The sequence below is a fragment of the Flavonifractor sp. An82 genome (assembly GCF_002159265.1).
Lineage (GTDB): Bacteria > Bacillota > Clostridia > Oscillospirales > Oscillospiraceae > Flavonifractor.
This window is the reverse complement of the sequence record NZ_NFHG01000014.1, coordinates 1-57,671: the sequence shown is the minus strand read 5'-3', so window position 1 is coordinate 57,671 and position 57,671 is coordinate 1. Positions and strand designations below refer to the sequence as shown.

General features: G+C 58.4%; 49 protein-coding genes, 2 tRNA genes and 1 pseudogene (1 of these 52 running past the window's edge). 21 read left to right on the top strand and 31 right to left on the bottom strand.

Going from position 1 to position 57,671, the window contains the following annotated elements; genetic code table 11:
* A protein-coding gene (gene udp / locus B5G34_RS13175; protein ID WP_087338320.1) for a uridine phosphorylase crosses the window boundary here: on the bottom strand, positions 1-43 show its beginning. 728 nt of this gene lie to the left of the window's left edge; the window shows 43 of its 771 coding nt (coding positions 1-43); it begins with the start codon at positions 41-43; its stop codon lies beyond the left edge, outside the window.
* 224 nt (positions 44-267) lie between these two features.
* Here udp and B5G34_RS13170 point away from each other — a divergent pair, with 224 nt between their 5' ends.
* The 4 genes from B5G34_RS13170 to B5G34_RS13155 all read left to right on the top strand — a co-directional run bounded on the left by B5G34_RS13170 (position 268) and on the right by B5G34_RS13155 (position 6,330).
* A complete protein-coding gene (locus tag B5G34_RS13170; RefSeq protein ID WP_087338317.1) occupies positions 268-975 on the top strand; it encodes a hypothetical protein in 708 nt (235 codons plus the stop codon).
* Positions 976-1,230: 255 nt separating this feature from the next.
* A complete protein-coding gene (gene trkA / locus B5G34_RS13165) occupies positions 1,231-2,622 on the top strand; it encodes a Trk system potassium transporter TrkA (protein WP_087338315.1) in 1,392 nt (463 codons plus the stop codon).
* Positions 2,619-4,055 carry a TrkH family potassium uptake protein gene (locus B5G34_RS13160; RefSeq protein ID WP_087338312.1) on the top strand — a complete coding sequence of 479 codons (1,437 nt, stop codon included), beginning with the start codon at positions 2,619-2,621 and terminating at the stop codon, positions 4,053-4,055. Before trkA ends, B5G34_RS13160 begins: the two co-directional genes overlap by 4 nt.
* A gap of 163 nt (positions 4,056-4,218) precedes the next feature.
* Positions 4,219-6,330, top strand: coding sequence for a sodium-translocating pyrophosphatase (locus B5G34_RS13155; RefSeq protein ID WP_087338309.1), 2,112 nt, complete (start codon positions 4,219-4,221; stop codon positions 6,328-6,330).
* Positions 6,331-6,379: 49 nt separating this feature from the next.
* On the opposite strand, the gene B5G34_RS13150 is transcribed toward B5G34_RS13155, so the two are convergent.
* The 3 genes and pseudogenes from B5G34_RS13150 to B5G34_RS13140 all read right to left on the bottom strand — a co-directional run bounded on the left by B5G34_RS13150 (position 6,380) and on the right by B5G34_RS13140 (position 10,341).
* Entirely contained in the window at positions 6,380-8,182 is a 1,803-nt protein-coding gene (locus B5G34_RS13150; protein WP_087338306.1) for an ABC transporter ATP-binding protein, read from the bottom strand.
* Positions 8,175-9,910, bottom strand: a pseudogene (locus B5G34_RS13145) (ABC transporter ATP-binding protein). The gene B5G34_RS13150 and the pseudogene B5G34_RS13145 overlap by 8 nt, the downstream one beginning before the upstream one ends.
* Positions 9,907-10,341: a MarR family winged helix-turn-helix transcriptional regulator gene (locus B5G34_RS13140; protein ID WP_087338302.1), complete on the bottom strand. Its 435-nt coding sequence runs from the start codon at positions 10,339-10,341 to the stop codon at positions 9,907-9,909. Before B5G34_RS13140 ends, B5G34_RS13145 begins: the two are co-directional and overlap by 4 nt.
* Positions 10,342-10,497: 156 nt before the next feature.
* Here B5G34_RS13140 and B5G34_RS13135 point away from each other — a divergent pair, with 156 nt between their 5' ends.
* Together B5G34_RS13135 and B5G34_RS13130 are read left to right on the top strand one after the other, a co-directional pair.
* On the top strand, positions 10,498-12,489 hold the full coding sequence (locus B5G34_RS13135) for a fructose-1,6-bisphosphatase (protein ID WP_087338299.1): 1,992 nt from the start codon (positions 10,498-10,500) through the stop codon (positions 12,487-12,489).
* Positions 12,490-12,618: 129 nt separating this feature from the next.
* Positions 12,619-13,107, top strand: a complete 489-nt coding sequence (locus B5G34_RS13130) for a DUF6530 family protein (protein ID WP_087338295.1) — start codon at positions 12,619-12,621, stop codon at positions 13,105-13,107.
* 38 nt (positions 13,108-13,145) lie between these two features.
* On the opposite strand, the gene B5G34_RS13125 is transcribed toward B5G34_RS13130, so the two are convergent.
* Positions 13,146-14,660 carry an N-acetylmuramoyl-L-alanine amidase family protein gene (locus B5G34_RS13125; protein ID WP_087338292.1) on the bottom strand — a complete coding sequence of 505 codons (1,515 nt, stop codon included), beginning with the start codon at positions 14,658-14,660 and terminating at the stop codon, positions 13,146-13,148.
* 202 nt (positions 14,661-14,862) lie between these two features.
* Here B5G34_RS13125 and B5G34_RS13120 point away from each other — a divergent pair, with 202 nt between their 5' ends.
* The 11 genes from B5G34_RS13120 (at position 14,863) to purD (ending at position 28,799) form a co-directional block, all read left to right on the top strand.
* Complete coding sequence (locus B5G34_RS13120; RefSeq protein ID WP_087338289.1) at positions 14,863-17,109, top strand: hydratase; 2,247 nt, start codon at positions 14,863-14,865, stop codon at positions 17,107-17,109.
* 55 nt (positions 17,110-17,164) lie between these two features.
* Positions 17,165-19,264, top strand: coding sequence for an alpha-amylase family glycosyl hydrolase (locus B5G34_RS13115; protein WP_087338286.1), 2,100 nt, complete (start codon positions 17,165-17,167; stop codon positions 19,262-19,264).
* Positions 19,265-19,558: 294 nt separating this feature from the next.
* The gene (purE, locus tag B5G34_RS13110) at positions 19,559-20,050 is read left to right on the top strand and encodes a 5-(carboxyamino)imidazole ribonucleotide mutase (protein WP_087338285.1); all 492 of its coding nucleotides are present in this window, start codon (positions 19,559-19,561) and stop codon (positions 20,048-20,050) included.
* A gap of 34 nt (positions 20,051-20,084) precedes the next feature.
* Positions 20,085-20,804 carry a phosphoribosylaminoimidazolesuccinocarboxamide synthase gene (purC, locus tag B5G34_RS13105; protein WP_087338283.1) on the top strand — a complete coding sequence of 240 codons (720 nt, stop codon included), beginning with the start codon at positions 20,085-20,087 and terminating at the stop codon, positions 20,802-20,804.
* Positions 20,805-20,807: 3 nt separating this feature from the next.
* On the top strand, positions 20,808-22,229 hold the full coding sequence (locus tag B5G34_RS13100) for an amidophosphoribosyltransferase (protein WP_087338279.1): 1,422 nt from the start codon (positions 20,808-20,810) through the stop codon (positions 22,227-22,229).
* A gap of 51 nt (positions 22,230-22,280) precedes the next feature.
* On the top strand, positions 22,281-23,705 hold the full coding sequence (gene purF / locus B5G34_RS13095) for an amidophosphoribosyltransferase (protein WP_087338276.1): 1,425 nt from the start codon (positions 22,281-22,283) through the stop codon (positions 23,703-23,705).
* 18 nt (positions 23,706-23,723) lie between these two features.
* Entirely contained in the window at positions 23,724-24,767 is a 1,044-nt protein-coding gene (gene purM, locus B5G34_RS13090) for a phosphoribosylformylglycinamidine cyclo-ligase (RefSeq protein ID WP_087338273.1), read from the top strand.
* Positions 24,764-25,396 carry a phosphoribosylglycinamide formyltransferase gene (gene purN, locus B5G34_RS13085; RefSeq protein ID WP_087338270.1) on the top strand — a complete coding sequence of 211 codons (633 nt, stop codon included), beginning with the start codon at positions 24,764-24,766 and terminating at the stop codon, positions 25,394-25,396. Before purM ends, purN begins: the two co-directional genes overlap by 4 nt.
* A 4-nt stretch (positions 25,397-25,400) precedes the next feature.
* The gene (locus B5G34_RS13080) at positions 25,401-26,108 is read left to right on the top strand and encodes an IMP cyclohydrolase (RefSeq protein WP_087338267.1); all 708 of its coding nucleotides are present in this window, start codon (positions 25,401-25,403) and stop codon (positions 26,106-26,108) included.
* Positions 26,101-27,300 carry a phosphoribosylaminoimidazolecarboxamide formyltransferase gene (locus B5G34_RS13075; protein ID WP_275532299.1) on the top strand — a complete coding sequence of 400 codons (1,200 nt, stop codon included), beginning with the start codon at positions 26,101-26,103 and terminating at the stop codon, positions 27,298-27,300. The genes B5G34_RS13080 and B5G34_RS13075 overlap by 8 nt, the downstream gene beginning before the upstream one ends.
* A gap of 242 nt (positions 27,301-27,542) precedes the next feature.
* Entirely contained in the window at positions 27,543-28,799 is a 1,257-nt protein-coding gene (gene purD, locus B5G34_RS13070; RefSeq protein WP_087338262.1) for a phosphoribosylamine--glycine ligase, read from the top strand.
* 60 nt (positions 28,800-28,859) lie between these two features.
* Here purD and B5G34_RS13065 read toward each other — a convergent pair whose 3' ends face one another.
* From B5G34_RS13065 to B5G34_RS13055, 3 genes are read right to left on the bottom strand one after another with little or no spacing between them, the layout of a single operon-like run.
* Positions 28,860-30,083: an aspartate kinase gene (locus B5G34_RS13065; protein ID WP_087338259.1), complete on the bottom strand. Its 1,224-nt coding sequence runs from the start codon at positions 30,081-30,083 to the stop codon at positions 28,860-28,862.
* Between the two features lie 52 nt (positions 30,084-30,135).
* On the bottom strand, positions 30,136-31,347 hold the full coding sequence (locus B5G34_RS13060) for a homoserine dehydrogenase (RefSeq protein ID WP_087338256.1): 1,212 nt from the start codon (positions 31,345-31,347) through the stop codon (positions 30,136-30,138).
* A gap of 30 nt (positions 31,348-31,377) precedes the next feature.
* Positions 31,378-31,818, bottom strand: a complete 441-nt coding sequence (locus tag B5G34_RS13055; protein ID WP_087338253.1) for an ACT domain-containing protein — start codon at positions 31,816-31,818, stop codon at positions 31,378-31,380.
* A 175-nt stretch (positions 31,819-31,993) separates the two neighbouring features.
* On the opposite strand from B5G34_RS13055, the gene ytvI reads away from it, so the two are divergent.
* Positions 31,994-33,106: a sporulation integral membrane protein YtvI gene (ytvI, locus tag B5G34_RS13050; protein WP_087338250.1), complete on the top strand. Its 1,113-nt coding sequence runs from the start codon at positions 31,994-31,996 to the stop codon at positions 33,104-33,106.
* Here ytvI and B5G34_RS13045 read toward each other — a convergent pair.
* Both B5G34_RS13045 and B5G34_RS13040 read right to left on the bottom strand, forming a co-directional pair.
* A complete protein-coding gene (locus tag B5G34_RS13045; RefSeq protein WP_087338247.1) occupies positions 33,101-33,490 on the bottom strand; it encodes a PaaI family thioesterase in 390 nt (129 codons plus the stop codon). The two genes, ytvI and B5G34_RS13045, sit on opposite strands and share 6 nt — an antisense overlap.
* 13 nt (positions 33,491-33,503) lie before the next feature.
* Positions 33,504-34,076: a xanthine phosphoribosyltransferase gene (locus tag B5G34_RS13040; RefSeq protein ID WP_087338244.1), complete on the bottom strand. Its 573-nt coding sequence runs from the start codon at positions 34,074-34,076 to the stop codon at positions 33,504-33,506.
* Positions 34,077-34,421: 345 nt separating this feature from the next.
* Here B5G34_RS13040 and B5G34_RS13035 point away from each other — a divergent pair.
* Positions 34,422-34,514: transfer RNA gene (locus tag B5G34_RS13035), tRNA-Ser, on the top strand.
* A 41-nt stretch (positions 34,515-34,555) separates the two neighbouring features.
* Here B5G34_RS13035 and B5G34_RS13030 read toward each other — a convergent pair.
* The 6 genes from B5G34_RS13030 to B5G34_RS13005 all read right to left on the bottom strand — a co-directional run bounded on the left by B5G34_RS13030 (position 34,556) and on the right by B5G34_RS13005 (position 39,802).
* On the bottom strand, positions 34,556-35,752 hold the full coding sequence (locus B5G34_RS13030) for a site-specific integrase (protein ID WP_087338243.1): 1,197 nt from the start codon (positions 35,750-35,752) through the stop codon (positions 34,556-34,558).
* 119 nt (positions 35,753-35,871) lie between these two features.
* Positions 35,872-36,798, bottom strand: a complete 927-nt coding sequence (locus tag B5G34_RS13025; RefSeq protein ID WP_087338239.1) for a ParB/RepB/Spo0J family partition protein — start codon at positions 36,796-36,798, stop codon at positions 35,872-35,874.
* Positions 36,788-38,164, bottom strand: a complete 1,377-nt coding sequence (locus B5G34_RS13020) for a relaxase/mobilization nuclease domain-containing protein (RefSeq protein ID WP_087338236.1) — start codon at positions 38,162-38,164, stop codon at positions 36,788-36,790. Before B5G34_RS13020 ends, B5G34_RS13025 begins: the two co-directional genes overlap by 11 nt.
* The gene (locus tag B5G34_RS13015; RefSeq protein ID WP_087326658.1) at positions 38,145-38,348 is read right to left on the bottom strand and encodes a ribbon-helix-helix protein, CopG family; all 204 of its coding nucleotides are present in this window, start codon (positions 38,346-38,348) and stop codon (positions 38,145-38,147) included. Before B5G34_RS13015 ends, B5G34_RS13020 begins: the two co-directional genes overlap by 20 nt.
* 190 nt (positions 38,349-38,538) lie before the next feature.
* A complete protein-coding gene (locus tag B5G34_RS13010; protein ID WP_087326655.1) occupies positions 38,539-39,582 on the bottom strand; it encodes an AAA family ATPase in 1,044 nt (347 codons plus the stop codon).
* Positions 39,572-39,802 carry a helix-turn-helix domain-containing protein gene (locus B5G34_RS13005; RefSeq protein ID WP_196057913.1) on the bottom strand — a complete coding sequence of 77 codons (231 nt, stop codon included), beginning with the start codon at positions 39,800-39,802 and terminating at the stop codon, positions 39,572-39,574. Before B5G34_RS13005 ends, B5G34_RS13010 begins: the two co-directional genes overlap by 11 nt.
* 157 nt (positions 39,803-39,959) lie before the next feature.
* Between B5G34_RS13005 and B5G34_RS13000 the strand changes: the two genes are divergently transcribed.
* The gene (locus tag B5G34_RS13000) at positions 39,960-41,105 is read left to right on the top strand and encodes a DUF6076 domain-containing protein (protein ID WP_087338234.1); all 1,146 of its coding nucleotides are present in this window, start codon (positions 39,960-39,962) and stop codon (positions 41,103-41,105) included.
* Between the two features lie 6 nt (positions 41,106-41,111).
* Here the strand turns inward: B5G34_RS13000 and B5G34_RS12995 are convergent, their stop codons facing one another.
* From B5G34_RS12995 to B5G34_RS12955, 10 genes are all read right to left on the bottom strand, one after another.
* Positions 41,112-44,396 (bottom strand): DEAD/DEAH box helicase family protein, encoded by a 3,285-nt coding sequence (locus B5G34_RS12995; RefSeq protein ID WP_087338231.1) that lies wholly within the window; start codon positions 44,394-44,396, stop codon positions 41,112-41,114.
* Positions 44,397-44,418: 22 nt separating this feature from the next.
* The gene (locus B5G34_RS18520; protein ID WP_140397256.1) at positions 44,419-45,288 is read right to left on the bottom strand and encodes a hypothetical protein; all 870 of its coding nucleotides are present in this window, start codon (positions 45,286-45,288) and stop codon (positions 44,419-44,421) included.
* A 25-nt stretch (positions 45,289-45,313) separates the two neighbouring features.
* Entirely contained in the window at positions 45,314-46,423 is a 1,110-nt protein-coding gene (locus B5G34_RS12990) for a restriction endonuclease subunit S (RefSeq protein WP_087338227.1), read from the bottom strand.
* Positions 46,401-46,913, bottom strand: a complete 513-nt coding sequence (locus B5G34_RS12985) for a hypothetical protein (RefSeq protein WP_087338224.1) — start codon at positions 46,911-46,913, stop codon at positions 46,401-46,403. Before B5G34_RS12985 ends, B5G34_RS12990 begins: the two co-directional genes overlap by 23 nt.
* On the bottom strand, positions 46,910-48,406 hold the full coding sequence (locus tag B5G34_RS12980) for a class I SAM-dependent DNA methyltransferase (protein WP_087338220.1): 1,497 nt from the start codon (positions 48,404-48,406) through the stop codon (positions 46,910-46,912). The genes B5G34_RS12985 and B5G34_RS12980 overlap by 4 nt, the downstream gene beginning before the upstream one ends.
* A 6-nt stretch (positions 48,407-48,412) precedes the next feature.
* Positions 48,413-49,471 (bottom strand): Fic family protein, encoded by a 1,059-nt coding sequence (locus tag B5G34_RS12975; RefSeq protein ID WP_087338217.1) that lies wholly within the window; start codon positions 49,469-49,471, stop codon positions 48,413-48,415.
* 227 nt (positions 49,472-49,698) lie between these two features.
* Complete coding sequence (locus B5G34_RS12970) at positions 49,699-50,928, bottom strand: ATP-binding protein (protein WP_242957042.1); 1,230 nt, start codon at positions 50,926-50,928, stop codon at positions 49,699-49,701.
* Between the two features lie 86 nt (positions 50,929-51,014).
* On the bottom strand, positions 51,015-51,377 hold the full coding sequence (locus B5G34_RS12965) for a TnpV protein (protein ID WP_087326628.1): 363 nt from the start codon (positions 51,375-51,377) through the stop codon (positions 51,015-51,017).
* A 4-nt stretch (positions 51,378-51,381) separates the two neighbouring features.
* Positions 51,382-51,654 (bottom strand): DUF6809 family protein, encoded by a 273-nt coding sequence (locus B5G34_RS12960; RefSeq protein WP_087326624.1) that lies wholly within the window; start codon positions 51,652-51,654, stop codon positions 51,382-51,384.
* Entirely contained in the window at positions 51,654-52,244 is a 591-nt protein-coding gene (locus tag B5G34_RS12955; protein WP_087326621.1) for a helix-turn-helix domain-containing protein, read from the bottom strand. The genes B5G34_RS12960 and B5G34_RS12955 overlap by 1 nt, the downstream gene beginning before the upstream one ends.
* A gap of 703 nt (positions 52,245-52,947) precedes the next feature.
* Here B5G34_RS12955 and B5G34_RS12950 point away from each other — a divergent pair.
* Positions 52,948-53,041 (top strand) — tRNA-Ser (locus tag B5G34_RS12950).
* Between the two features lie 40 nt (positions 53,042-53,081).
* Here B5G34_RS12950 and B5G34_RS12945 read toward each other — a convergent pair.
* The 5 genes from B5G34_RS12945 to istA all read right to left on the bottom strand — a co-directional run.
* Entirely contained in the window at positions 53,082-54,368 is a 1,287-nt protein-coding gene (locus tag B5G34_RS12945; RefSeq protein WP_025543821.1) for a site-specific integrase, read from the bottom strand.
* A 147-nt stretch (positions 54,369-54,515) separates the two neighbouring features.
* Positions 54,516-54,758 (bottom strand): helix-turn-helix domain-containing protein, encoded by a 243-nt coding sequence (locus tag B5G34_RS12940; protein ID WP_087338215.1) that lies wholly within the window; start codon positions 54,756-54,758, stop codon positions 54,516-54,518.
* Entirely contained in the window at positions 54,751-55,128 is a 378-nt protein-coding gene (locus B5G34_RS12935; RefSeq protein ID WP_006354176.1) for a type II toxin-antitoxin system PemK/MazF family toxin, read from the bottom strand. The genes B5G34_RS12940 and B5G34_RS12935 overlap by 8 nt, the downstream gene beginning before the upstream one ends.
* Positions 55,129-55,686: 558 nt before the next feature.
* Complete coding sequence (gene istB / locus B5G34_RS12930) at positions 55,687-56,427, bottom strand: IS21-like element helper ATPase IstB (protein ID WP_087338414.1); 741 nt, start codon at positions 56,425-56,427, stop codon at positions 55,687-55,689.
* Positions 56,428-56,429: 2 nt separating this feature from the next.
* A partial coding sequence (istA, locus tag B5G34_RS12925; RefSeq protein WP_087338211.1) for an IS21 family transposase occupies positions 56,430-57,671 on the bottom strand: 1,242 nt, incomplete at its 5' end.

Genomic DNA, 57,671 nt, shown 5'->3' with positions numbered 1-57,671 from the left:
CGGCCTTACATTTAATATGGAATTGCAGCTCATGCTCATGCATTGCGATGTACCTCCTTGGGAATCAGACACAGCCCGGCATGCCGGACAACGGTATGCTGTATTATATCAGTTTTTTGCCCGGTTTACAAGGTGCACAAATCCTCCCCATTTTTGTAACGATTTGTTGTTGCTTTTTTTGTCCATCCGTTTTAAAATATTTCTGGCCCGGCAGATACCCTGTTTCTGCCTGTGCCATACCGCCGGTGGGAAAGGAGGACATTTCATATGAAAAGAGCCGTTGTGATGTCCTCTCTGGCCCTGGTGTGCGGACTGCTGCTGGGCTGGCTGGTGGGCAGCAGTTTCCTTCCGCCTATCCATGTACACACCAACGCCTCCGCCATCTCCCCCGCCGTCTCTCCCGGCATCCTCAGCAACAACCGGTACGGCGTTTCCGCCGCTCCAGAGGAGGAGGAACCGCTGGACACTGAGGACAACACCCCCCTGCTGGATCGGGCCGGGCAGGCACTGGAGGCTCTGAAAGAGAAGAACTATGCCGCCCTGTCCAGACTGGTCCACCCGGAGCATGGCGTCACTCTGACCCCCTATTCCACTGTGGACCCCAGCTGCGACAATGTACTCACCCAGGCCGAAGTGGCCCGCCTGTCCACCGACGAGGAGGTTTACACCTGGGGCCTGTACGACGGCTCCGGCGAACCCATCCGCTGTACCGGCCAGGAGTATTTTGACCGCTACGTCTTCAACGCCGACTATACCGAGGCCCCCCAGGTAGGCATCGACACCGTGCTCATCAGCGGCAACGCCCTGGAAAACGTGGACGCCGTCTATGAGGACGGCCGCTTCGTGGAGTACCACTTCCCCGGCATCGACCCCGCCCGGGAGGGCTTTGACTGGTGTTCCCTCAAGCTGGTGTTTGAGGTGTGGAACAACGACTGGTATCTGGTGGGCATGATCCACGGCGAGTGGACCGTCTGATTGATCCTGTTTTTTCCGTCCTGCCGGCCTATGCCGGCAGGATTTTTTTGGTGTTGCTTCTTGTTTTTTCGCCTTCTTGCGTCAAAGTGCGGGGATTTATGAAAGAGTGCTTGCATCCGCGGACAGATTGCGTTAAGATGGGCTTTACAATCGAAGTGTTTCCCCGGGACGGGGCGCCTTGTGTGTGTGCGCTGCCGCCCCCGGCGGGCATGATCGTACGCGGATACCACGGTATCCCGAAAGGATGAGTGTAGTTTGAAAATCATCATCGTGGGAGACGGAAAGGTAGGCTTCACCCTGGCGGAGCACCTCTCTCAGGAGGAGCACAACGTCACCGTCATTGACACCAATGACGACGCCCTGCGCCGGGCCTCCGAGTCCCTGGACGTCATGTGCGTCAAAGGCAACGGTGCCTCCATCTCCGCCCTGAAGGAATCGGGCGCGGGTTCGGCGGACGTGCTGATCGCGGCCACCAGCCTGGACGAGGTGAACATGGTGTGCTGCCTGACCGCCAAGCGGCTGGGCGCCAAGTTCACCATCGCCCGTGTGCGCAACGTGGAGTACGCCATGGAGCTGTCCAGTATGAAGCAGGAGCTGGGCATCGACATGGCCATCAACCCGGAGAATGCCACCGCTGTGGAGATCTCCCGGCTGCTGCGCTTCCCCAACGCCGCCAACATCGAGACCTTCTGCCGGGGCCGGGTGGAGCTCATCAGCTTCCGGGTGCGGGAGGGGGACTTTCTGGCGGGACAGCCTCTTTCCGCCCAGACCGGCAAGATCCGGGAACTGGCCATGCTGGTATGCGCGGTGGAGCGGGAGGACGGCAAGGTCATCATCCCAGACGGTTCCTTCGTGCCCCATGCGGGCGACCGGCTCTATCTGGTGGGCCAGCCCTCCGGTCTGACCGCCTTCTTCCATCTGCTGGGCCGGCATACTCCCAAGCTCCACTCTGCCTTTATCATCGGCGGCGGACGGGTCGCCCACTATCTCACCGCCATTCTGCTCAAGCTGGGCATGCGGGTCAAGATCGTGGAGCGCAAGCCGGAGCGCTGCCGTCTCCTCAGCGACATGCTGCCCCACGCCCTCATTATTCAGGGCGACGGCACCGACCAGGAACTGCTGGAGGAGGAGAATGCCAGTGCCTCCGACGCCTTCATCGCCCTCACCGACCGCGACGAGGACAACATCATCATCTCCCTCTACGCCATGCAGCAGGGGGTGAAAAAGGTGGTGGCCAAGTCCAACCGGCAGAATTACACCGGCATCGCCCACGCCGCCGGTCTGGACAGCGTCATCTCCCCCAAGCTCATCACCGCCAGCCAGATCCTTCAGGTGGTCCGTGGCATGCAGAACTCCAAAGGCAGCGTCATGAACGCCCTGTACAAGATCTGCGACGGCCACGCTGAGGCTCTGGAGTTCATCGCCAATGAGACCACCCACAATCAGGGCATCCCCCTGAAGGACCTGCGGCTGAAAAAGGGTATCCTCATCGCCGTACTGGTCCACAAGGGCCAGATCATCATTCCCGACGGCTCATCCTCCATCACCGCCGGCGACACCGTCATTCTGATCTCCCGCAACCACGGCATTCTGGATCTGAACGACATCTACGAGGACTCTCTGCTGGATCTGGGGGCGGCGCAATGAATTTCAGACTGGTATTCAAGGTCACAGGCAAGGCCCTGATGGTGGAGGCCGTGTCCATGCTGATCCCCCTGCTGGTGAGCCTGATCTACCAGGAGGACCCCACCCCATTTCTGTTTACCATCCCGTTGGTAATGATCATCGGCTTTCTGCTCTCCCTCCTGCCCAGCAACGACCACTTCTTCCCCCGGGAGGGCTTCTTCTCCGTGGCCCTGATCTGGCTGCTGATGGGCGCCTTCGGCGCACTTCCTTTCTATTTCAGCGGCTTCTTCCCCACCTACATCGACTGCTTTTTTGAAGCGGTCTCCGGCTTTACCACCACCGGCGCCTCCATTCTGACGGCGGTGGAGCCTCTGCCCCGGGGCATCCTGTTCTGGCGCTCCTTTATTCACTGGCTGGGCGGTATGGGAGTGCTCATCCTCACCATCGCCCTGCTGCCCAGTCTGGGCGCCCGCACCCTCCACCTGATGAAGGCGGAGAGCCCCGGCCCGGTGGTCAGCAAGCTGGTGCCCAAGTCCAGCCAGTCCTCCAAGATCCTCTATGGAATCTATTGCGGGCTGACCGCCATCGAGGTAATTGCTCTGCGCATCGCCGGTATGCCCTGGTACGACAGCATCGTCCACTCTTTTGCCACTGCCGGCACCGGCGGCTTCTCCACCCGCAACATCTCGGTGGCTGCCTACGGCAGCCCCGCCATCGAGATCATCATCACCATTTTTATGCTGCTGTTCTCGGTGAACTTCTCTCTGTACTTCCTGCTGCTGTGCGGCAAGGTGAAGCAGGTGCTCCAGAGCGACGAGCTGCGCTTCTTCCTCATTGTGGTCTTTGCCAGCATCGTTCTCATCTCCATCAACATCTGGGACTTCTACCCCACCGGCGGCGAGTCCATCCGCCACGCCGCCTTCCAGGTAGGCTCCATCATCTCCACCACCGGCTTTGCCAGCACCGACTTCAACCTGTGGCCGGAGTTCTCCCGGGTACTGCTGGTGCTGCTCATGTTCATCGGCGCCTGCGCCGGCTCCACCGGCGGCGCCATCAAGTGCTCCCGTGTGCTGCTGCTGGGCCGGTGCATCAAGCGGGAAATCCGCCAGGTCATCCACCCCAGAGCGGTCAACGTGGTGAAGCTGGACGGCCGGGTAGTGGAGGAAAGCGCCCTGCGCTCGGTCCACATCTTCTTCTCCGCTTACATTCTCATCACGCTGGGGGCCACCCTGCTGGTGTCCATCGACAACTACTCCTTCGGCACCACCTTTACCGCCGTGGTCTCCTGCATCGGCAATATCGGCCCCGGCCTGGAATTGGTGGGTCCCATGGGCAATTACGCCCTCTTCTCCGGCTTCTCCAAGCTGGTGCTCTCCCTGTGCATGATCGTGGGCCGGCTGGAGGTTCTGCCCATTCTGGTGCTCTTTAGCGGAAATGCATGGAAACGTTCTTGAACTGACCGGTCGTTTTTGTCCAAAGCGTCAAATCCTCGGATTTGACGCTTTCTTTTTTGAATACTCTTGCCAAGAGGATGCATTTTGAGGTATTATAAGGATGTCTGTAAAACCGGGAAGCCTTACGCTGCAAGGGCTTTCCGAAACAAAGGAGTTGGGTAAGATGATCGAAAATCTCTTTTGGCTCGGTCTAGTGGGTGCTTTAATCGCGCTTATCTTTGCCGTAGCCCAAGCAAGAAAGGTGCTAAGATTCTCCGAAGGCACCGAATTGATGCAGAAGCTGGCTGCTTCCATCCGTAAAGGCGCTAACGCTTACCTTAAGCGTCAGTATACCACTGTCGCAAAGATCTTTATTATTGTCTTCGTTGTCCTGCTGGTGCTGGCCTGGCAGAATATGCTGGATAACTGGTTTATCCCCTTCGCCTTCCTCACCGGCGGTATCTATTCCGGTCTGGCCGGCTTTGTGGGCATGAAGATCGCCACCTCCGCCAACGCACGTACCGCCAACGCTGCTCATGAGAGCCTGAACCGCGGTCTGAACGTTGCCTTCTCCTCCGGCGCCGTCATGGGCTTCACCGTGGTTGGCCTGGGCCTGCTGGACGTGTCCATCTGGTTCCACATCCTGAAGTACATCGCCGGCTTTGACGGCCCCCAGATTGCCCAGACCATGGTTATGTTCGGCATGGGCGCCTCCTTCATGGCTCTGTTCGGCCGCGTGGGCGGCGGTATCTTCACCAAGGCCGCCGACGTGGGCGCCGACCTGGTGGGTAAGGTTGAGGCCGGTATCCCCGAGGATGACCCCCGCAACCCCGCCACCATCGCCGACAACGTAGGCGACAATGTGGGCGACGTGGCCGGCATGGGCGCCGACTTGTACGAGTCCTACGTTGGCTCCATCCTGGCTACCTTCGCTCTGGGCGCCGCCGCCTATGCCGCTGACGGCCTGACCTGGAACGCCATGCTGCTTCCCCTGGTCATCGCCGTGGTGGGCGTCATCTGCTCCGTGCTGGGCAGCTTCCTGATCCGCACCAAGGAGGACGCCACTCAGAAGTCCCTGCTGGCCACCCTGCGTAAGGGCACCTACACCGCCGCCGTGCTGGCCGCCATCATTGCTGCCCCTGTCACCTACTATATTATGGGCTCCTGGGGCCCCTACATCGCCATCCTGGCCGGCCTGGTGGCCGGCTGCGCCATCGGCTACTTCACCGAGTACTACACCTCCGACACCTATAAGCCCACCCAGAATCTGGCCGACTCCACCGAGACCGGCGCCGCTACCACCATCATCGGCGGTATCTCTCTGGGCATGCTGTCCACCGCCGCTCCCATCATCATCATCGGCATCGCCATCATCGTCTCCTTCCTGGCTGCCGGCGGCTCTCTGACCACCGGCGGCGCCGACTATGAGATCCTCTTCTCCAAGGGCCTGTACGGCATCGGCATCGCCGCCGTGGGCATGCTGTCCACCCTGGGCATCACCCTGGCCACCGACGCTTACGGCCCCGTGGCCGACAACGCCGGCGGCATCGCCGAGATGAGCGGCCTGGGCGAGGAGGTCCGCAACCGCACCGACGCTCTGGACTCCCTGGGCAACACCACCGCCGCCACCGGTAAGGGCTTCGCCATCGGCTCCGCCGCCCTCACCGCTCTGGCCCTGCTGGTCTCCTACGTGGACGTGGTCAAGGGCAAGCTGGACCACGCCATGGATCTGTCCCTCACCAACCCCGCCGTGCTGGTGGGTCTGTTCGTGGGCGCTATGCTCACCTTCATCTTCGCCGCCCTCACCATGAGCGGCGTGCAGCGTGCCGCCCAGTCCATCGTGGTGGAGGTCCGCCGTCAGTTCCGCGAGATCTCCGGCATCATGGAGGGCAAGGCCGATCCCGACTACGCCTCCTGCGTGGACCTGTGCACCAAGGGCGCTCTGCATGAGATGGTCATCCCCTCCCTGCTGGCCATCATCGTTCCCGTTATCGTGGGTCTGATCCTGGGCGCTGAGGCCGTTGTGGGCCTGCTGGGCGGCGTCACCGTCACCGGCTTCGTGGTGGCCGTGTTCATGTCCAACGCCGGCGGCGCCTGGGACAACGCCAAGAAGTACATTGAGGCCGGCCATCACGGCGGCAAGGGCTCCGACTGCCACAAGGCCGCCGTCATCGGCGACACCGTGGGCGACCCCTTCAAGGACACCTCCGGCCCCTCTCTGAACATCCTGATCAAGCTGTGCTCCACCGTCTCCATCGTGTTCTCCGGCCTGATCACCACCATTCACCTGTTCTAATCGCACATAAAAAAAGGACGCCTGCGGGCGTCCTTTTTTTATGCCTGTTTTAGCTCAACTCAAACATGCCGTGGTACAGCTGGTAGTACTCCCCCTGCTGGGCCAGCAGGTCCTCATGACTGCCCCGCTCCACGATCTGGCCCTGTTCCAGCACCATAATGGCGTCGGCGTTGCGGACGGTGGACAGCCGGTGGGCGATGACGAAGACGGTCCGCCCCTCCATCAGCTGATCCATGCCCTTCTCGATCAGGGCCTCGGTACGGGTGTCGATGGAGGAGGTGGCCTCGTCCAGAATGAGCACCGGTGGGTCGGCCACCGCCGCCCGGGCAATGGCCAGCAGCTGCCGCTGGCCCTGGGACAGGTTGGCCCCGTCCGCCGTCACCATGGTGTCGTAGCCCTGGGGCAGGCGGCGGATGAAGGAGTCGGCGTTGGCGATTTTGGCTGCCTGCTCCACCTCCTCCATGGTGGCGTCCAGCTTGCCGAACCGGATGTTGTCGGCGATGGTGCCGGTAAAGAGGTGGGTATCCTGGAGCACCATGCCCAGAGAGCGGCGCAGATCGTCCTTTCTGATATCCCTGACGTCGATGCCGTCGTAGGTCACCCTCCCCTTCTGCACGTCGTAGAACCGGTTGATCAGGTTGGTGATGGTGGTTTTGCCCGCGCCGGTGGAGCCCACAAAGGCGATCTTCTGGCCGGGCTTTGCAAAGAGGCTGATGTTTTTCAGGATGGGGTGGCCGTCATCGTAGCCGAAGGTGACCTCCTCAAAGCGAACGTCCCCCCGCAGGGGCGCGGCGGATCCATCAGGCTTGCGCCACACCCAGCTTTCCCCCGCCTTCTCCAGCCTGACCTCACCCTCATCCACCTCAGGCGGCTGGTCCATGGCCTCAAAGACCCGCTCAGCGCCCGCCAGGGCGGCCAACAGGAAGTTGGTCTGCTGGGTAAACTGATTGATGGGCATGGCCGCCTGTCGTACGAAAACCAGATAGCTGGCCAGACTGCCCACGTCGGTCATGCCCGCCATGGCCATATAGCCCCCCAGGGCGGCCACGATGGCGTAATTGATATAGGAGATGCTCACCACCGCCGGGATCATGGTGGCGGCGTACCCCTGGGCGCCGGTGCCTGCCTTGCGGAGGGCCTCGTTCTTCTCCCGAAAAGTCCGCAGGTTGGCCCTCTCATGGTTGAAGACCTTGACCACCTTCTGACCCGCCACCATCTCCTCGATATAGCCGTCCAGATCGCCCAGCGCGGCCTGCTGCTTGCGGTAGTAGGCCTTGCTTCGCGTTCCGCTGAACCGGATATAGAGGAACATGACCGCATAGCACACCGCCACCACCAGGGTGAGCCGCCAGTTGAGGATAAAGAGCATGGTCAGAGTACCGACCACCTGGATGAAGCTCTGGATCACCATGGCGAAGCTGTTGTTGAGAGCGTCGGAGATGGTGTCCACGTCGTTGGTGAAGTAGCTCATCACATCGCCGTGACGGCGGGTGTCAAAGAAGCGCAGGGGCAGCTTCTGGAGGTGGGCGAACAGGTCACGCCGGATATCATAGAGCACCTTCTGAGCCGCCTTCACCATGGTCTGGGTATATCCCCAGGCAGCCAGAGCGCCGGCCAGATAGATGGCGGCGGTGAGGGCCACCCCCTGCAGCAGGGCCGCCATCCCTCCGGTAGCCAGGTTGTTGACCACCGGCCGGATCATGTAGGTGCCCAGCAGGTTGGCCAATGCGCTGATGGTGACCAGCACCGCCACCGCCAGCAGCAGGAACTTGTGCCGCCCCATGTAGGACAGGAGAGTGCGCAGGGTATAGCCCAGGTGCTTGGGCTTTTTGGCACTGAGCTGTCTAGCCATGCTCCTCCCCTCCTTTCATCTGGGATGCGTAGATCTCCTGATAGATGGGGTCCCGGTCCAGCAGCTCCCGGTGGGTACCGGCGGCATGGATTTTGCCATCCTCCAGGATCACAATGAGATCGGTATGCATCACCGAGGTAATGCGCTGGGCAATGATGATCTTGGTGACGCCGGTGAGCCCGGCAAGGGCGGTGCGGATTTTCCCCTCGGTGGCGGTGTCCACCGCCGAGGTGGAGTCATCAAAGATGAGGATCTTGGGCCGTTTCAGCAGGGCCCGGGCGATGCACAGCCGCTGCTTCTGGCCGCCGGAGACATTGACGCCTCCCTGCCCCAGATCGGTGTCCAGGCCGTCAGGCATCCGCTCCAGAAACTCATCGGCGCAGGCCGCCCGGCAGGCCGCCCACAGCTGCTCATCGTCGGCATCCGGATCTCCCCACCGGAGATTCTCCCGGACGGTGCCGGAGAAGAGCACATTTTTCTGGAGCACGATGCCCACCGCGTCCCGCAATGTCGTAAGGTCATACTCCTTTACATCATGCCCCCCACCTTCACAACACCCTCGGTGGCGTCGTACAAACGAGGGATGAGCTGGACCAGGGTGGTTTTGGCGGAGCCGGTGCCTCCCAGGATACCTACAGTCTGCCCCGCCCTGATGTGCAGGTCCACCCCGGACAGGGCGTACTCCCTGGCGTCGGCGTGGTATTTGAAGGACACATGCTCAAAGTCCACACTGCCGTCGGCCACCTCCCCCACCGGCTCTGCCGGGTCGGTCAGCGCCGGGTCCTCGTCCAGCACCTCCGCGATGCGGTGGGCGCTGGCCAGAGACCGGGTGAGCAGCAGGAACACATTAGAGATCATCATAAAGGAGTTCATCACCTGGAGCACGTAGCTGAGAAAGCCGGTGAGCTCTCCCACCTGGAGACCGCCCTTCAGGATCATGCCGCCGCCAAACCACAGGATAAGCACGATGGCGGTGTACATGGTGAACTGGAAGGCGGGCAGGTTGAGCACCGCGAAGTGGAAGGTCCGCTGGCTGGTGTTCATGAGCTCCTGGTTGACCGCCTGGAACTTCTCCTCCTCGTATTCCCCCCGGACAAAGGCCTTTACGGCCCGGATGGCGGTGAGCCCCTCCTGCACCACATTATTGACCTTATCCATGGCCTTCTGGAGCCGTCCGTACATGGGAGCCACCTTGCGCACCACCAGGAAGAGGATCAGGGCAAGAATGGGAGCGGTCACCACAAAGATGAGGGCCAGACGGGCATTCATCCAGAAGGACAGGCCCACCCCCATCACCAGCATCACCGGACTGCGCGCCAGGGGCCGCAGTCCGCCGTTGATGGCGTTCTGGAGCACCGTCACGTCGCTGGTCAGCCGGGTGACCAGGGAAGAGCTCTCAAACCGGTCCAGGTTGGAAAAGGCATAGTCCTGCACCCGCTCATATTGGGCCTGACGGATGTTGGCGCCCCAGCCATAGGCCGCCCGGGCGGCAAATCGAGCATACAGCAGGCCGGTAACCAGGGCCAGCAGAGCGCACACACCCATCTGGACTCCTTTGATCACAATGTAATGGAGGTCCCGGGCCTCCACACCCACATCGATGAGGTCGGCCATCAGCACCGGGATCACCAGCTCAAAGGCCGTCTCCACCAATACCAGCAGCCCGCCGATGAGCAGGTCCCGCAGGTAGGGACCCAGATAAGACAGCAGCCGCTTCAATTCCCTCATGGCTGTCCCTCCTTCTCCGAACGCAGATTGCGGTAGGCCCGGCCCAGATAGTCGGCAAACTGCTGCCGCTCCTCCGGTGTGAAGCCCTCCAGCATCCGCTCCTCCATGTCCCGGCAGCAGGCCTGCCAGGTGTCATAGGCCGCCTGGCCCGCCGGGGTGATCTCCACCCGGTCCCGGCGCTTGTCCTGCCCGTCCCCGCAGCGGGTCACAAAGCCCCCCTTCTGCAGGCTGTCCAGCATCCGGCACACCGCCGCCGGGTCGATCTCATAGTAGTCGGCCAGCTGACGCTGACGGCAGGGTCCGTTGCGGCTGAGATAGCCCAGCAGCTTGGGCTGCCCTGTCCCCAGCCCCACCTGAGCCAGACAGGGACGCAGGGCCCCCCGCTGGGCGTGGAAGGCCCGGTAGAGCAGCATATGGAAGGAATGTTCCATCCATCCCACCTCCATGTTGATATATCAATCATTGATATGTCAATTATATGTCATTTCAGAGCGCTGTCAAGTCTCTTCCTCACCGGGATTTTACTTGCAACCGGCCCTATAAAGTGGGATAATGTTGCCAACGAAACCCAAAAGGAGGCCCTCCCTATGGAAGCCAAGAAAGCATATCGCCCGGAAAACCTGCACTACCTGAAAATGCTGGCCCGGCAGTATCCCAATGTGCAGGCCGCCAGCACTGAGATCATCAACCTTCACGCCATCCAGAACCTGCCCAAGGGCACCGAGCACTTCATCTCCGACGTCCATGGGGAGTATGAGGCCTTCCTCCACATCCTGAACTCCGCCTCCGGCGTGGTGCGGGAGAAGCTGGACTCCCTCTTTGCCACCACCGTTTCCAAGGCCGACCTGGACCAGCTGGCCACCCTCATCTACTACCCCCAGGAGAAGCTGGAGGAGATCGAGCGGGAGACGGCTGACATGCGGGAGTGGTACCGCATCACCTTCCACCGGCTCATTGAGATGTGCCGGCTGGTCAGCTCCAAGTATACCCGCTCCAAGGTCCGTAAAGCCATGCCTCCGGAATACGCCTACATCATCGATGAAATGATCCATACCCACTATGAGGACATGGACAAGCGGGATTACTATGAGAACATCATCTCCACCATCATCGACATCGACCGGGCCTCCAACTTCCTGGTGCAGCTGTGCGAGCTCATCAAGCGACTGGCGGTGGACCACCTCCATCTGGTGGGCGATATCTTTGACCGGGGTCCCCGTGCGGACATCATTCTGGACTCCCTGATGGACTACCACAGCGTGGACATCCAGTGGGGCAACCACGACGTGCTGTGGATGGGCGCCGCCTCCGGCTCCCGCACCCTGGTGGCCACCGTGCTGGCCAACTCCCTGCGCTACAACAACCTGGAGGTCATTGAGACGGGCTACGGCATCTCTCTGCGGCCTCTGTCGGTGTTTGCCAACGAGGTGTACAAGGACTGCGATATCCACCGCTTTGAGGTGAAGCTCACCAATGAGGACGCCGCCCACTACACTGAGAAGGACAAGCTGCTGGCCGCCCGGATGCACAAGGCCATCACCATCATCCTCTTCAAGCTGGAGGGGCAGAAGCTGCTGCGCAACCCCTGCTTTGGCATGGCGGACCGGCTGCTGCTGGACAAGATCGACTATGAAAACAAGTGCATCACCATTAACGGCGTCACCTATCCCCTGGAGGACACCGACTTCCCCACCGTGGACCCCAAGGACCCCTACACCCTTACCGAGGAGGAGAGCATCCTCATCGATCAGCTGACCAGCTCCTTCCTCCACAGCGAGAAGCTCCAGCGCCACGTCCGTTTCCTCTACTCCAAGGGCAGCCTGTACAAGGTATACAACGGCAATCTGCTCTTCCACGGCTGTATCCCCATGACGGAGGACGGTCAGCTCCAGTCCTTCACCATCGGGGGCAAGACCCTGTCGGGCAAGGCCTTCCTGGACTACGCCGACCAGAATGCCCGCCAGGCCTACTACAGCAAGCCGGGCACCGCGGAGCGGGAGTTCGGCATGGACTTTTTGTGGTTCCTGTGGGCGGGCCGCAACAGTCCCATATTCGGCCGGGACCGGATGACCACCTTCGAGCGGCGGCTCATTTTGGACGAGTCCACCTGGACCGAGCCCAAAAACGCCTACTATCAGCTGTACAACGACCCGGCGGTGTGCGAGCGGCTGCTGAAGGAATTCGGCCTGGAGGGCCCCCACTGCCACATCGTCAACGGCCATGTACCCGTCAAGTCCAAGAAGGGCGAGAGCCCCATGAAGGCGGGGGGCAAGCTGCTGGTCATTGACGGCGGCTTCTGCAAAGCCTACCAGAAGACCACCGGCATCGCCGGCTACACCCTGATCTACAACTCCGCCTGCTTCCGCCTGGTGTCCCATGAGCCCTTTGTGGGCCGGGCCAACGCCATCCGGGAAAACCAGGACATCGCCTCCTCCTCGGTGGTGTTTGAGCGGCTGGAATCCAGGCTGAAGATTGCCGGTACCGATGTGGGCCGCCAGCTCCAGGAGCAGATTGACGATCTGATGGCCCTGGTCCAGGCCTTCCGCAGCGGTGAGATCGTGGAGGACCATAAGGATTAAAAAAGAGGGATACCGCCTGCGGCGGTATCCCTCTTTTACTTCCCCGGTCTTGACGACGGGCATTTCTTATGGTATTCTTCTTTTACTCATTTAGTAATTTAGTAAATAACTAAAATTTGGGAGGTCACCATGCAGATCCCTACCAATTTAAAACACAAGCCGGTCTTTGTGGCCGAGGACTACAGCAACATTGACGGCCGCAGCGCCTATCAGACCGACGCCCAGGGCCTGAGCCTGGGCCTGGCCCAGTGGAATGACCGGGGCCGGGTGGACATTTCCGCCAAGGTCTGGCGGCATACCGGAGAGAAGTGGTCCCGCCAGTCGGAGGAGCTGCCCCTCCACCGGGTACTGGATCTGGCCATTCTCACCTGCCGGGCAGTCCACTATATCCGGGAGGAGAGCTACCGCTACCCCGCCCTGTACGACCCGGAAAAGCCCCAGATTGACCGGGTGGGCCTCCAGGGTGACGCCATGACAGTGGAAGTTTGCACCGGCAACGACCACATCGACGAGGATATCGCCCTGTTTCGGGACGCATTGGCCCGGGACGGCGACCTGCTGGGCGAGCGCATGCAGGTACTGGCCCGTCTGCTGGCCGACCTGGGGTACCACGCCTGAAAAAGGAGCCCGCGGCAAGTGCCGCGGGCTCCTTTTGTTCAGGTCCGGTTATTCAGATAGGCGTCGATGCCGTTGGCGATACCCAGGGCGATCTTCTGCTGGTAGGTGGGGTCGCACAGCCGGGCCAGCTCCCCCGGATGGGTCATAAAGCCGGTCTCCACCAGCACGGCGGGCATGGTGGTTTCCCGCAGCACCTGGAAGTTGGCCGAGGGGGTACCCCGGCCAATGCCTCCGGTAGCCGCTACCACCCCGTCCTGCACCTGCTGGGCCAGGGCCGCACCCTTGGTGCTGTTGGGATAGTAGTAAGTAAAAATACCCTCATAGTCGTTCCGGTCCAGGGCGTTGCAGTGGATACTGACAAAGAGCTCCGCATCGGCAGCGTTGGCCATCTTGGCCCGGTCCGCCAGACTCACCGAGTCGTCCCCCGTCCGGGTAGGCACCACGTTATAGCCCCGGTCCTCCAAAATCTCCGCCAGCATCAGGGACATGGGAAGTGTCAGGTCCTTCTCCTTCACATCATTTCCATTGGCGTCGGGATAGACCGCGCCGGGCTGATTGCCTCCGTGGCCTGGGTCGATGGCAATGGTAATCTTACCGGGCTCCAGAGGCGGCAGCTCCGGCTGCTCCGGCGCTTCGGAAACGCTGACCCGCACCTGATTGCCACCGGCAGACACAGACAGGTTCTGGGCGTAGCTGACGCCGGAGGCCAGATCCAGCACCAGGCGCAGGGTATGGGGATAGCCATACCCCAGGTCGTCCCCGTGCTGGGAGCAGCGGATTTGCTCAATGGCATCGCTCTCCACCGAAAGAATCAGGTCCTTCCCCACCGCCGGGGCGTATACCGCACCCAGCAGGTCGATGGCCAGCCGGTCCCCCAGATCTAGAATACGGTATTGGGGGGTGTGGTCGGCGGTCACGGTAAAGGTTTGGGTCGTTTTATCAAAGTCCAGCCCAGTGATCCAACCCAGGTCGCCCTCCTCCGGTCCGGTAGGATCAGTGGGAGGCTGGGGCTTCTCCTCCTTGGGGGAGGTGATGGCCGCGGTGGCAGTATCCCCCTGCCACTCCACCTGGGCCCCCAGCTGCTCAGAGACAAAGCGCAGGGGCACCATGGTGCTCTCCTTCCCCTCCCATTTCACCACGCCGGCGGGGATCCCATCGGGCAGCTGGACCTGCTTGCCGTCCACCAGGGCGGAGGCGGAGCCCAGAGTCAGCACGATGGTGCTCCCCTCCCGCAGGATGACCACCTGCCGGGTCTCAGGCACCCAGGTCACCGTGGCCTCCAGGGCCTCGGAGATCAGCCGAACGGGCACCAGGGTACGGCCGTTCTGGCTGCCCGCCGGATACTGGACCAGGGCGGGCACGTCCACCGGCGTCAGGGGGGCGCCGTCCAGTGTCAGGTTGATCCGGTCGGTGACGGTGGGCTGTCCGTAGCTCTGACTTACTTCATCATAAAAGGTAACGGTCATTTTCTCCATTCCCGCCGCCGCGGCCCCGGGCAGTACGCCCACCAGCAGGGTCAGCAGCAGCAGGATCCAGGTCAGGTGTCTCTTCATGCCATGCTCCTCGTCTTGTCTCGTGTTTATTTGACCTATTTTACCCTATCTTTCCCAACCCCGTCAAGAAATCCAGGGTAAAAATAGTTGACATAATTTTACCTCTTTAGCCCGATATTTTGCAAAAGCGGCCCAACCTCTTGCACTTGAGGAAAAAAGTTGGTATGATGAACAGTAATTCAAGAGCATCGGAGGGAATCGTATGCTGAACATCACCCGTCAGGGCGTCTACTATAAAAACAATGCCTTTGTCCCCGCCCAGGACGGCCCCGCTGCCGGCCTGCCCGCCCCAGAGGAGGCCAAAAAGGGCACTATGGCCTGGTCCATTCTGGCCTCCCACAATACCAGCGGCTCCATGGACAGTCTTGCCATCAAGTTTGACGCCATGGCCTCCCATGACATCACCTATGTTGGTATTATCCAGACTGCCCGGGCCTCCGGCATGAAGGAATTCCCGCTGCCCTATGTGCTCACCAACTGCCATAACTCCCTGTGCGCCGTGGGCGGCACCATCAACGAGGACGACCACGTCTTTGGCCTGTCCGCCGCCAAGAAGTACGGCGGTGAGTTCGTTCCCGCCCACCAGAGCGTCATCCACTCCTACATGAGAGAGCGGTACGCCGCCCCCGGCAAGATGATCCTTGGCTCCGACTCCCACACCCGCTACGGCGCCTACGGCACCATGGCTATCGGCGAGGGCGGCCCCGAGCTGGCCCGGCAGCTGCTGGAAAAGACCTATAACATCTCCTATCCCAAGGTCATCGCCATCTACCTCACCGGCGCCCCCATTCCCGGCGTGGGTCCCCAGGACGTGGCTCTGGAGCTCATCCGCTCCACCTTCAAGGACGGCACCGTCAAGAACGCCGTCATGGAGTTCTTCGGTCCCGGCGTGGCCAACCTGTCCATGGACTACCGCTCCGGCATCGACGTGATGACCACCGAGACCACCTGCCTGTCCTCCGTGTGGGTGGCCGACGACACCCTGAAGGACCACTTGGCCGTGCTGGGCCGGGGCAATGAGTTCAAGGCTCAGGCGCCCGCCGACGGCGCCTACTATGACGGGGTCATCCATGTGGAGCTGGACAAGATCCGGCCCATGATCGCCCTGCCCTTCCACCCCTCCAATGCCTACACCATTCAGGAGTTCAAGGAGAACATGGCCGACCTTCTCCATCAGGTAGACGAGGACACAGTGCATCAGCTCAAGCTGAAGAGCAAGCCCGCCTCCCTGCTGAACAAGATCGTGGACGGCAAGTTCATGGTGGATCAGGGCGTCATTGCCGGCTGCTCCGGCGGTACCTATCAGAACATCGTCCGGGCCGCCCAGGTGCTGGACGGCCACGCCATCGGCTCCGACGCCTTCTGGCTGTCCGTCTATCCCACCAGCCAGCCCGTCAACCTGGAGCTGACAAAGCGGGGCTATATCGCCTCCCTGATGGCGGCGGGCGCCTCCATCCGCTCCTGCTTCTGCGGTCCCTGCTTCGGCGCCGGCGACGTGCCCGCCAACGGGGCCTTCTCCATCCGCCACTCCACCCGCAACTTCCCCAACCGGGAGGGCTCCAAGCCCTCCGACGGTCAGGTGTCCTATGTGGCCCTGATGGACGCCCGGTCCATCGCTGCCACCGCCCTCAACGGCGGCGCCCTCACCGGGGCCGACGAGCTGCCCAACGCCCCTGTGGATCCCGCCGTGGAGCCCTTCGCCTATGACGACACCCCCTACAAGGCCCGGGTGTATTTCGGCGTGGGCAAGGCCGACCCCGATCAGAAGCTGGTCTTTGGCCCCAACATCGCCGACTGGCCGGAGCAGGTGGCCCTGCCCGACAACCTGCTGCTCACCGTGTGCTCCGCCATCTATGATCCCGTCACCACCACCGACGAGCTGATCCCCTCCGGCGAGACCTCTTCCTACCGCTCCAACCCCATCAAGCTGTCCGAGTTCGCCCTGAGCCGGAAGGATCCCCAGTATGTTCCCCGTGCCAAGGAGGTGCTGGCTCTGGAGCGCCTGCGCCGCACCAATCCCGAGGCTCCCGAGGTGAAGGAGGCCCTGATGGGCCACGATGCCGCCAACACCGGCCTGGGCTCCCTGGTGATGGCCCTCAAGCCCGGCGACGGCTCCGCCCGTGAGCAGGCCGCCTCCTGCCAGCGTGTGCTGGGCGGCGTGGCCAACCTGGCCGCCGAGTATGCCACCAAGCGCTACCGCTCCAACGTGGTGAACTGGGGTATGCTGCCCTTCATCGCGGAGGATGTGAAGGACTGGAACATCCAGCCCGGCGACAAGCTGTACATCCCCGGCGTGCGCACCGCCCTGGACAGCGGGGCCGACGTGGTGCCCGCCGTGCTCCTCCAGAACGGCAGCCAGCGTACCGTCACCCTGAAGCTGCCCGGCATGACCCGGGAAGAGAGAGACATTGTTCTCGCCGGTTGCCTCATCAACTACTACGCCAAATAAGAGCCGTGGGCGCTGCAGTTTGCAGCGCCCACCTTCTTAAAAGGAGAATCAACCTATGGTCTCAAAGCCCACTCCCCTGCTGCCCACCAAACCCCTGGCCGCCACCAACACCATCTCCGGCTTCCGGGTGCGGCCCGGTCTTTTTCTGCTCAACGGCGCCAACGTGGTGCCCGGCGGGGTCAGCTTCACCATCCACTCCATCAACGCCACCTACTGTGAGCTGTGCCTCTTCCGCCGCACCCAGCAGGAGCCCTTTGCCATTCTCCCCTTCCCGGAGAACTTCCGTATCGGCAACACCTTCTCCATGATCGTCTTTGACCTGGACATCTATGAGATCGAGTACGCCTACCGGATGGACGGCCCCAACGACCCGGACCGGGGCCTGCTCTTCGACAAGACCAAGTACCTGCTGGACCCCTACGCCCGGGCGGTCACCGGCCAGAGCATCTGGGGCAGCAACCAGACCCCCGGCTGCTCCTACCACGCCCGGGTGGTGGAGGACATCTTCGACTGGGGGGATTTTCACGACCCTCATCTGCCCTTCCGGGACATGATCATCTACGAGACCCACGTCCGGGGCTTCACCCAGCACCCCTCCTCCGGAGTGAAACACCCCGGCACCTTTGAGGGCCTGCTGGAAAAGCTGCCCTACCTGCTGGAGCTGGGGGTCAACACCGTGGAGCTGATGCCCATCTTCGAGTTTGACGAGATGGCGGATGAGCGCATCGTGGACGGCCGGCAGCTGCTCAACTACTGGGGCTACAACACCGTCTGCTTCTTCGCCCCCAACACCAGCTACACCGCCACCCCTGAGTTCAACCACGAGGGCACCCAGCTCAAGCAGCTGATCCGCACCCTCAACGAGCACGGCATCGAGGTCATTCTGGATGTGGTGGTCAACCACACCGCCGAGGGCAACGAGCAGGGCCCCTTCTTCTCCTTCAAGGGGCTGGACAACAACATCTACTACATGCTCACTCCCGACGGCAAGTACTACAACTTCTCCGGCGTGGGCAACACCCTCAACTGCAACCACCCGGTGGTGCGGCAGTTCATTCTGGACTGCCTGCGGTACTGGGTAGTGGAGTACCGGGTGGACGGCTTCCGGTTCGATCTGGCCTCCATTCTGGGCCGGGATACCGACGGCTCTCCCCTGTCTGAGCCGCCCCTGCTGGAAAGCCTGGCCTTCGACCCCATTCTGGGGCGGGTTAAGCTCATCGCAGAGGCCTGGGACGCCGGTGGGCTGTATCAGGTGGGCTCCTTCCCCTCCTGGAACCGGTGGGCCGAGTGGAACGGCAAGTACCGGGACGACCTGCGCTGCTTCCTGAAGGGAGACAGCGGCCTGGCCTGGGCGGCGGTCCAGCGCATCACCGGCTCCGCTGACCTCTATCCCCCCTCCCAGCGGCAGAACGCCTCGGTGAATTTCCTCACCTGCCATGACGGTTTCACCCTGTACGACCTGTATTCCTACGATCAAAAGCACAACGAGGCCAACGGCTGGGGCAATACTGACGGGGCCAACGACAACAACAGCTGGAACTGCGGCGTGGAGGGCGACACGGAGGACCAGGCGGTGCTGGCCCTCCGGGACCGGCTGATGAAAAACGCCTTCGCGGTGCTGCTGTGCAGCCGGGGCACCCCCATGTTCCTGGCGGGGGACGAGTTTGCCAACACCCAGTTCGGCAACAACAACGCCTACTGTCAGGACAATGAGATCTCCTGGCTGGACTGGTCCCGGCTGGAGAACCATCAGGACCTATTCCGCTTCGTCTCCCGGATGATCGCCTTCCGGAAGGAGCACCCTATCGTCCGGGGGGAGACCGCCCCCGCCCGGTGCGGCTGGCCCTCGGTGTCCCTCCACAACGGCGCGGCCTGGAACGCCAAGATGGACGAACAGACCCGGCAGATCGGGGTGCTCTTTACCGGCCGCAACAGGGACGACACCGCCGACGAGATGATCCTGCTGGCGGTCAATTCCCACTGGCACTCCCACTGGCAGGGGCTGCCTGAGCTGCCCTCCGGCCTGCGGTGGAGCCTGGTGCTTCACACCGCCTGCCCCGACCCCTTTGCCGCCGGGCCTCTCTTCAGCGGCAAAGGCCTGGAGATGGGCCCCCGGTCGGTGGCGGTCTTTCAGGCGGTGAGCGGCCGCAGCTGATTTCCTTCTTTCACAAGGCCATTTGACCTTTTTGCCGAAATGTTGTGAAAGCAGACAAAATTCCCCTTCCGCCCTTGCCAAGCCTCAAAAAATCCGATATTATTTTACATAGGTCATACAAACAGGGAGGTACTGGGATGTCAGCAATGCATTGGCACTACCGCATCACATGGTTCATCCACGGCACCAACCTGTCTAATCTCAGGGTCTGAATCCATCAGGGCATCCGTATATCGGATGCCCTGATTTATTTTTTCTTTCCCTGAAAAATTTTTAGGTTCACAGGAGGGTCTTATGAGCAAGAAGGTAGCCGTCGTTATGGGTTCCGACTCCGATCTGGACACCATGCGCCCCTGCATCCAGCGTCTGCAGTCCTTCGGCATCCCCGCCGAGGTCCGCATCATCTCCGCCCACCGTACCCCCGCCGCCGCTGAGGCGCTGGCCTCCCACGCCGCGGAAAACGGGTTCGGGGTCATCATCGCCGCCGCGGGCAAGGCCGCCCATCTGGCCGGCGTGCTGGCCGCCTACACCACCCTGCCCGTTATCGGGGTGCCCATCAAAACCTCTATGATGGGCGGACTGGACTCCCTGCTCTCCATGGTCCAGATGCCCAAGGGCATCCCCGTGGCCTGCGTGGCGGTGGACGGCGCCGACAACGCCGCCATCCTGGCCGCCCAGATGCTGGCCCTGTCCGACAGCGAGCTCACCGGCAAGCTGGCCGACTTCAAGGCCAACATGGCCGCAGAGGTGGCCGAGAAGGACCGCCATATCGCGGAAAAGCTGTAAACAAAAAATATTGATATAAAAGGAGTATCACGTCATGGCTTACGAGAAGAAAGAGCAGCTCTACGAAGGCAAGGCCAAGAAGGTCTACGCTTCCAACGATCCTGAGGTTGTCATCGTGTCCTACAAGGACGACGCCACCGCCTTCAACGGCCTGAAGAAGGGCACCATCACCGGCAAGGGCGCCATCAACAACCGCATGACCAACAACCTGATGCGCCGCCTGGAGGAGAAGGGCGTGCCCACCCACTATGTGGAGGAACTCAGCGACCGGGAGACCGCCGTGAAGAAGGTGTCCATCGTTCCCCTGGAGGTCATTATCCGCAACATCTCCGCCGGCTCCTTTGCCAAGCGCTACGGCGTGGAGGAGGGCATCGTGTTTGACGAGCCCACCATTGAGTTCTCCTACAAGAACGACGACCTGGGCGATCCCCTCATCAACGACTATCACGCTCTGGCCCTGAAGCTGGCCACCAAGGAGGAGATCGAGCTCATCAAGAAGTACGCCTTTGCCGTCAACGACCTGCTGAAGGGCTTCATGAAGGAGATCGGCATCGATCTGGTGGACTTCAAGCTGGAGTTCGGCAAGACCGCCGACGGCACCATCGTGCTGGCCGACGAGATCTCCCCCGACACCTGCCGTCTGTGGGACGAGAAGACCCACGAGAAGCTGGACAAGGACCGGTTCCGCCGGGACCTGGGCGGCGCGGAGGAGGCCTATGAAGAGGTCATGCGCCGTCTGATGGGGGACAAGTAAGGCATGGGCGGTTTCTTTGGCACCATCTCCAAGCACGACTGCGTCATGGACGTCTTCTTCGGCACCGACTACCACTCCCACCTGGGCACCAAGCGGGGCGGTATGGCGGTGTACGACGCCAAGGCCGGTTTCCAGCGTCAGATCCATAACATCGAGAACACCCCCTTCCGCACCAAGTTCGACAAGGACCTGGCCGACTTCAAGGGCTGTTCCGCCATCGGCTGTATCAGTGACACCGACCCCCAGCCCCTGCTGGTGCGCTCCCACCTGGGCCTGTACGCCATCATCACCGTAGGCATCATCAACAACTCCGATGAGCTGGTGGAGCGCTACTTCTCCGACCACGGCCACCAGTTCATGGCCATGAGCTCCGGCAAAGTCAACTCCACCGAGCTGGCCGCCGCCCTCATCAACCAGAAGGACGATCTGGTGTCGGGCATCCGCCACGCCCAGGAGGAGATCGACGGCTCCTGCACCATGCTGCTGCTCACCCCCGACGGCATCATCGCCGCCCGGGACAAGCTGGGCCGTCTGCCGGTGCTCATCGGCCAGAACGACGAGGGCTGCTGCGTCTCCTTTGAGTCCTTCGCCTACCACAAGCTGGGCTATATCGACGCCTACGAGCTGGGCCCCGGCGAGGTGGTCAAGGTAACCGCCAGGGGCTGGGAGACTCTGGCCCCCGCCGGCGACAAGATGAAGATCTGTGCCTTCCTGTGGACCTACTACGGTTACCCCAACTCCAACTACGAAGGCATGAATGTGGAGGTCATGCGCTACCGCAACGGCGAGATCATGGCCCGGGACGAGGTCCAGAAGGGCCAGCTGCCCAAGGTGGACTATGTGGCCGGCGTACCCGACTCCGGCCTGCCCCACGCCATCGGCTTCTCCAACCGCAGCGGCAAACCCTTCGCCCGCCCCTTCGTCAAGTACACTCCCACCTGGCCCCGCTCCTTCATGCCCGCCAACCAGGCGGCCCGCAACCAGGTGGCCAAAATGAAGCAGATCCCCGTACCTGAGCTCATCGAGGGCAAGAAGCTGCTCTTTGTGGACGACTCCATCGTCCGGGGCACCCAGCTCCGGGAGACCGTGGAATTCCTCTACGAGTCCGGCGCCGAGGAGGTCCACATGCGCTCGGCCTGCCCCCCCATCATGTACGGCTGCAAATACCTTAACTTCTCCCGCAGCAATTCCGACATGGAACTGCTGGCCCGCCGCACCATCCAGGAGCTGGAGGGGGACGAGGGGCAGCAGCACCTGGAGGAGTACGCCGATTCCTCCACCCAGCGCGGCCAGTGCATGCTCAAGTCCATCTGTGAGAAGCTGGGCTTCGACTCCCTGGGCTATCAGTCCCTGGACGGCCTGCTGGAGGCCATCGGCATCGATCGCGACAAGATCTGCACCTACTGCTGGACCGGTAAGGAATAACCGGTCCGTCCGGTTTCCACGTCCAAGCCCCATACGCAAAGGAAGAAAACTATGGCAAATATCCATGAAGAATGCGGCGTGTTCGGCATCTCTGTGCCCGGCATGACCCACGCCGCCTCTGTTACCTACAACGCGCTCTACGCCCTGCAGCATCGGGGCCAGGAGAGTGCAGGCATGGCCATCAATGACGATGGCGTCATCACCAGCCACAAGGACGTGGGACTGGTCAGCGAGGTATTTACCCCTGAAATTCTGGAGAACCTGGGCCGCGGCAGCATGGCCGTGGGCCACGTGCGCTACGCTACCACCGGCCGCAAGAGCCGTATCAACGCCCAGCCCATGGTCATCAACCATGTGAAGGGCTCCATGGCGCTGGCCCACAACGGCAACCTGACCAACGCCGCCGAGCTGCGGGAGAAGCTGGAGCTGTCCGGCGCCATCTTCCACACCACCAGCGACACCGAGGTCATTGCCTACACCATCACCGGCCAGCGGCTGAAGGCTCCCTCCATTGAGGAGGCGGTGTCGGCTGCCATGGATATCATCCAGGGCGCCTACTCCCTGGTCCTCCTCTCCCCCCGCAAGCTGGTTGCCGCCCGGGACCCCAACGGGTTCCGCCCCCTGTGCATCGGCACCCTGGACGACGGCTATGTGTTTGCCTCGGAGAGCTGCGCTCTGGACGCCATCGGCGCCCACTTTCTCCGGGATGTGGGGCCCGGTGAGATCGTGGTGGTGGACCAGAACGGCCTGCGCAGCATCAAAGATCACTGCGGCAAGGCCAAAAGCAGCATGTGCGTGTTTGAGTTCATCTACTTTGCCCGGCCCGACTCGGTGATCGACGGGGCGGGTGTCCATGAGGCCCGGGTGCGGGCCGGGGCCTTCCTGGCCCTGGAGCACCCCGTCCAGGCGGATATCGTCATCGGTGTACCCGATTCCGGCATTGACGCCGCCATCGGCTACGCCCGGCAGTCCGGTATCCCCTACGGTACCGGCTTCATCAAGAACAAGTACATCGCCCGCACCTTCATCGCCCCCGGCCAGAAGAACCGGGAGGACAAGGTGCGCATCAAGCTCAACCCCATCTCCTCCGTGGTGCGGGGCAAGCGGGTGGTCATCATCGACGATTCCATCGTCCGCGGTACCACCTCCGCCCGCATCGTGGGGCTGCTGCGGGAGGCGGGGGCCACCGAGGTCCACATGCGGGTATCCGCGCCCCCCTTCCTCCACCCCTGCTACTTCGGCACCGACATCGACTCCCGGGATCACCTCATCGCCTGCAACCACACGGTGGAGGAGATCGCCCAGATCATCGGCGCCGACTCCCTGGGCTACCTCAGCGTGGACAGCGTCCACAAGCTGGCCAACGGCTGCCGCTGCACCTTCTGCGACGGTTGCTTTACCGGTCAGTACCCGGTACCCGTGCCCGAGGCCCGGGAGAAATTCCGTTTTGAACAGAAAATCGGTCAAACCCAATAATCGAGGAGGTTTCTCCGTATGAAAAATTCCCACTCTGAATCCTACGCCGCCGCCGGCGTGGACGTCACCGCCGGCTACGAGTCGGTAGAGCGCATCAAGCCCATGGTGGAGTCCACCTACATCCCCGGCGTCATGGGCACCCTGGGCGGCTTCGGCGGCCTGTTCGCCCCCAACATGGCGGGCATGAAGAAGCCGGTACTGGTGTCCGGCACCGACGGCGTGGGCACCAAGCTCCGTCTGGCCCAGCTGATGAACAAGCACGACACCATCGGCATCGACTGCGTGGCCATGTGCGTCAACGACATCATCTGCGGCGGCGCCTCTCCCCTGTTCTTCCTGGACTACATCGCCTGCGGCAAGAACGACCCCGCCCGCATCGCCGACATCGTCTCCGGCATCACTGAGGGCTGCCGCCAGGCGGGCTGCGCCCTGGTGGGCGGCGAGACTGCCGAGCACCCCGGCCTGATGGCGGAGGACGACTATGATGTGGCGGGCTTCTCCGTGGGCATCGTGGACGAGGAGAAGATCATCGACGGCAAGGACCTGGCGGTGGGCGACGTGCTCATCGGTCTGGGCTCCAGCGGCGTCCACTCCAACGGCTTCTCCCTGGTGCGCAAGGTGCTGGACGTGGAGCACGCCGACCTGACCTCCCCCATGGAGGAGCTGGAGGGCAAGAGCCTGGGCGAGACCCTGCTCACCCCCACCCGCATCTATGTCAAGACCGTCCAGTGCCTGCTGAACAACGGCATCCACATCAAGGCCATCAGCCACATCACCGGCGGCGGCCTCTATGAGAATGTGCCCCGAATGATGAAGGAGGGCCTCACCGCCCAGATCGAGACCGCCTCCTTCCCCGTCCCCCCCATCTTTGACCTGATCGCCAAGCGCGGCAACATCCCCATGCGGGATATGTACAACACCTTCAACATGGGTGTGGGCCTGATCCTGGCTATCCCCAAGGAGGAGGTGGGCCAGGCCAAGGAGATCCTCTGCCGGGCCGAAGAGCGGGCCTATGTCATCGGCTCCGTGGTGGCCGGCGATACGGGGGTCGAGCTGGTATGACGCGGATCGCCGTACTGGTCTCCGGCGGTGGGACCAACCTCCAGGCCCTCATCGGCGCCCGTGACCGGGGCGAGCTGGGCGGCGGCGAGCTGGCCGCCGTCATCTCCTCCAAAGCCGACGCCTACGCCCTGGAGCGGGCCAAAAACGCCGGCATCCCCGGCTATGTGGTGGCCCGGAAGGACTACGACTCCAACCGAGCCATGACCCAGGCCCTGGTGTCCAGGCTGAAGGAGCTGAACATCGACCTGGTGGTACTGGCCGGGTTCATGCACATCCTCACCGAAGAGATGGTGCATGCCTACCCCAACGCCATCCTCAATGTCCATCCCGCTCTCATTCCATCCTTCTGCGGGGCGGGCTATTACGGCCTCCACGTCCATGAAAAGGCCCTGGCCTACGGGGTGAAGGTCACCGGCGCCACCGTCCACTTCGTCAACGAGGAGCCCGACGGCGGCCCCATCGTCCTCCAGAAGGCGGTGGACATCCTGCCCGGCGACACGCCGGAGGTCCTCCAGCGCCGGGTAATGGAGCAGGCCGAGTGGCATATCCTGCCCCAGGCCGTGGCCCTCTTCTGCCAGGGCCGTCTCTCCGTGGAGGGACGGATCGTCACAATCAATAAAGGGGAATGATCATATGAAAACGCTGGATCTGACTGAGCTGCTGCGCTCCAATCCCTATCCCGGCCGGGGCATCGTGCTGGGCCGCTCTGCCGACGACACCAAGGCGGTCATCGCCTACTTCATCATGGGCCGCAGCGAGAACTCCCGCAACCGGGTCTTTGTGGAGACTCCCGACGGCATCCGCACCCAGGCCTTCGACCCCTCCAAGATGACTGACCCCTCTCTCATCATCTATAACCCCGTCCGGGTATTCGGCGCCTCCACCATCGTCACCAACGGCGATCAGACCGATACCATCCGGGAGGGTCTGGCCGCCGGCAAGACCTTCTCCCAGGCCCTGCACACCCGCACCTTTGAGCCCGACGAGCCCAACTACACCCCCCGTATCTCCGGCCTGGTGAAGAAGGACGGCGACTATGTTCTCTCCATCCTGAAGAGCGCCGACGGCGATCCCGCCTCCTGCCGCCGCTACTTCTTCACCTATGAGAAGCCTCTGGCCGGTCAGGGCCACTTCATCCACACCTACATGGGGGACGGCAATCCCCTGCCCTCCTTTGAGGGCGAGCCGGAGCAGATCACCATCGACAGCAAGACTCCCCAGGAGTTTGCCCAGCTGATCTGGTCCAATCTGAACGAGGACAACAAGGTATCCCTCTTCGTGCGCTACATCGACCTGATGACCGGCGACTGGGAGACCGTCATCCTCAACAAGCATCAGTAAGAAGGAGGAAGCACAGACCATGACCGAACTGGAGCTGAAATACGGCTGCAACCCCAACCAGAAGCCCGCCCGCATCTTTATGGAGTCCGGTGAGCTGCCCATCAAGGTGCTCAACGGCAAGCCGGGCTACATCAACTTTCTGGACGCCCTGAACTCCTGGCAGCTGGTCAAGGAGCTGAAGGAGGCCACCGGCCTGCCCGCCGCCGCCTCCTTCAAGCACGTCTCCCCCGCCGGCGCCGCCGTGGGCACGCCCCTCACCGACGTGGAGAAAAAGATCTACTTTGCCGAGGACATGGACCTGTCCCCCATCGCCTGCGCCTATGTGAAGGCCCGGGGCGCCGACCGACTGTGCTCCTACGGCGACTGGGCCGCCCTGTCCGACGTGTGCGACGCCCAGACCGCCCGCTATCTGGCCCTGGAGGTATCTGACGGCGTTATCGCCCCCGGCTACACTGAGGAGGCCCTGGAGATCCTCAAGACCAAGCGCAAGGGCGGCTACAACGTGGTGGAGATCGACCCGGACTACGTCCCCAAGGCCGTGGAGCACAAGGACGTATTCGGCATCACCTTCGAGCAGGGCCGCAACAACTATGAGATCAATGCCGACCTGCTGAACAACATCGTCACCGACAGCAAGGACCTGCCGGAGAATGCCAAGCGGGACATGCTCATCGCCCTCATCACCCTGAAGTACACCCAGTCCAACTCCGTGTGCTACGTAAAGGACGGCCAGGCCATCGGCGTGGGCGCCGGTCAGCAGAGCCGCATCCACTGCACCCGTCTGGCCGGCTCCAAGGCGGACAACTGGCTGCTGCGCCAGCATCCCAAGGTGCTGGGCCTCCAGTTTGTGGACGGTATCCGCCGCCCCGACCGGGACAACGCCATCGACGTATACATCTCCGACGAGTACGAGGACGTGCTGGCCGAGGGCGTGTGGCAGAACACCTTCAAGGTACGCCCTGAGGTGCTCACCACTGAGGAAAAGAAGGCCTGGATCGCCACCCAGTCCGGCGTCACCGTGGGCTCCGACGCCTTCTTCCCCTTCGGCGACAACGTGGAGCGGGCCCGCAAGTCCGGCGTGTCCTACATCGTGCAGCCCGGCGGCTCCATCCGGGATGACCACGTCATCGCCACCTGCAACAAGTACGGCATCGTCATGGCCTTCACCGGCATGCGGCTGTTCCACCACTAAAACAATTCCAGGGGGTATCCAATACCCCCTGGATACGCAGAACTGCGCCAATATATATTGGCACAGTTCTGCGATACCCCCGGTTTCGCGCCCGCGGCGCGGGTCGGGGTATGTCTGGGAGAAGTGAATTCTCCCAGACATGCATTTTATTTTTTCGCTCCAGGGTCACGGAGCGCAACACCCTCCGCGAAAAAGCTTTTCGCTGCGCGAAAAGGACGGGGGTAACGAAACGAGGTTTGAACATGAAGGTACTAGTCGTAGGCGGAGGCGGGCGGGAGCACGCCATCTGCTGGAAGCTGTCCCAGAGCCCCCATGTCACCCGGCTCTACTGCGCCCCCGGCAACGGCGGCATTGAATCCATCGCCCAGTGCGTTCCCATCGCCGCCACCGACGTGGAGGGCATGGTGAAGTGGGCCAAGAAGTACTCCATGGACTTCGTGGTAGTGGCTCCTGACGATCCCCTGGCCCTGGGCATGGTGGACGCCATGGAGGCGGCGGGCATTCCCGCCTTCGGCCCCACGGCGGACGCCGCCATCATCGAGGCCAGCAAGATCTTTTCCAAGAACCTGATGAAAAAGTACAACATCCCCACCGCCAAGTATGAGACCTTTACCGACATGGACGCCGCTCTGACCTATGTGGAGGAGCAGGGCGCCCCCATTGTGGTGAAGGCCGACGGCCTGGCCCTGGGCAAGGGTGTTATCGTGGCCCAGACTGTGGAGGAGGCCAAGGAGGCCGTCCGCTCCATGATGAGCGACCACCGCTTCGGCGAGGCCGGGGCCAAGATCGTCATCGAGGAGTGCATGACCGGCCCCGAGGTCACCGTGCTGGCCTTCTGCGACGGCGAGTTCCTGCTGTGCATGCCCTCCTCCCAGGACCACAAGCGGGCCTATGACGGCAACCAGGGCCCCAACACCGGCGGCATGGGCGCCATCTCCCCCTCCCCCAACTACACCGCCGCTGTGGCGGTCCAGTGTATGCGGGAGATCTTCATGCCCACCGTGGCCGCGCTGAAGGCGGAGGGTCGCCCCTTCAAGGGCGTGCTCTACTTCGGTCTGATGATCACCCCCGAGGGTCCCAAGGTGGTGGAGTACAATGCCCGCTTCGGCGATCCCGAGTGTCAGGCTGTCCTCTCCCTGCTGGACTCCGACCTGATGGAGATCTTCGCCGCCTGCCGGGAGGGCGCGCTGTCCCGGATCGACATTCAGTGGAAGCCCGGCGCGGCCTGCTGTCTGGTGCTGGCCTCCGGCGGCTATCCGGGCAGCTATCAGAAGGGTTACCCCATCACCGGTCTGGACGAGGCCGGACAGACCGCCGTGGTCTTCCACGCCGGCACCAAGCTGGATGATGACGGCAACATCGTCACCAACGGCGGCCGGGTCCTGGGGGTCACCGCCGTGGGCGACAACCTGGACGAGGCCATTGACGGAGCTTACGCCGCCGCCAAGCACATCCACTTCCAGGACATGCACTTCCGCACCGACATCGGTCGGGTATAATATCAAAAATGGCCGCCTGTCAGTGACAGGCGGCCATTTTTTATGTTCTTATTGATGGACTCAGTTCCCGCCGAACTCGTGGAAGAACCGGTCGTGGATGACCTGGACAGAGCGGTCGGCCTCGGCCAGGTCCACCAGCACGGAGACCTTGATCTCACTGGTGGAGATCATATTGATGTTGATGCCGGCGTTGTAGAGAGCCTCGAACATCTTGGCGGCCACGCCGGGATTATGGATCATACCGGCGCCCACAATGGACACCTTGGCAATGGAGTCGTTGACGTCGATGTGGTCGAAGCCCAGGGCACCCTTGTGGGCCTCCAGGATGTCCTTGGAGCGGTCCATGTCCTGCTTGCCCACGGTAAAGCTGATGTCCTTGGTATTGTTGCGGCCGATGGACTGCAGGATGATGTCCACGTTGACCTTTTCCTTGGCCAGCAGGGAGAAAATCTTAAAGGCGATACCAGGCTGATCGGCCAGACCCACAACGGCCAGACGGGCCACGTTCTTGTCGCAGGCCACCCCGCTGACGTGCATTTTTTCCATGGTTTTTGCAACCTCCTTGACTTTGGTGCCGGGCTTGCCGGAGAAACTGGAGAGGACCTCCAGGTTGACGCTGTAGCGCTTCGCCATCTCCACGGAGCGGTTGTGGAGCACCTGGGCGCCCAGAGTGGCCAGTTCCAGCATCTCGTCATAGGTGATCTCCTCCAGCTGGAAGGCGCCGGCCACATGGCGGGGATCGGCGGTAAACACGCCGTCCACGTCGGTATAGATCTGGCACAGGTCGGCCCGCAGAGCGGCGGCCAAGGCCACCGCCGAGGTGTCGGAGCCGCCCCGACCCAGGGTGGTGATATCGTCATACTTGTTCAGGCCCTGGAAGCCGGTGACGATGACGATGGCCTTCTTGTCCAGCTCGGCCATCACACGCTCGGTGTCCAGCCGCTTGATGCGGGCGTCGCCGTAGACGGAGTTGGTGCGGAACCCGGCCTGCCAGCCCGTCAGAGAGATGACAGGATAGCCCATGGCCTCAATGGCCATGGCACACAGGGAGCAGGAGATCTGTTCGCCGGTGGACAGGAGCATATCCATCTCCCGCTTGGAGCCGTTGGGGTTGATCTCGGCAGCCTTGGCGATCAGGTCGTCGGTGGTATCCCCCTGGGCGGAGAGCACCGCTACAACGCTGTGGCCGCGGCGGTAGGTCTCCGTGATGATGCGGGCTACGTTGCGGATGCGGTCTGCATCAGCAACGGAGCTGCCGCCAAATTTTTGTACGATGAGTCCCATTGGCGTTTGTACCCCCTAAATCAGGTGAAATCTCTTATGGCATCCTATGCGCTCAGTCCAGTACCCGGAACAGCGAACAGGCCTTCAGACCAGCCAGCTTGCCCTCCAGGGCGGAGCGGGTCATGGGCGCGGTAAGGAATGCAAACTCGTTCTCCGGCGCGCCGGCCCGGGGCAGCAGTGCGCAGTCGGGGAAAGCGGCCTTCACGTCCTCCAGCTTACCCTCCACCCGGACATACCAGGCGCTCTCCAGCGCGGTGGGCGGCACGGCCACGTCGTCCCCGCCCTCAGACCAGAACATCCGCTTCTTCGCGTCCTTGTGGCGGGCGGCGTCGATGACGTCAGCCACCACGGCGGAGGCGGTAGGCAGCTTGCCGGCGCCCCGGCCGTAGAACATCACGTCGCCAATAGCGTTGCCCTTGACGGCAATGGCGTTGAACACGTCCTCCACGCCGGCCAGGGGGTCCTCCACATCCACCAGATGGGGCGCCACATAGGCGCACACCTTGCCGTCATCCTGATGGATGGCCCGGCCCAGCAGCTTGATCTTTTTGCCGCAGGCGTCGGCATAGGCCACGTCGGCCAGACTGACGCCGGTGATGCCCTCAGTGGGCACCTGGCTGGGATAGACATGGCGGCCAAAGGCCAGAGAGGACAGGATACAGATCTTCCGGCAGGCGTCGTGGCCCTCGATGTCGGCGGTGGGGTCCTGCTCGGCGTAGCCGTTCTGCTGGGCCTCCTTCAGGGCGGCCTCAAAGCTGAGCCCCGCCCGGATCATCCGGGTGAGGATATAGTTGGTGGTGCCGTTGAGGATACCGCAGATCTCCTCGATCTCGTTGGCCGCCAGGCACTGGTTCAGAGGCCGGATGATGGGGATGCCGCCCCCCACGCTGGCCTCGAACAGATAGCTGACGCCCTTCTCCTGGGCCAGCTTGAGCAGCTCGCAGCCGTGCTCGGCCACCAGCTCCTTGTTGGAGGTGACCACGCTCTTGCCGGCGGCCAGGGCCCGGCGGGTAAAGTCCAGGGCCACCTTGGCGCCGCCGATGGTCTCCACCACGATGTTGACCTCGGGGTCGTTCTCAATGATGCTGAAATCATGGATGACCTTATCGGCAAAGGGGCTGTCGGGGAAATCCCGCACATCCAGAATATACTTCAGCCGGATCAGATCATCCACCTTTTTGTCAATATGGCTGCCGTTGGTAGCCAAAACCTCCGCCACACCGGAGCCTACCACGCCAAAGCCCAAAATCGCTACGTTTACCATATGGATGCCTCCTTGCTCCAAAGGGCTCATTTACCCTGATATCACTTCGCTCCGCAGCACGCCTTCCACCTTCAGCAGCTGCTCCAGCAGCTCCTCCATGGGGATCTGAAGACCAGAGGTCTCCGCCCCGATGGTCACCGCTGCGCACCCGCTGACCGGGATGGCCTGATTGATGGTGAGAATATTCCCGCCGGTGGTGGCAAAAATATTCAGGACCGCGGACAGTACCCCGGGCTCATCCTTCAGCACGATCTGGAAGGTAACGATGCGCCCGTGCAGCATGTCGTTGAAGGGCCGCACCGCGTCCTTGTACTTGTAAAAAGCGCTGCGGCTGATGCCCACCCGGCGGACCGCCTGGTTGACCGCCCCGGCCTCGCCGGTTTCCAGCAGACGCTTGGCTTCCGCAACCTTCAGAAAGACCTCCGGCAGCGCGCTGGCCTCCACGATGAAGTAGGCTGGTGCCTTGCCCATTCTATGGACCCCCTCCTGTCCTTGACAGAAAAGCATTTGTTTCTGTATTGTGGTCCATTTTAGCACAATAAAGTCCCAGCCGCAAGAGCCAACTTCCTCCTGCCTGCCGATTTCCGCCTGGATTCTCCCCCTGTTTTTCGTCAATTTATACATATTTTAGAAAGGAGGGGTACTTTTGCGGGAGGACAGGTACCTGCGGTGGGTGATCCGGCTGCTGTGGGCGGGGCTGGTCCTGGCCGCCCTCTGGGTGGGGCTGCGCTGGCTGCTGCCGCTGGCGGCTCCCTTCCCGCTGGCAGCGGTGCTGGCCTGGCTGCTGGAGCCGGCGGTTCGCTTTTTCACTGTGCGCTGCCGCCTACCCCGTCGTCTGGCGGCGGCTTTGTGCGTCCTGGCGGCAGCCGGATTGCTCATGGGCATAGGAGGTCTGCTGCTGTGGCGGCTGTGGTATGAACTGGCACAGCTGGCCAGGCGGCTGCCCGCCCTGCTGGCGGAGCTGGGCGGGCTGACCCATGAGCTGGAGAGCTGGCTGTACCGCCTCTTTGTGGCCCTCCCCGACCAACTGCGGGAGCCTGCCCGTCAGGCCGCAGAGTCCCTGGGCCAAAGCCTGCTGGCGCTGCCCGGCTGGCTGGGAGAATCCGTGGTGTCCCGGGTGGTTCAGGCTCTTGCTGGTCTGCCCTCGGCAGGCCTCTTTCTTTTTACTGCCTTTCTGGCCGCCTACTTCTTCATCGCCGGTCGGCCCGGCCTGCGGGCCGCCTTTGCCCAGCTGCCCTCCCTGTGGCAGAAGCGTCTGGGCCGCTGGCAGCAGGTAACGGTAAATGCCGTGGGCGGCTGGCTGCGGGCCCAGGGACTGCTGCTACTGACCACCTTTACCCAGGTAGCAGTGGGTCTGCTGCTCCTCCGGGTGGAGCCGGCCCTCCTGCTGGCCGGTCTCACCGCCCTGGTGGACGCCCTGCCCATCTTCGGCAGCGGTGCCGTCCTGCTGCCCTGGGGCCTCTGGGCCCTGCTCAGCGGCGATTACCCCCTGGGGCTGGGCCTGTTCCTGCTGTACGGCCTGGTCACCCTGGTGCGCAGCCTGCTGGAGCCCAGGCTGGTGGGCCAGAGAGCAGGTCTTCCTCCTCTGGCGGCCCTGGTCAGCATGTACGCCGGGTTCCGCACCTTCGGCGTGGTCGGAATGATCCTGGCTCCTCTGGCCGCCGTGGTGGTCTGGCAACTGTGGACGGAGGGAGGCGGTACCACCCCACAAAAACGGGAGACGGCCCAGCAGCCGTCTCCCCCGGAGTCTTCCTTATGAATCCCGCTGGCCGATACAGAAATAGGTAAAGTCGCCGGTGGCCAGCAACGTCTCCTTCTCATCCCGGATCTCCACGCCCACCAGGCAAGTGGTACGTCCCCGGTGCCGGATCTCCGCCCGGGCAATCACTTTTCCGTCGGATGCGGAATGAACAAAGTCGATTCCGCCATGCAGAGTGACATAATACCGTCCATCGGTCCGGCAAGCCCGGCCGCCGACACAGTCAGCCAGGGTATAGTAGGCGCCGCCATGAAGACGGCCATACGGGTTGAGGGAGTTGCTGTTGATCTCCAGCCAGGCCTCTCCCCGGTCCGGCCCGGATGAGTCCACCTGGATCTGATTGTGGAGTGCAAATGCATTGGGAAAAGGAGTCTTATCTACCATGGCTGGGTCCTCCTCAGTCGGCCAAAATGATCTGACCGTGTTCAATGGCCTCCACCGTAGCCAGGGCCTCCACCCGGATGCCCATGCGGCGCAGCACCCGGCCGCCCTCCCGCATGGATTTTTCAATAGCCACGCCCACACCGGCCACTTCCCCGCCGGCCTTGGACACCAGCTCCAGCAGGCTGAGCATGGTCTGTCCGTTGGAGAGGATGTCATCCACCAACAGAACGTTGTCGTCCTCTGTCAGGTATTTTCTGGACACCCGCAGGGTGTAGGACTTGTCCAGTGAGAAAGAATGGGTCTCGGCGGAATATACATCGGGGTCAATATAACCGGTCTGGAACTTTTTGGCGTAAATCACCGGCACACCCAGCGCTTTGGCGGTAAAGCAGGCCAACGCGATACCGGAACTCTCGGCGGTGAGCACCTTGGTGACGCGCTCGCCCCGATAGCGCTTGGCCAGCACAGCACCCATCCGCTCCATCAGGTCCATATCCATACAGTGGTTGAGGAACATGTCCACACGAATAATATCGCCCTCACCCACCATTGCATCGCTGAGGATGCGCCGTTTCAGTTCTTCCATGTTCTCCTCCTGCCTAGATTGCCGCGGTACTTTCAATACAGAATTGATTATATCCCATTTTATGCCGGGCTGCAATATTGACAAGCAAACAAAAATAAGGTATCCTATACATTACCGTGTCGCGCGGTCCGCGCGGACGCTTTGATGACATGCAGCGGTATCGAAGTGGTCATAACGGGGCTGACTCGAAATGGATGGGGGCTTAGGCCGTTTTGTCCGCGAGAAGTTACTGATTTTCAACTGTTTCCAGTCTTTTTACTCACTTATCCCTGTGCAGTTCTCTCCAACAGTTCTCTCCAATTCTCTCCTGAATGAGGATGGAGCGCCTGTGGGAGTGAGCGATTTGGAGATGTACCCAAGTGGTTGAAGGGTCCGCACTCGAAATGCGGTAGGCCGGCTCAAACCGGTGCGAGAGTTCGAATCTCTCCATCTCCGCCACCTTGCTCCAGCAGTCCAGATGGGCTGCTGGAGCTTGTTTTTTATACCGGCATCTCCCATTTGCGCTTCACCCCGTCCGCCTCCGGCAAGGGCAGCCCCTGCGCCATGGCCTGGGCGGAGGACAGCTTGGAGGAATAGTCCAGGTGGGCATAGATATTTGCGGTGGTGCTAAAATCGCTGTGTCCCAGCCATTCCTGGATCTGCTTGAGGGGCACCCCATTTGCCAGCAGGAGGCTGGCGCAGCTGTGTCTCAAATCGTGGAGACGAATCCGCTGGAGTCCATGCTGCTCCAGATACTCCGGAAATTTGGAGGTCAGGTAGTTGGGGTTGATGCGTTTGCCCAGCTCATTGACAAACACATAGCCGTCATAGGAGTAATCGTAGCAGTTGCCGCAGATCCGTTTGTTATATTCCTGCTCCTCCTTTACCTGCCGAAAATAAGCGGCGAAGCTGCCCACCAGGGGCAGGGTGCGCAGGCTGGACTTTGTCTTGGCCGATTCCTGCTCCAAAACATAGGTTTTCCCGTCAATGCGCGTGGTGGTCACTGTGTGTTTGATGGTGATGGTGCCCCGCTCGAAGTCGATGGCATCCCATTTGAGGCCAACCAGCTCACCTCGGCGCAGGCCGTAGAAAGCGGCCACCAGTATTGGAAGCTCCATCCAGGTACCCTTGAGCACTTCAAAAATCTGCTGGAGCTGCTCTGTGTCCAGAAATTTAGGCTGAAACTCGTTCTTTCTCGGGCGGTCTACTTTGGTGGCCACATTCTGCATCACCAGATCGGTTTTCAGGGCATATTTCAGCGCCTGATGGATGACGGCATGGTCGTGAAGCACCGAGTTCGGTTTGACTGTTTTCAGCCGCTCTCCATAAAACTGCTGAATGTGCCGTGCCTCCAGTCCCCGCAGCGTATATCCCTTTTGCCGGAAATACGGCTCGATCACACTGTGCACGATGTTGGAATAGGAGCCATATGTGGCAGGCTTGATCTTGACCCGCACAATGTCCAGCCATTGCAGCAGATAATCCGCAAACAGCATATCCGAGCACAGCTCATCCGGCTCCGGCGGGGGCACAAAGCTGGAACGAATACGCAGCAGCTCCGCCTCTGCCTTCCGCTTGTTGCCCTTCTCAGGCAGTCCGGTGGCGTGCCATTTGCTTTTCCTCTTGCCCTTGTTGTCCTTATAGCTGATGACCACATAATAGTAGCCCTTTTTTACCTGTAAATGTCCTGTTATCATATCAATCTCCTTTCCGGGGCGGCTCCCCACAGGACAGCTTTTTTGATGCAGCCCCATCTTACTCCATAAGCTGCCCACTGTCTACGCTGCGATTTTGTTTGCGGCAGACACTTTCGCCCCTACCGCTCCCGGCGGTTGCGCTCCCGCTGGCGTTTCAGCAGTTCCAGCCCCTTCAAGATGTCCTGTTTCATCTGCGTGTCGGAATATGTGGCGGGGAAGAATTTCTTTAACTCTGTCATGGGAAGATGCAGTTGTTCCTGCTGGTTGGCCTTGGGCTTGGAGAGAATCTGCTCCAGATCCTCCTGGGTCAACATCTCCAGTTGAGAGAGCTTCTTCAGGCTGATGGCCTGACTGTGGGAGGGGGTGCAGTCGAACTGCTCCATACAGGAGAGAAGGCGGGTTTGCTCCTCCTCCGTCAGATAGGACAGCTCCACAGCTGGGCGGAGGGCCATTTTCCCCTCGTCCACCATCGCAAGCAGCGGGGGCACCAGGTGGGTCAGCCGGATGTAGCGGTGGATCTGATTGCGGCTGTCTCCGCTCTCCTTGGCCAGTTCTTCATAGGTATTGAACCTTTTCCCCAGTGGGGAAAAGGTGTGGTCACTGCGGTAACCCTGACGATTCAGGGCGTCCAGCTTCATTTTGTAGGCAAAGGCTTTTTCACTGGGCAGAAGGTGCTCTCGCTGCAAATTGGCGTCCACCATGGCCACCACCGCCTCCTCGTCGGTCATTTCCCGGACAATCACCGGCATGGTTGCAAGGCCCAGCCGCTCACAGGCAGCCAGCCGCCGATGGCCCGACACCAGCTCATAGCCGCCGCCCTCTCTGGGTCGAGCCAGGCCGGGAGAGATTACCCCCATCTGGCTGATGCTCTCCACCATGCAGGCCATCTCCTCATCATCCCGCAGCACAAAGGGGTGCTGCGGGAAGGGGTGCAGCTCTGCCACCGGCACTTCCTGTACCCGCTCCAGCTTAGCGTCGTCCCGCTCGGCCTGGGCGGTGAACAGATCCTCGATGCTCATCAGATGTATCTTGTTTTTAACGCTCATATTCGATCCTCCGTTTCTTGTTTTTGTGGGACTGACGGTAGGAGCGCCGCATCTTCTGCTCCAGTAAAACCTGCCTTCTCTTTTCCGGCAGCTGTTCCAGCAGCCGCCTGGCGGTTGCCTGCTGTCGGCGCAGGGTGGAAAGCTCCCGGGTCAGTGCTGTGCGCTGCTCTTTCAGTCCATCCATCTGTTCACCAGGCTGACACCGCCGCAGTTTGTGATAGATCCCCGTCCGCTGCTGTAGCTTTTCTTCTATTTGGGATTGGACGGAGATAAGAAAGCCCTCCACATCCTGCACGCTGTTCAGATGTTCCCGGTGAATCAGCTCGATCTGGCGGGACAGCTGTTCCAGTTTGGCCACCTCCAACCGCATCGCGGGAGACAGCGGCCTTGGCCGGCTCTTTCGAGGAAAGATCCCCAGGAAATAGCAGTAGTGGAGATACAGCGCCCTCAGGCCGGTGACCTTTTTTGCGCTGTGAAAACTGCCCGCCATGCGCATCCTTTTGGGCGGCCTGGACAAGTTCCGGCGTATCTGCTGATAGGTCCGCCCACAGGCCTCCTTTTCCCGGTAATCCATGGTGTCGATCCGCTGGATGATCCTCCTGTGGTCGTACTCCTCACCCAGCCGTACCATGCGTACGGCTTTTTTTGCGCCTATGGCTCGAATGGTGGCATACTTGCGGTGAGGGCTGGCGTTAATGAGATAGCCTTTTTCCTTCATCACCTTGCAGAAGTCAAACCAGCTCCAGGAAATGCCCACCGCCTCATCTATGGCCTGCCGCATGAGACCGAAGGTTGTGGGCTTGCCCTGTTTTTCCGCAAAGTAGATGTTGCGGGGCGTCTTGCCGCTGGGGTGTTCGATCACCGTCAGATTATGCTCCCGGCACAGCTGGTCGGAAATCTCCCGCATCTGATAAAATGCCTTTTGATTGCAGTTGAATTTTTTCCCGTCTTTGTAGCTGACCGAGTTAATGACCAGATGGTTGTGATAGGTGCCGGTGTTGAAATGGGTGGCCACCAGCACCTGAAACCGATCTCCCCACATTCTCTGGGCCAGCTCCACGCCCAGCTGGTGGCACAGCTCCGGGGTCACCTCGCCGGTTTTGAAGCTCTGGATGCAGTGGTAGGCCACATTGCCGCCGGTCTTGTTAAAGTGGCGCTTGGTATACATCATGTCCTCGTAGGCCTGTTCCCGGCGGCAATGAAGTCCGGTCACATACATGGTCTGCTCCATGTTCACCTTCTCCTGGTTGCCGGCATAGTGGAGCACCTGCTGCATATCGGAATAGAGTGTCTTCTCCGGGTTTTCGGCATAGCCTACGATACGACTCAGGCTGTCCTTGACTGCCTTAATTTTGGTGATCCCCACGGTCCACCCCCTGTTTCAAGTTCCCGAAGCGTTCCATGGGGTGGGGAGCGGAAAGATCTTCCCCCATACCCAGTCTTCTCAGGTAGGCGGAGAGGGAAATGCCGCACCGCCTCGCCATCCGCTCCAGCCGCTCTTTTTCCTCTTTGGATACCCGCACGTTAATGCCATACGTTCGTTTTCTCATATCGTTCTCCTTTTTTGGGGGTCATAGGGGCACAGCCCCTCTCGGCTGCTGCCGCCGGCTTTGGTGGGCAACACAAAGCCTATGCTCGCTGCCCTTCAGGACACCCCTTCACGGGGTGCCCTGCTGCCCTTCAGGACACCCCTTCACGGGGTGCCCTGGGCCGTCTGGGCTACGTTGACCAGCATGACGGTTATGACGGCTGTGACAGCTCTTTCTCTATGGCGGGATTTCTGTCATTTGCGTCATTGCTGTCATAGGTGAGGGTCAGGCGGAGAATGCGCTCAGAGGCTGTTCGCCGGGTGGAATAGCAGATGTTTGCCGGAACCAGAACCCGCTCCCAGTGACGCACGATATACCGGGTCACCGCATTGGGCGTAACCTCTGTTTCGCCCATCTGCTTCAAAAGCGCCGTGGCGCTTCCCTCATAACCGCCCTGTGCTTTGACAAACTCCACCAGCCGGAAAAGAAACGGCGGCACATCGTCCCGCTGAACCGCAGCGGAATCCTTTCGCTCTACCAGCGTCCAGCGGTAGTTCTCGAAACGGAGGACGAGCTGCTGATACTCAATGTCCCGTCCGGTTGCCAGGAGAATCGCTTCTTCTTCGGCCCGGTTGCTCTTTTTCAGCAGGTATGTGGTGTCTGCCGCCCCCATCAGGGCTGTGGACCCGGACACCTCGTTAAAGGGGTCTGCGCTGTCGGTGAGCTTGCGCAGATGATGGACCAGGATCATGCAGAGGTTATGGCGGTCTGCAATGGCCTTAAGGGCGGCCATGTCGCCGTAGTCGCTGGCATACATACTGCCCCTGTTGACCGTGCCATCCCGCACCTTTTGCAGAGTGTCGATGATGACCAGACGGGTCTGGGGATAGTCCCTTAAAAAATCCTCCAGCTGTTCCTGCAAGCCGCTGCCCAGCCGCTGACACAGCACTGAAAAACGTAGGGTTTCTGGTGCCTCCTCGGTCAGCTGCTGCAAACGGCTTTGAATCCGTGCGTAAGTATCCTCCAGACACAGGTAGAGCACGTCACAGCGATGGGTGGCAAATTCCCACAGGGGTTCTCCCCGCGCCACCTGCAATGCCAGCCACAGCATCAGCCAGCTCTTGCCGATTTTGGGGGAACCGCACAGGGTATTCAGCCCCTGAGGAATCAGCCCCTCCACCACGAAGAAGGGACGCTGCAATGGACTGGTCAACAGGGTGTCCGCATCCATGTACTGAATCTTCTCAACCAGCATGATCCTGCGCCTCCTGCTCCATCACATAGCGAATGACGCTGACCTTGGGAATCTTGAAGGAGTTGCCGATTTTCATGCCAGCCAGATGGCCGTCATTGATCAGGTCGTAGGCCAGGTGGCGGCTGATGCCCAGCATTTTCTGGAGCTGAGCCACGGTCACAATGTCCGGATAGTCCGGAAACATCATGTGGTAGAGGTCCCTAAGTTCTGATTTCTTCACAAAAATGCCTCCTTTGCATCAAGAGAAATGTGGAAAATTAAAATGATCATATTTCGTTTCCCACATTCAGCATATTTTGTGTTGCCGCCCCTGTCAATGCGTGGTAAAGTATTTGTGTGTACAATCGTTTCCCACGCTGTGGAATGGAGGAGATACCATGCCGTATTTTGAAATGAGCTTGGAAAATGATCGGGAGTACGTGTATCAGAACGACTCTTCTGTGGTGGAAAGCAACCTTGGGATGTGGATGATGGTCTTTTTGGATGTGGATTGGGGCGATCAGATAAAAAAAGCTGAGGCACTCCTCGGTGGAGAGGAGTTGCCTCAGTCTGGTTTGGGCTTTATAAAGGGTATGGACTATGGACAGCGCGTGGCCGCATGGTATCGCGAGCTGAAGAGCAGCCTGTCTCCCCGGCATCCATTGTTAAAACTTCTGGTGGAACAGCAGCTGCGTAACCGGCTGTGCTGTGCCTTCCACCCGGAGGAACCGTGGAAGCTGCGGAAGGAGGAACTTGCTTACCTCCAGGTCCTGGACGGAACGGATGCAGAGTATGAGGAAGTAAGTATTTCGCCAGTCTTCCTGCGGCAATGGCTGAATGATGTGGTCAAGATTTTTGCGCAGCTGCAAATGTGTCAGAGTCAGCTTGCACCCCTGCTGGATGAAGTTATGAGCAGGGAAGAGGACAACCAGGGGAGTATCCTGCGCGCCTACTTTACGCTGCAGCGACAGAATCTGCTCTATCGCAATCTGGTGGAAAGCAGTTATCAGGCGCTTTCGCCCCGCTTTTATATCTCCAGAAACCACAAAATATACCGGTATGACGGGGGGACGGATACTGTTCCGGCAAAGGAAAAGCTGGAGGGACATACCTATATGGCCACGGATCAGTTGGCCGCATTGACCGTATGGGAGTTTGAGATGCTCTGTGCCAATGAGATCCCTCTGCGCCGCTGCGCCTACTGTGGCCGCTATTTCCGTCCCTACTCGGGGGTCAACTGCTACTGTGACCGGGTGGTGGAAGGCACCAACGGGAAGACGTGCAAACAGGTTGGGGCCACCTCCAAACACCAGCAAGCCGTCAATCAGGATGCGGCCAAAAAGCTCTATCGGAAGGTGTGCAACCGGATACAGACTGCCGCCCAACGGAGGAAGGAGCAGTACCCCAATATTATGCGCCGGTACAATGAGGTGCAGCTGTATGGAAAAGAACTTATGGAGCAAGTGGAAGCAGGGGACATCACCTTTGCTGAGTTTCAGGAAAAGTTTGACCGGTCCACATCTGAGCTGTTGGGGATAAAATGATGTTATCTATGCCGCCGCATTGGCGTTGATCCGGTCGATGACGCTCTTGATTCCAGCCCACAGGGCCAGGTCTGTGAAAATCTCCACGATGCTGCCCTGATCAGTGAAGGGTGGCTCCTGGAGGACGGACAGGTCTTTCATCACGCCGTTGTGGACGATGTACTCCACGATCTGATTGACAAAGTAAATCTGTCTGCTGTCCAGATTGACATCGTTTAAGTACTGTGCAAAGGCCTCCTTGGCGGCGTTCATGTCCATGCCTACGATCTCCCGGACGAACTCTCCCAGCGGCTTTTGACCGATCTCCGCCTCGTAGTCCTGTTTGGTGCCCACCTCGCTCCAGAGAATGGTCTCCAGTTCTTTCACATCCTCCGCCGTCAGCGGCACATTGGAGCGCAGCTTGGCAATGGCGGGCTTGTCCTGATGCTGGCGCACGTAGAACTCCGCTTTGGCCTTGTAGTTCTTCAGGTCGTCGTTCTCCAGCTCCGACTCCTTCCACTCCACGGAGAGGATATCATCTGTAAAGTTGGTGTTGTAAATGGCGCCGTCGTGGGGCAGATACTTCATCAGGTTCCGCAGGCACTCCCGGATATGCTCGAACTCATTGATCCCTGCGTTGTCCAGGTAGTCTGTGTGCAGGATCTTCTCGATGAGTTCCGATTGCGCCCGGATTTCCGGGATGTTGGCCACGCTGGCCACGCCGCTAACCTTTTTCACCAAGTCCTTCCGGGCTTTCTTGTAGGTCTTGCCCACCAGATAGGCCAGCTCAATGCCGTACATCAGCGCATCGAACCGCACGGCGCTGGCCTCGTCCATGTCCGGCTGGAGCAGGGGGGCCACCTCGTCCCGCAGATATAGGGTGTCCTCATAGCTGAGGGCCTGGTAGCTTGCCGGGTCCGCGAAGTTCTCTACATACCGTAGGTGTTGCCGCACAGCAAAGTTTTCCCGATCCAGCTGCTGCACCTTGAAGAGCATTTCGTCCACCAGCTTCTCTCGGAAGGGAATCAGTTCCTCGGTCTGGTAGGCCAGATCCTGGAGCTTGTAGACAATCTGAGCTTTCAGATAGAAGATGGCGCTTTGCAGGGCCATCTGGTTGGCAGTGGCCTTGCCCTTGTTCATTCGGAAGAACTCAAAGTTGCCGCACAGGTCGAAGATGTAGAACTTGGTCTTGTCCTCCCCGTCTATCAACCCCGGACACAAACGGGTACCCCGGCCGATCATCTGCCAGAATTTCGCCTTGCTCATGACCTTCTTGAAGAACACCAGGTTCAGCACCTCGGGCACATCGATGCCAGTGTCCAGCATGTCCACGGAGATGGCAATCTGGGGCAGCTTTTTCGGGTCGGAGAATTCGTCGATGGCACTCTGGGCGTAGGTCATGTAGTTGTCGATGACCTTGGCGTAACCAGACAGATGGGGGTACTCCTTGCCGAATACCTCCAGAATTTTCTCCGCATGGCGGTGGTTCTTGGCGAAGATGATGGTCTTGCCCAGCTTCTCTCCGTAGTCGATTTTCAGGCCGTTGGTCATCAGCAGGTTCAGTGCCAGACGGATGGTGTCCTCGTTGAACAGCCACTCGTTGAGGGCGGAGGACTCGATCCGCTCGGGCAGCTCTCCGTTCTCGTCGGTGAAGGTGGCCTCATACTCCGCCTTCTCCTCCTCGGACAGGTCGGAGTAGGAAATGCCATCCTCCAGGAATTTCAGTTTGCTCTCCACGGTGAGGAAGTCCACCAAAAAGCCGTCCTTTACCGCCTGGGCCAGCTCGTAGCCGTAAGTGGGTACGCCGCTCTCAAGTTCAAAGACTTCATAGGTGTTCTTGTCGATTTCGTCCTTGGGGGTGGCGGTGAGGCCCACCAGGGGCGCGTCAAAATAGTTGAAAATGTCCCGATACTTGTTGTAAATGGAGCGGTGGGCCTCGTCACAGATCACCAGGTCAAAGTGGCCCACAGTGAACAGCTTTCCCTCCCCGTCCTCCACCGAATCGATGCAGTTCATCATGGTTTGATAGGTGGAAAAGACGCAGTGGGCGGTATAGTTGTCCTTCTCCTCGCACAGATTGGTTACTGACAGATCGGGCAGCAGGTTCACAAAGCTGCGCTTAGCCTGGGTGACCAGGGAGTTTCGGTCGGCCAGAAAGAGAATGTTTTTCACCCAACCGTGCAAGAGCAGTACCTTCACCAAAGCGATGACCGTACGAGTCTTGCCGGAGCCGGTGGCCATGACCAGCAGGGCCTTCCGGCGGTTGGCCTGAAAGGCCTGGCAGGTGGCCTTGATGGCCCCCTCCTGATAGTAGCGGCCTGCGATGTTGTGATCCACCTGGATGTACTTGAGGCTTGTCCGCATGGCCCGGAGGTTGAAGAGCTTCTCCAGGTCCCGCTTGGAGTAGAAGGCGGCCACCCGGCGCTCCGGGTAGGCCCCGTCGTCCAGGCGGGTATCAAAGCCGTTGGTGAGGAAGATCACCGGGCGGCGGCCATATTTCTGCTCCAGCAGGTCGGCGTACAGCTTGGCCTGCTGGCGGCCCTTGGCCGGGTCCGCACAGGTGCGCTTGGCCTCGATGACGGCCAGGGGACGGTGGGTATCGTCGTAGAGCACATAGTCGGCATAGCCCACCTCGCTCTTGTTGGGCATACCGGGCAGCTCCACCTCATTAAGCCAGTCCTTCCCCTCCGTCCAGCCCGCCTCGGTGAGCATGGCGTCGATGTAGAGCTTGCGGGTCTCATACTCGGAGAGGTCCAGGGGCTTGGGGGTGTAACTGGGCTGTTGGGCCTCCCGGCGGGCGGTAAGTTTTGCCCGCAGGGCCTCATTTTCTGCCATGAGGGCGGCCAGATCCACCTCGGGCGCAGGAGCGGGAGCCGGGGCAGCAGTCTGTCTCTCCAGCAAGGCCGGGTCAAATGCTCCGGGGGTGTAGGTGGCGCCGTAGCAGCAGGCCACAAAGTCCATGAAGTACCAGAGGTTTTCCAGGCATAGCTTGGCCTGGGCCGGCGTGATCTTCTTTGCCTTGTGGGCGGCGTCGTTGCCCGTCTGGCGGATGTACTTCAGGCGCTTCCATAGATCGCGGTCTACGATGGCCCTAAAATCCTCGGTATCCATGAGGCTGGCAAGCCTATCGTCATAGGGCATGACCAACCCGCCGTCCACGGAGTACATCCATTTGACGGCAAACTCCACACACCGGCGGCAGTTGAACGCACAGGCCGCCGGATCAATGGCATAGATTTTTTCAGCTGAGACGGCCACCTCTCCAAAGGAGGCAAATTGGGGGTCGGAGAGGAGAAAATCGAAGTTGGTCATACAGATTCACCTCTGCTTATTACTATTTACTATCCCTTTTTTCGTATACAGAATAGTCTTGGAGTTCAGTCAAAAATAACCTCAAATAATATACAGGCAATGCCTCAACTTCTATTTCATGTATTGTTTCTTTTGTTTTGATAATAGTCGGAAGCGTAGGATTGAGTCCAGAATATAGCTTTTCTAAGTGTGATTTTAAGTGATATATATCGTATTCAAGAATTTTTAGGATCCTAAAATATATCATTAATATTGCAATTTCAGAATCATTAATATAAGGTATCACATTAACTGTATCCGGTAATCCAACAATTTCCTTTTTAACGGTACTCCATCCATCAAACTGCAATAAATCTGATTTGCTACAAGTAATTTGGGTTCCATTTTGAGATGAAACATTAATCTGTTTCAATGGCATTTCTCGATGGATCGCATAATTTCTTAGCCTTGTTAAAAATCTATAGCCAAATAGATTATCATATAATTTTGAGTCATACTTTTGAAGGCTAACAAGTTCTTCCTTGTATTGCTTAGAAATACTGCTACTTACTACATCTTTAAACGTCCGTAGAAAAGACAGATAATTCATTAACAATTTGTTGGCGGTTATTAAGCATGGAGTAATAACTAAATAATCAGGTGGAATCGATTTAATAGATAGCCCACTCAAATAATTAATTATATCGTTTTTGGATTCTGTGAGCATTTCTTTTACACTATAGCAATCACGAAAGACATTTAAGACAGATAACTCTTTCATCAAGACTGTATACTCATCTTCCGATAATTTTGCTAAAATTTCTATTCTATTTTTACAATTATCATAGTTAGCAACATAGCATCCCCATGGTGTAAAAGCACTTATAGCATTAGAAGGAGTATGTATTTCCATATTGTCACCTCTTATATGCTTTAGCTCACCCAAAATATTGCTGCATCATGGCTTTTTTCAGTGTTTCCAGTTTATCAAGGCTCTGCTGAATCATCAATTTTGATTTCTGAACATGACTAACAAAAACAGAAAAAGTTTCCTGCAAAGTATAAGGGGGAACAATAACATCTAAGTCACTTAATATTTTCAAGTTTATATTCTTTTGAGCAACCTGTGGGGCCTGCTCCTCTAATATTTTTTGAAAAAAGCTAAACCAATAGTGAATGAATACCGAGTTTGTGTTATCGTTTGGCACAAATCCAACTACACTATCAGGAAAACACGCATCAAAAGTTAAAATTGATGTCTGTGCAATATTTGCCGCAATGGTAATACAGAGAGTTCCAGATTTCCAAAGTCGGCTTTGTTCAAGTCCCAGCTCTGAATATGTAGAGGAATAGCTTAAGATATAAAGGCCGGAATTTGAAACATCCCCTGTCTGAATAAGGGGATATGTACCCCCAAGCAAACGCGGGTCATTTCTTGGTCTATGTTTAGAAACACCTCTATTTAGTTCTCCAAGCTGGGACAACTTCATTGTTAACCATCTTGTATTTACGGAAGGGTCCCCAAACATCTCCACAAACCGGGCTTTAACCAGCAGGTCCAGCTTGTCCAGCTGTGCCCGGCGCTTGGCGATCAGGTCGCTGATCTTGTCCAGCAGGGCAGCAATGCGGCGCTGCTCCTCCAGCGGCGGGAGGGGCATTTCTGTTTCAGCCAGAGTTTTTTTGTTGATTGCCTTAAAAGTACTTCCCGTACCTTTAGAGTTTAGTTCGTCAACCTTGCATTCAAGCCCGTACCATAAATATTTCGGGTCACACAATGTCTCATTTACGGTCAACGCTGCAAGTCCACGACCAATACAGCATTGTTTATCAGCTATATTTAGTGCTCCTATCGGGGCACGCACAGAAATTAAAATATCGCCGCACTCTGCAATTTTCGTGGGTGCATTGCACCAAATTCTAACCTTCGGATGAAGTTCACCAAAGTCTGCATTACCTTGAAAAAACGGCATTCCTTCTCCGCTTTCATTATAGCTGGAAGACTCAGGGGATTGTCCCATATTGATTTCACAAATTTCTGCTAATCTCATTGTTATTCCCCATTTCATCCTCTGCCCGCTTAACAAGTGCACGAGCAAGTGTTTTCAAATTCTGCATCAAAATATAAGTAAACATCGGACTCATTCTATACATTCCTGGTTTTTCCATATAATATCGCCAATCTACAAAGTCCCCAGAATGTTCTTGCAGTTCGCTTTCAAATTCTTGTTTTGTCCCAATTTGTAGAAAATCCTTATATTCTTGATTTGGGAGCAACTCAAATAAAGGTTTTAGTTTATGACCTTCCCCTTTTTTCAAAACTTTCATGTAGTCAATATCATGAAGAATCAGAATAGTTTTCAAAAATAGTTCACAAGCAAATGCAGAATTCACCATGGTCGGACTTGATAATATTTGATATTTTCCTCCCATTATTTGAATAGATCCATCCTCGTTGATGTCACCCATACACCGCTCTGAACAGCGTAGAAAGCGCAATCCTTGATCATAGAAGGCCTTGGCTTTTGAAAGATTATTCACACCATCTCCTCCAGCTCCGCCAGACCTGCGGTGATCTCCATCTCCAACTCGTTTAAATCGGCCAGAATCTCCTGGGTGGAGGGGTACTCCACGGGGACATACTCCACCTTCTTGTACTTGTTGATGGAGAGGTCATAGCCGTTCTGGGCGATCTCCTCTTTGGGCACCAGGAAGGACTGCTCGGTGCGCTCCCGCCCCTTCTCCCCCTCCCGGTTATGGAACCGCTTGACGATGTCGGGAATGTCGTTCTCCTTCACCTCGGCACGCTTGTCGTCCAGGGAGAAGCCGTCGGCCTTCATGTCGTAAAACCACACGTCATCTGTGCCGCCGTGGCCTGTTTTGGTGAACACCAGCACCGCCGTGGACACCCCAGCGTAGGGCTTGAACACCCCGGAGGGCATGGAGATCACCGCCTCCAGCCGGTTGCCCTCCACGATCTCCTTGCGGATATCCTTATGGGCTTTGGAGGAACCAAACAGCACCCCGTCGGGCACGATGACCGCGCACCGCCCGCCCACTTTGAGCATCCGAAGAAAGAGGGCCAGGAACAACAGCTCGGTTTTCTTGGTCTTACACACCTTCAGCAGGTCAGCGGACACGATGTCCGCGTCCAGGCTCCCCTTGAAGGGAGGATTGGCCAGGATGAGGGAATACTTCTCCCGGTCGGTGTTCTGGTCGCTGAGACTGTCCCGGTACTCGATGTAGGGGTTGTCAATGCCGTGGGTCATCATGTTCATGGCCCCGATGCGCAGCATGGTGCGGTCCATGTCGTAGCCGTAGAACATATGGTTCATGTAGTGGTCCTTCTTCTGGCGGTCAAAGAAGATTTCCTCTTTGCGGTTCTCCTTCAGGTATTCCCCTGCCGCCACCAGGAAGCCGCCGGTGCCGCAGGCTGGGTCGCAGATCACATCATCCGCCTGGGGAGCCATCATGTCCACCATCATGCGGATGATGTGCCGGGGAGTACGGAACTGGCCGTTAACCCCGGCGGTGGCAATTTTGGACAGGAGGTATTCGTAGATGTCGCCCCGGACATCGGCATCGTGGAGCTTGTCCGCCTGGTCATAGATCTCGTCCATGGCTGTAACGATCTTATCCAGCATCAGGGGCGTTGGAATCTTGAAAATGGCGTCTCCCATGTACTTGGCGTAGGCGCTGTCCTTGTCGGCGTGGAGGTTCTTGATGAAGGGGAACACCCACTCCTGCATAACGGAATACATCTGCCCGGCGGGGAAGTCGTGAAACACCGACCACTTGAGCTGGTTGCCAGGAATGGTCCGCTCTCCCACCTGTACCTTGCCGGCAAAGATGCTCTTGTGGGGCAGGCCCAGCATAGCACTCTCCTTGGCGCGCTGGTTGTCGGCGGCGTCCAGGTCGTGGATGAACATGAGATAGGTCATCTGCTCCACCACATCCAGGGGGTTGGTAATGCCGCCGGTCCAGAAGGTCTCCCAGAGGCGGTCGATCTTGTTTTTCAGTTCACCAGTGATCATGTTCTCTTACTCCTTTTCCTGGTTCCAAATATAGGCCGTATAGCGCCCGCCGCTGAGTTTCAGAATTTCCCCGCTCTTCTGCAGGTCGGCCAGAGTGCGCTGTATCGTGATTTTACTAATATCGGGGCACTGCTGGATGAGCTCTGCCTTGGTAACCTTCCCAAGGGTGCCCTTGATGATCTCTCGGATACGGTCCGGCTTGCTCATGCCACTGACGGCCAGGACCTGCACACGGGCGGAAAAGTCCCGGTAGGCCGCCGCCACTACGCCCAGGGTATAGCGCACAAAGGGAGCGTAGTCGCTGGTTCCCTCGTGCCATCCCTGGGAGCTCTGCTGGAGGGCCTCATAATAGGTTTCCTTGCTCTCCTCAATGAGTTTTTCAATACTGATATATTTGCCCACGATATAGCCTGCCCGGTAGAGCAACAGCAGGGTCAGCAGTCGGCTCATACGGCCGTTGCCGTCGTTAAAGGGATGAATACAGAGGAAGTCCAGAATGAACATGGGAATCAGCAGCAGCGGATCCATGTCACCCTTCCCCACAGCCTCCTCGTAGGCCCGGCAGAGGCTGTCCACCGCCTCCGGCGTCTCCCAGGCCGGAAGGGGTTGAAAACGAATGCTTTTATTTCCCTGAATATCCGTCTCGGCGATTACATTGTCCGCTGTTTTATAGTGCCCGCCGTAGGACGCGCCGCTGAATTTATAGAGATCGCGGTGGAGCTGCAGGATCATGGAGGCTTTGGGCGGGATATAGTCAAAGCTCTCATGGATGGTGGCCAGCACATCCCGGTAGCCGGCGATCTCCTGCTCGTTCCGGGTGCGAGGGGTGGTCTTGTCCTGCACCAGCTTCTTCAGGCGCTCGTCCGAGGTATAGATTCCCTCAATTTTATTGGATGCCTCGGTACTCTGAATTTTGGCAATCTCCACCAGTTTGGTCAGAGTATCGGCCTTGGCCTCGATAAACAGGGCCTGTTCTCCTTTGTATTCATGAATCTGAGTCAGCAGGGCCACGATATCAGGCGTGAGCAGCTTCTCATAGTTTTTGGTAAAATCGTAGGTGCGCATTCTATACCTCGCTCTGCGTCAATTTCATCATTTTGCTTGCAATGATACAATTAAACTATATCAAGTAAAATTGTTTTCGTCAAGATTCATTTATATCATTTTTAACGAAATGATATAAATGAATCTTGGGAACTCATCTATGTCTTGCCAGCGGCGTTCGAGGTGCAATCCACTCAAACAATGGCAAAAAAGCCTCTGCCGATAGACCGGCAGAGGCAAGTAGGGCATTATATTAACCCAATGGGTACAATCAAATTGTTCTCATCAAAGGCCCCCAGGGTTTCCGCCATGCACAGTACCGCGCCGGTACCACGCTGGAGCGGAGATTTGTCGATCAGTTCAAAGACCTTTGTGAGCTTTTTCGGTGGGGTAGCCATCTTCTTGATTTCCAAGGGGTAGAGCTTTCCATCCTGCTCCAGCAGTAGGTCGATCTCCTTGGCGTCGCTGTCCCGATAGTAATAGAGAAACGGCTCCTGTCCAGCATTCTGGTAGGATTTCATGACCTCGGACACTGTGAAATTCTCCAGAAGCGCCCCGTTCATGGCCCCAGCCATAGCCGTCTCTGGGCTGGTCCACCGGGTCAGATAGCACACCAGGCCGGTGTCGTAAAAATACAGCTTGGGCGTGGAGACCGTCCGTTTCAGCAGATTATTGGAATAGGGGTGCAGCAGAAATATAATACCCAGCGCCTCCAGAATATGCAGCCAACTCTTGGCCGTGGCCTGGTCGATCTCTGCATCATCGGCAATGCCCTTGTAGTTCACCTGCTGACCGGCACGGGCGGCGGTGGCCCGCAGAAACCGCAGGAATTTCAAGCTGTCGATCCCAGAGGACAGTCGCCGCACATCACGCTCCATGTAGGTATCAATATAGCTGGAATAGAACAGATTGGCGTTGGTATACTGGCCAGTGACCAGTGCAGGCATACCACCTCGGAAAATCCGCTGATACATGGTCGGAGTATCGCATATCTGGCAGTGTTGCTGCCGCTCTTGCAGCGCATTCAGATCTACTCGGAAGGGGCCCGTGGCAGGATAATGGAGAATCTCACTCTGAGACATAGGGGACAAATGGAGCAAAGCCACTCTCCCTGCCAGAGATTCTTGCACACCCTCCATCATTTTGAACAGCTGAGAGCCGGTCATCCAGAAGTCACCCGGCTGGTGGCGCTGATCCACCATCATCTTGATGTAAGGGAACAGCTCCGGGGCATACTGCACCTCGTCGATCAGGAGGGGCGGCTTATGAAGCTGGAAGAACATCTTGGGGTCGGTCTTTGCAAGCTCACGCTCTGTGAGGTCGTCCAGTGTGACAACCGTTCGTCCCCGTCCCTCTATCTCGATCAGATGCTCCAACATGGTGGTCTTGCCCACCTGCCGGGGACCTACGATCAGCAATGCGGGATACTGGGAGGAGACCTCCAGAACCACCGGCTCCATGTGGCGGGTAACGTACATATCCTTCACCTCATTTCGGATAATATCAGATTATAATCCTATTTTACCCGAAAAATATAGGTGTGACAAGTCTATAATCCAATTTATTATGGTATCATGTATATCAGTTCCCGCAGGACAACCTCTTCGGCAGCAGCCCTGAAATTGTTCATGGCTCCTACCCATGCCATCTGGTCTGACTCCTTCAGGCGCTCGTCTACTCCACTGGTAGCTGCCATCTTTTCCACCATATCAATCACCATTTCTTCGGCCCGCAGGTCGATCTCTGCCAGATGGCTGTCCAGTTGCCCAACCAGCAGCAAACGGTCGTACAGTATGGGCCTGTGCTGCTTCAGATAGGTTTTGCGAAGCATACCGTACTTGCCAAGCGGTCGGTCATCTGTCTCCGGCAAGCAGAGATCAGGGTAGTAATAGTCCTCCACCTGGGTATAGGTCAAAGATTGACTCATAGGTCTATTCCTCCTCCGTCATAAAAGTATCCAGGGTCAACCTGGCACCCATGCGAAAGCCGCAGACAAAGCTGTCCAGGTCACAGCGGGCATTCAGCTCGCTCCAGGCGTCGGTATACGCCAAGAAACGATCCCTCTGAGGTTCCTCAAGCTGCTCCAGCAACCATTTCTCCAGGTCAGAAAGTGTACGTTGCACCTTCCTCATTGCTTCGGGATGGATGCTTTCCCGGGCCTGTGGGTCCATATTGCCATAGAAGAATTGCTCCAGATAGCGCATCATTTGCCCTCCTTCTGCTTGGCATGGGCATCCATCTCCTTATGGAAGGACATCATGGTGACGATATGCCATTGGGATTTGCGGTGGATCGTACGGAACCGCATGGAACAAATAAAGTCAATCAGGACTGCCTTGGGGATATAGTAGCTGCCGCCGGACTGGATGTAGTACAGCTCACCCTTGCGACACCACTGATGGACAGTGGTGGGACCGTAACCGATCAACTTGGCCACCTGTCTGCCTGACATCACGTCGGGGCAGTCCTTCATCAGCCGGAGGAGGTATCCTTTCAATGCCTTTTTGGTTTTCTCCGGCAGCTCCTTCGACGTCAGAGCCGGAAATTTCGTCTTGCGCTTTGTGTTTTGGGGCAGATATAACTCCGGGCAGATTCCCTTTCTCCGGAGATAAGTCTGCACATCCTCTTTGCGGATCTGATAGCAGCGGGTCTTTTTGCCGGTATACCGGCAGGGCACCTTGCCGGTTTGGAGCAGGTACCTGGCGGTGGATTTGCTGATGTGGCACAGCTTATAGAACTGGTCTTTGCTCATCACGTCGGGGACGGTATCCCAGTTAATTGGCTCGTAATTCATGGCAATCACCTCGTCAGAAATGTCGCATCAAAAAAGCCATTTCCTGTGTGTTGCCAGGTGGGCACTTTCTCCCCCAGTTCTCTCCGCAGTTCTCTCCAAAATGCTTGAGTTCTCTCCAAAAACGGCCAAAACGGGCTTTTATTCGAATTTCAGGGGTTTGAGGACATGGGGCTGGATCAATCGGCGCAAACCGCTGTGGCACAAGAGATTGGAAGCGGATAAAACCGCCTCAAAACGCCTGGAAATTTCAAGAAGTGCATAATTGGACAACCGACTCGAAATCATGTTTCCACTTTGGAAGTCCAAACTGCCGAAAAGCCAGTAACCATGCGGGTTTGCGGGCAAGTTCAAATTGTGAATTGGGGTCTGTTCTATCCTGTTGTTCTTCCCAATTTCCACGGCTTGAATTTTGCGGGAAAATGGCGATAATGAGAGCAGCCATCTGACAGCCACTTTGAGAGGTATGTTTTGGGGTTCCGTAGTTACCGCTATCGTCCCTGATTTACCGTCATCATCCAAGTTGGTGTAATGATTCGAAATCAGGTTTCCTATGCGGAGTGCCAAACGGCTGAAACCCTTGGAACCATGCGGGTTCCAGCCGAGTTCAAATTGAATAATGTTGCTTGTTCTATCCTGTTGTTCTTCCCGATTTCCACCGGTCGAATTGGTCGGCGGGTCGGAACCAGGGATATAACATAAATTTGGAGATGTACCCAAGCGGTTGAAGGGTCCGCACTCGAAATGCGGTAGGTCGGCTCAAAACCGGCGCGAGAGTTCGAATCTCTCCATCTCCGCCATGAGGTCTGCCAGCGAAAAGCTGGTAGACCTCTTTCCTTTTTACGGAGAAACCGCCGAGAGGTTTTGTAGCATGGGCGCCACAATGTCCTGCTCAATGGCTGCGGCGGATTGTTTTTTCGTGGCATATTGCAGATGCCCGTAAATATCCACCGTTGTTGAGATCTCACTGTGTCCCAGCCATTCTTTTACCTGTTCCATCGGAACACCGTTGGCCAGCAAAAGCGAGGCACAGGTATGGCGAAGATCGTGGAAACGAATGTGCCGTAAATTGTTCTTGGCAAGCAACTTCCCAAAGGTCGAGGACACATAGTTGGGTTTAATGAGATTGCCAATCACATCGACACAGACATATCCCAGATATTCTTTGTTGTAGGCGCGCCCGCACAGCTTGCGATTTTCTTCCTGCTGTTTCTTGGCCTCCAGCAACCGTTCTTTCAAAAAAGGAATCAATGGATAAGTCCGCAGACTGGATTTGTTCTTTGCCTTGTCCTTCTTAATCGTGACCCGCTCTCCCTTTACATTGCAGGTTGTTACCGTATGCCGAATGGAGAAGCAGTTATGGTTGAAGTCAAAGGCACTCCATTTCAAACCGATAACCTCACTGCGGCGCAGGCCGTAAAAAGCAGTCAGTAGAACTACCAGCTCGATCTTATGCCCCTTGATAACTTCAAACAGATTCAGGACTTCCGAATCCAGGTAGTAGTCACCCTTGAAGGGTTCAGGCTTGGAAATGATAATCCGGTCAGCCGGATTGCTTGGAATCAGATTTTTGTCAACCGCATAATTCAACGCCCCATGAATCAGAGCGTGGTAATGTTTAACGGTGGTCGGCTTGACCCGTTCCAATTCTTTCTCATAAAAAGCGAGAATATCTTGTTTGGTAAGGTCACAAAGGGCGACAGGATGCTCTCGGAAATACGGGGCGATGGGGTTGTTAAGCTGTTGTTCGTATCCCGAATAGGTCGAGAGTTCAATGGGCTTGCTGTCCATCACCCGTCCGGTAGCAGACTTGTACTTGTACTCAAGCCACTGGTACAGGAAATCCACAAAGGAAATCGCTGCGGATGACGGGCCAGACGGAGAAGCCGACTGCTGTGAGGCCGTAGCCTCCTGAAGCAGCTTTTCCGTCCATTCTTTTCGGATGGTGGGAAGCATATTGTTTGCCCAGGTCTTATTGCCCTTGACTTTCTTATGGGTGGGAATCCATTTGGGCTTTCTCTTACCGTTCTCATCGGTAAGGTTTAGAACCCAATAGAGATACCCTTTTTTCTCGGCCACATGGCCGGAGATTAGTTTGCTGTTTTCTTGCAGGTGTACCGCTGGCATACTGATCTGTTCCTCCTTTTGCGGTATTGAGTTCACCTACCAATGACACCTTTATTGTATCATCGGACAGAACAAAACTCCAGGTAAATCCGCGTCAGAATTGTTAACTTTCTGCGTCTATCCGGTGAAGATCGACACCATAGCCTGCTACTCCGCAAAAGTGGAGCAGGTGATTTTCAAATAACGAAGAATGTGGGCTTTGGGGATGCGGTAAGCCCGTCCAATTTTAAGGTGCTCAATTTTCCCATCTTTAAGTAACTTGTACCCGGTTTTTGTACTGACGCCAAGCGCCTCACACATTTGACCAATGTCCATCACATCCGGGTAGTCTTTTAACATCAATCGGTAGGCATCTCTGGGAGAGAGTAGGCCGCCGTCATTTTCATACATTGTGAGTCCTCCTTTCGTTGGGGTATCCTATGCCGATGCTGATTGCCAGGGCTGCATCTACCTCCAGCATTTTTTCTTTACTGATACGCCCAATGTAACCACGGAGCCGCTTCCGGTCTATTGTCCGCAGTTGTTCCAACAGAAGCAGAGAGGTAGGCGCAAGCCCCGGCACATTCTCAAGTAGGATATGGGTAGGCAGACTGTTCTTCGCTTTTCTGCTGGTGATGGCTGCTGCAACAACGGTAGGACTAAAGTGATTCCCCACATCATTTTGGATAACAAGGACAGGGCGGATGCCGCCTTGCTCGGAGCCGACCACCGGGTTCAGGTCTGCATAGAACAGATCGCCACGCCGGATAGCCTTTCGCATAAACTGACCTCCTGAATATTAAGTAAGCCGGAAAACGGGGCAGGCCATAAGACCTGCCCCATTTCCGGCGAAATACAAAATCCGATTTGTTTTCTTGTTATGTGCCATTTGTCCTTGACACCCCGCACATATTGGGAAGTCATCAGTGACCGGCAGCGAACCGGCCCACGGGAATCTCACCCCTCCGAGGATCTCTCCGAGCTGCCCCCATTGCGTGATCCTGCAACCAGATGGTTTCCAAATGTTATGGACTACTCTGATCTTAAGCAGGGCTGTGGCTGGACAGGAGTACCATTATGCCCCTTTCCGGTCATGGCCGCGCCGGGTGCTGCCCGGTTTTTACAGGCTGCCGTTACTCGCTCATACAGGACAGGATTGTATGCAAGACCAATTATGATAATCAGGTGGGATCTGCTCATCATGTCTGCGTACGCCGCTCAAAAAGTGCAGCTTGACCGCAGATGATGGTGCATCACCACCGCTGGAATGGTGCACTGCTTCCGCGGAAATGGTGCATGGCGGCCGCGGGCGTGGTGCACCGGGCCGCCATGCGGGGGATTACTCAGGGATGCCCTTGCGCTTGCGCATGGACTCGCCCTCGATCTGGATGGTATAGGCGTTGTAGATGATCCGGTCACAGATGGCGTCGGCCAGGGTGGGGTCGTACAGATTCTCGTGCCATTCGCTGGTGTCATACTGGGAGCAGAAAATAGTGGAGGCCACCCTGTTCCTTGCCTCTACCAGTTCCAGTACATCCCGGGCCTCTTCCTCTTTCAGGGGGTAGAGCAGCCACTCGTCCAGAATGAGCAGCTTTTCTTTCTTGAGCTTTTTCATGTAGTCCCGGTAGGTTCCGTTAGCCCGGGCCACAGAGATCTCCACCAGCAGATCCGGCAGGCGGATATACCGGACAGAATAAAAGCTGCGGCTGGCAGCCATGCCAAGGGCGCAGGCCAAATAAGTCTTTCCGGCCCCGGTGGCTCCCAGAATGATGACATTGTGTGCTTCCTGGAGGTAGGTGCAGGAGGCCAGGCGCAGGATCTGCTCCCGGTCCAGCTTTCGTTCCGGGTGGTACTCAATATTCTCGACACAGGCGGCGGGGTCCGCGTAGCCAGCGTTGCGGATAAGCCGGGTTAGGCGGTTGCTTTTCCGGGCGCTCCACTCCGCGTCTACCAGCATAGCAAAGCGGTCCTCAAAGGACACTGACTGGAACTGCACATCCTCCAGTTGGGTGGAGAAAGCTTCCGCCATGACGCCCAGGCGCATTTCATGTAATTTCCGTACCGTTTCATTGCTCAGCATGGTCATTCCCCCCTCTTGTAGTAGCCGGCACCCCTGGTAAACTTATGAGCCTTTGGCTCTTCCGGCTTGGCTGGAGCGTCCTCAGCCAGCAGCTTGTCCTGCCCGGATTTCAGGATGGACTGGACGCTTTTGAGGCTGGGGGATACGGTGTAAGAGAGGGCTTTCCGGCAGGCGCTCTCCAGCCGTTGAGCGGAATAGCGGTCCGCCAGTTTCAGCAGGGCCATACAGGACTTGTAACCCTGTTGCTCCACCTTGTGGGCGGAGAGGAAAAGCCGTACCACGGCAGCGGTGTGCTGGCCGATCTGCTCTGCCCAGCGGATAAAACGCTCCCCGTTCCATTGCAGGTAGGCCTGGTGATCCGGCGGCATATGGTCCTCCGCCGTGCTGTACTGGTTGGGACGGCCATGGAGACGCAGGTGAGAGGCAATCCGGGTTCCGGCAAAGAAGATCTCCACGGTAGTCCGGGTGAGCCGTACATCTACCTGCTGCTTGATATACTCATACGGCACGGAATAATTCATGCGCTCCACGCTGATATGGTAGTTATATTGGACGGTGGCAACTTTCCAGACCGCCAACTCAAACGGCATAGCCGGAAGAGGCAGCAGAAACAGTTTCTCCTCCGCAAAACAAGCTGCCCGGCTGCCCTCCCGTTTCTGGAAGGGCTTGTGGTTGAAGGTTTCCAGTTTCTCGTGGATTGCTTCATTCAGTTCCATAAGGGACAGAAATTGGCGGTTGCGCAGAGCAGCCAGAATCCAGGTGGAGACCACGCCAACGGAACCCTCCACAAAGGCCTTGTCCTTGGGACTGCGGGGGCGGGCCGGGAGAATGGCGGTGCCGTAGTGCTCCGCCATTTCTTGGTAGGATTTGTTGAGCACAGTCTCTGTACGAGAGTTCTTGACAATACCGGTCTTGAGGTTGTCCGGGGTGAGGATGCGGGTGACGCCGCCGAAATACCGGTAGGCGTTGACATGACCGGTGATCCAGGCCTCCTGCTTCATGTCCAGGAAGGCCTCTGTGTATGCGTAGCCGCTGTATGGCAGCACCGCTACAAACAGGTATGCATCCAGCCGCTCCCCGGTGTCTGTGTCCACCAGAGCTGCCGTCTGGCCCGCCCAGTCCACCTGCATGGTTTCACCAGGCTTGTGTTCCAGGTGCATGGTGGCTTTGGCTTTGTGGACATAGTCTGCGTAATACTTGTTGAACTGAGTGGATTTGTAGGGTAGCTCACCGCTCTGGCGGCA

Coding starts and splice junctions, on each gene's coding strand:
- B5G34_RS13130 (WP_087338295.1), top strand. CDS start 12,619: ATGCAGATCCCTACCAATTTAAAACACAAGCCGGTCTTTGTGGCCGAG.
- B5G34_RS12990 (WP_087338227.1), bottom strand. CDS start 46,423: ATGAGATTAGCAGAAATTTGTGAAATCAATATGGGACAATCCCCTGAG.
- purN (WP_087338270.1), top strand. CDS start 24,764: ATGACGCGGATCGCCGTACTGGTCTCCGGCGGTGGGACCAACCTCCAG.
- purM (WP_087338273.1), top strand. CDS start 23,724: ATGAAAAATTCCCACTCTGAATCCTACGCCGCCGCCGGCGTGGACGTC.
- B5G34_RS13060 (WP_087338256.1), bottom strand. CDS start 31,347: ATGGTAAACGTAGCGATTTTGGGCTTTGGCGTGGTAGGCTCCGGTGTG.
- B5G34_RS13115 (WP_087338286.1), top strand. CDS start 17,165: ATGGTCTCAAAGCCCACTCCCCTGCTGCCCACCAAACCCCTGGCCGCC.
- B5G34_RS13120 (WP_087338289.1), top strand. CDS start 14,863: ATGCTGAACATCACCCGTCAGGGCGTCTACTATAAAAACAATGCCTTT.
- B5G34_RS13140 (WP_087338302.1), bottom strand. CDS start 10,341: ATGGAACATTCCTTCCATATGCTGCTCTACCGGGCCTTCCACGCCCAG.
- B5G34_RS12940 (WP_087338215.1), bottom strand. CDS start 54,758: ATGTATGAAAATGACGGCGGCCTACTCTCTCCCAGAGATGCCTACCGA.
- B5G34_RS13055 (WP_087338253.1), bottom strand. CDS start 31,818: ATGGGCAAGGCACCAGCCTACTTCATCGTGGAGGCCAGCGCGCTGCCG.
- B5G34_RS13155 (WP_087338309.1), top strand. CDS start 4,219: ATGATCGAAAATCTCTTTTGGCTCGGTCTAGTGGGTGCTTTAATCGCG.
- B5G34_RS12955 (WP_087326621.1), bottom strand. CDS start 52,244: ATGAATTACGAGCCAATTAACTGGGATACCGTCCCCGACGTGATGAGC.
- B5G34_RS12980 (WP_087338220.1), bottom strand. CDS start 48,406: ATGATCACTGGTGAACTGAAAAACAAGATCGACCGCCTCTGGGAGACC.
- B5G34_RS13065 (WP_087338259.1), bottom strand. CDS start 30,083: ATGGGACTCATCGTACAAAAATTTGGCGGCAGCTCCGTTGCTGATGCA.
- B5G34_RS13025 (WP_087338239.1), bottom strand. CDS start 36,798: ATGAGCGTTAAAAACAAGATACATCTGATGAGCATCGAGGATCTGTTC.
- B5G34_RS12995 (WP_087338231.1), bottom strand. CDS start 44,396: ATGACCAACTTCGATTTTCTCCTCTCCGACCCCCAATTTGCCTCCTTT.
- B5G34_RS13000 (WP_087338234.1), top strand. CDS start 39,960: ATGCCGTATTTTGAAATGAGCTTGGAAAATGATCGGGAGTACGTGTAT.
- B5G34_RS12945 (WP_025543821.1), bottom strand. CDS start 54,368: ATGCCAGCGGTACACCTGCAAGAAAACAGCAAACTAATCTCCGGCCAT.
- B5G34_RS13010 (WP_087326655.1), bottom strand. CDS start 39,582: ATGCTGGTTGAGAAGATTCAGTACATGGATGCGGACACCCTGTTGACC.
- B5G34_RS13170 (WP_087338317.1), top strand. CDS start 268: ATGAAAAGAGCCGTTGTGATGTCCTCTCTGGCCCTGGTGTGCGGACTG.
- purE (WP_087338285.1), top strand. CDS start 19,559: ATGAGCAAGAAGGTAGCCGTCGTTATGGGTTCCGACTCCGATCTGGAC.
- B5G34_RS13045 (WP_087338247.1), bottom strand. CDS start 33,490: ATGGTAGATAAGACTCCTTTTCCCAATGCATTTGCACTCCACAATCAG.
- B5G34_RS13100 (WP_087338279.1), top strand. CDS start 20,808: ATGGGCGGTTTCTTTGGCACCATCTCCAAGCACGACTGCGTCATGGAC.
- B5G34_RS12960 (WP_087326624.1), bottom strand. CDS start 51,654: ATGCGCTATCTGGAGCAATTCTTCTATGGCAATATGGACCCACAGGCC.
- purF (WP_087338276.1), top strand. CDS start 22,281: ATGGCAAATATCCATGAAGAATGCGGCGTGTTCGGCATCTCTGTGCCC.
- B5G34_RS12970 (WP_242957042.1), bottom strand. CDS start 50,928: ATGTACGTTACCCGCCACATGGAGCCGGTGGTTCTGGAGGTCTCCTCC.
- B5G34_RS13080 (WP_087338267.1), top strand. CDS start 25,401: ATGAAAACGCTGGATCTGACTGAGCTGCTGCGCTCCAATCCCTATCCC.
- B5G34_RS13030 (WP_087338243.1), bottom strand. CDS start 35,752: ATGATAACAGGACATTTACAGGTAAAAAAGGGCTACTATTATGTGGTC.
- purD (WP_087338262.1), top strand. CDS start 27,543: ATGAAGGTACTAGTCGTAGGCGGAGGCGGGCGGGAGCACGCCATCTGC.
- B5G34_RS12965 (WP_087326628.1), bottom strand. CDS start 51,377: ATGAGTCAATCTTTGACCTATACCCAGGTGGAGGACTATTACTACCCT.
- B5G34_RS13160 (WP_087338312.1), top strand. CDS start 2,619: ATGAATTTCAGACTGGTATTCAAGGTCACAGGCAAGGCCCTGATGGTG.
- B5G34_RS18520 (WP_140397256.1), bottom strand. CDS start 45,288: ATGGAAATACATACTCCTTCTAATGCTATAAGTGCTTTTACACCATGG.
- B5G34_RS13015 (WP_087326658.1), bottom strand. CDS start 38,348: ATGAGAAAACGAACGTATGGCATTAACGTGCGGGTATCCAAAGAGGAA.
- B5G34_RS13125 (WP_087338292.1), bottom strand. CDS start 14,660: ATGAAGAGACACCTGACCTGGATCCTGCTGCTGCTGACCCTGCTGGTG.
- istB (WP_087338414.1), bottom strand. CDS start 56,427: ATGCTGAGCAATGAAACGGTACGGAAATTACATGAAATGCGCCTGGGC.
- B5G34_RS13150 (WP_087338306.1), bottom strand. CDS start 8,182: ATGGCTAGACAGCTCAGTGCCAAAAAGCCCAAGCACCTGGGCTATACC.
- B5G34_RS13135 (WP_087338299.1), top strand. CDS start 10,498: ATGGAAGCCAAGAAAGCATATCGCCCGGAAAACCTGCACTACCTGAAA.
- B5G34_RS12975 (WP_087338217.1), bottom strand. CDS start 49,471: ATGCGCACCTACGATTTTACCAAAAACTATGAGAAGCTGCTCACGCCT.
- B5G34_RS12935 (WP_006354176.1), bottom strand. CDS start 55,128: ATGCGAAAGGCTATCCGGCGTGGCGATCTGTTCTATGCAGACCTGAAC.
- purC (WP_087338283.1), top strand. CDS start 20,085: ATGGCTTACGAGAAGAAAGAGCAGCTCTACGAAGGCAAGGCCAAGAAG.
- B5G34_RS13040 (WP_087338244.1), bottom strand. CDS start 34,076: ATGGAAGAACTGAAACGGCGCATCCTCAGCGATGCAATGGTGGGTGAG.